This window comes from Bartonella bennetti (assembly GCF_045945445.1).
Classification (GTDB): Bacteria; Pseudomonadota; Alphaproteobacteria; order Rhizobiales; family Rhizobiaceae; genus Bartonella.
This window is the reverse complement of record NZ_CP174576.1, coordinates 1375062-1432732: the sequence shown is the minus strand read 5'-3', so window position 1 is coordinate 1432732 and position 57671 is coordinate 1375062. Positions and strand designations below refer to the sequence as shown.

At 37.0% G+C, this 57671-nt stretch carries 47 protein-coding genes and 1 pseudogene (2 of these 48 cut by a window edge); 30 read left to right on the top strand and 18 right to left on the bottom strand.

Translation table 11 applies throughout. From position 1 onward, the window contains the following. The 3 genes and pseudogenes from lysA to argH all read right to left on the bottom strand — a co-directional run. Positions 1 to 814 carry the 5' portion of a diaminopimelate decarboxylase gene (gene lysA, locus ACJTDF_RS06445; RefSeq protein WP_407965464.1) on the bottom strand. It extends 461 nt beyond the left edge of the window, so 814 of the gene's 1275 nt are visible here — the first part of the coding sequence; the start codon lies at positions 812 to 814; the stop codon falls past the left edge of the window. 8 nt (positions 815 to 822) lie between these two features. After that, positions 823 to 1002 (bottom strand): hypothetical protein, encoded by a 180-nt coding sequence (locus ACJTDF_RS06440; RefSeq protein ID WP_407965463.1) that lies wholly within the window; start codon positions 1000 to 1002, stop codon positions 823 to 825. 13 nt (positions 1003 to 1015) lie between these two features. After that, positions 1016 to 2462: pseudogene (argH, locus tag ACJTDF_RS06435) on the bottom strand (argininosuccinate lyase). 29 nt (positions 2463 to 2491) lie between these two features. Between argH and ACJTDF_RS06430 the strand changes: the two are divergent. Beyond that, positions 2492 to 3190, top strand: coding sequence for a TlpA family protein disulfide reductase (locus ACJTDF_RS06430; RefSeq protein WP_407965462.1), 699 nt, complete (start codon positions 2492 to 2494; stop codon positions 3188 to 3190). Between the two features lie 478 nt (positions 3191 to 3668). Here ACJTDF_RS06430 and ACJTDF_RS06425 read toward each other — a convergent pair whose 3' ends face one another. Beyond that, positions 3669 to 4526 carry a YihY/virulence factor BrkB family protein gene (locus ACJTDF_RS06425; protein WP_407966236.1) on the bottom strand — a complete coding sequence of 286 codons (858 nt, stop codon included), beginning with the start codon at positions 4524 to 4526 and terminating at the stop codon, positions 3669 to 3671. A gap of 699 nt (positions 4527 to 5225) precedes the next feature. Between ACJTDF_RS06425 and ACJTDF_RS06420 the strand changes: the two genes are divergently transcribed. The 3 genes from ACJTDF_RS06420 (at position 5226) to ACJTDF_RS06410 (ending at position 8829) form a co-directional block, all read left to right on the top strand. Next, entirely contained in the window at positions 5226 to 6398 is a 1173-nt protein-coding gene (locus tag ACJTDF_RS06420; RefSeq protein ID WP_407965461.1) for a COG4223 family protein, read from the top strand. 12 nt (positions 6399 to 6410) lie between these two features. Beyond that, a complete protein-coding gene (locus tag ACJTDF_RS06415) occupies positions 6411 to 7955 on the top strand; it encodes a heme biosynthesis protein HemY (RefSeq protein ID WP_407965460.1) in 1545 nt (514 codons plus the stop codon). Between the two features lie 88 nt (positions 7956 to 8043). Next, entirely contained in the window at positions 8044 to 8829 is a 786-nt protein-coding gene (locus tag ACJTDF_RS06410) for a glutamine amidotransferase (protein ID WP_407965459.1), read from the top strand. A 319-nt stretch (positions 8830 to 9148) separates the two neighbouring features. Here ACJTDF_RS06410 and ACJTDF_RS06405 read toward each other — a convergent pair whose 3' ends face one another. After that, positions 9149 to 13864, bottom strand: coding sequence for an NAD-glutamate dehydrogenase (locus ACJTDF_RS06405; RefSeq protein ID WP_407965458.1), 4716 nt, complete (start codon positions 13862 to 13864; stop codon positions 9149 to 9151). Between the two features lie 253 nt (positions 13865 to 14117). Between ACJTDF_RS06405 and ACJTDF_RS06400 the strand changes: the two genes are divergently transcribed. The 4 genes from ACJTDF_RS06400 (at position 14118) to rpsP (ending at position 17299) form a co-directional block, all read left to right on the top strand. Beyond that, on the top strand, positions 14118 to 14777 hold the full coding sequence (locus ACJTDF_RS06400; RefSeq protein WP_407965457.1) for a carbonic anhydrase: 660 nt from the start codon (positions 14118 to 14120) through the stop codon (positions 14775 to 14777). A gap of 226 nt (positions 14778 to 15003) precedes the next feature. Continuing rightward, positions 15004 to 16563: a signal recognition particle protein gene (gene ffh / locus ACJTDF_RS06395; protein ID WP_407965456.1), complete on the top strand. Its 1560-nt coding sequence runs from the start codon at positions 15004 to 15006 to the stop codon at positions 16561 to 16563. 25 nt (positions 16564 to 16588) lie between these two features. Further along, complete coding sequence (locus tag ACJTDF_RS06390) at positions 16589 to 16849, top strand: chorismate mutase (protein ID WP_407965455.1); 261 nt, start codon at positions 16589 to 16591, stop codon at positions 16847 to 16849. Between the two features lie 81 nt (positions 16850 to 16930). After that, a complete protein-coding gene (gene rpsP, locus ACJTDF_RS06385; protein WP_407965454.1) occupies positions 16931 to 17299 on the top strand; it encodes a 30S ribosomal protein S16 in 369 nt (122 codons plus the stop codon). Between the two features lie 128 nt (positions 17300 to 17427). Here the strand turns inward: rpsP and ACJTDF_RS06380 are convergent, their stop codons facing one another. Next, on the bottom strand, positions 17428 to 17643 hold the full coding sequence (locus ACJTDF_RS06380; protein WP_407965453.1) for a DUF1674 domain-containing protein: 216 nt from the start codon (positions 17641 to 17643) through the stop codon (positions 17428 to 17430). Positions 17644 to 17728: 85 nt separating this feature from the next. Between ACJTDF_RS06380 and htpX the strand changes: the two genes are divergently transcribed. The 5 genes from htpX to ACJTDF_RS06355 all read left to right on the top strand — a co-directional run bounded on the left by htpX (position 17729) and on the right by ACJTDF_RS06355 (position 24035). Further along, complete coding sequence (htpX, locus tag ACJTDF_RS06375) at positions 17729 to 18778, top strand: zinc metalloprotease HtpX (RefSeq protein ID WP_407965452.1); 1050 nt, start codon at positions 17729 to 17731, stop codon at positions 18776 to 18778. A gap of 42 nt (positions 18779 to 18820) precedes the next feature. Next, a complete protein-coding gene (locus tag ACJTDF_RS06370; protein ID WP_407965451.1) occupies positions 18821 to 20188 on the top strand; it encodes an RsmB/NOP family class I SAM-dependent RNA methyltransferase in 1368 nt (455 codons plus the stop codon). A gap of 57 nt (positions 20189 to 20245) precedes the next feature. Next, a complete protein-coding gene (locus ACJTDF_RS06365; protein WP_407965450.1) occupies positions 20246 to 21958 on the top strand; it encodes a heparinase II/III family protein in 1713 nt (570 codons plus the stop codon). 151 nt (positions 21959 to 22109) lie between these two features. Further along, a complete protein-coding gene (gene purH / locus ACJTDF_RS06360; RefSeq protein WP_407965449.1) occupies positions 22110 to 23726 on the top strand; it encodes a bifunctional phosphoribosylaminoimidazolecarboxamide formyltransferase/IMP cyclohydrolase in 1617 nt (538 codons plus the stop codon). 156 nt (positions 23727 to 23882) lie between these two features. Further along, positions 23883 to 24035 (top strand): DUF1127 domain-containing protein, encoded by a 153-nt coding sequence (locus tag ACJTDF_RS06355; protein WP_407965448.1) that lies wholly within the window; start codon positions 23883 to 23885, stop codon positions 24033 to 24035. 277 nt (positions 24036 to 24312) lie between these two features. Here ACJTDF_RS06355 and ACJTDF_RS06350 read toward each other — a convergent pair whose 3' ends face one another. After that, positions 24313 to 25110 (bottom strand): SURF1 family protein, encoded by a 798-nt coding sequence (locus ACJTDF_RS06350; protein ID WP_407965447.1) that lies wholly within the window; start codon positions 25108 to 25110, stop codon positions 24313 to 24315. Between the two features lie 228 nt (positions 25111 to 25338). Here ACJTDF_RS06350 and rpmB point away from each other — a divergent pair, with 228 nt between their 5' ends. Together rpmB and ACJTDF_RS06340 are read left to right on the top strand one after the other, a co-directional pair. Further along, complete coding sequence (gene rpmB / locus ACJTDF_RS06345) at positions 25339 to 25632, top strand: 50S ribosomal protein L28 (protein ID WP_407965446.1); 294 nt, start codon at positions 25339 to 25341, stop codon at positions 25630 to 25632. Positions 25633 to 25738: 106 nt separating this feature from the next. Continuing rightward, complete coding sequence (locus ACJTDF_RS06340) at positions 25739 to 26392, top strand: queuosine precursor transporter (protein ID WP_407965445.1); 654 nt, start codon at positions 25739 to 25741, stop codon at positions 26390 to 26392. Positions 26393 to 26570: 178 nt separating this feature from the next. Here the strand turns inward: ACJTDF_RS06340 and cobT are convergent, their stop codons facing one another. The 3 genes from cobT to ACJTDF_RS06325 form a co-directional block, all read right to left on the bottom strand. Then, positions 26571 to 28448 carry a cobaltochelatase subunit CobT gene (cobT, locus tag ACJTDF_RS06335; RefSeq protein ID WP_407965444.1) on the bottom strand — a complete coding sequence of 626 codons (1878 nt, stop codon included), beginning with the start codon at positions 28446 to 28448 and terminating at the stop codon, positions 26571 to 26573. Positions 28449 to 28462: 14 nt separating this feature from the next. Beyond that, on the bottom strand, positions 28463 to 29449 hold the full coding sequence (gene cobS / locus ACJTDF_RS06330; RefSeq protein ID WP_407966235.1) for a cobaltochelatase subunit CobS: 987 nt from the start codon (positions 29447 to 29449) through the stop codon (positions 28463 to 28465). A 187-nt stretch (positions 29450 to 29636) separates the two neighbouring features. Beyond that, positions 29637 to 30257: a J domain-containing protein gene (locus ACJTDF_RS06325; protein WP_407965443.1), complete on the bottom strand. Its 621-nt coding sequence runs from the start codon at positions 30255 to 30257 to the stop codon at positions 29637 to 29639. A 131-nt stretch (positions 30258 to 30388) separates the two neighbouring features. Here ACJTDF_RS06325 and ACJTDF_RS06320 point away from each other — a divergent pair, with 131 nt between their 5' ends. After that, positions 30389 to 30667, top strand: coding sequence for a BolA family protein (locus ACJTDF_RS06320; RefSeq protein WP_407965442.1), 279 nt, complete (start codon positions 30389 to 30391; stop codon positions 30665 to 30667). 26 nt (positions 30668 to 30693) lie between these two features. Here the strand turns inward: ACJTDF_RS06320 and ACJTDF_RS06315 are convergent, their stop codons facing one another. Next, positions 30694 to 31659, bottom strand: a complete 966-nt coding sequence (locus ACJTDF_RS06315; protein WP_407965441.1) for a tyrosine recombinase XerC — start codon at positions 31657 to 31659, stop codon at positions 30694 to 30696. 2 nt (positions 31660 to 31661) lie between these two features. Further along, entirely contained in the window at positions 31662 to 32480 is an 819-nt protein-coding gene (locus ACJTDF_RS06310; protein WP_407965440.1) for a SapC family protein, read from the bottom strand. 178 nt (positions 32481 to 32658) lie between these two features. Here ACJTDF_RS06310 and rimM point away from each other — a divergent pair, with 178 nt between their 5' ends. The 7 genes from rimM (at position 32659) to ACJTDF_RS06275 (ending at position 38737) form a co-directional block, all read left to right on the top strand. Then, complete coding sequence (gene rimM, locus ACJTDF_RS06305; protein WP_407965439.1) at positions 32659 to 33174, top strand: ribosome maturation factor RimM; 516 nt, start codon at positions 32659 to 32661, stop codon at positions 33172 to 33174. Between the two features lie 35 nt (positions 33175 to 33209). Further along, positions 33210 to 33908 (top strand): tRNA (guanosine(37)-N1)-methyltransferase TrmD, encoded by a 699-nt coding sequence (gene trmD / locus ACJTDF_RS06300; protein WP_407965438.1) that lies wholly within the window; start codon positions 33210 to 33212, stop codon positions 33906 to 33908. Positions 33909 to 34108: 200 nt separating this feature from the next. Continuing rightward, positions 34109 to 34546 carry a 50S ribosomal protein L19 gene (gene rplS / locus ACJTDF_RS06295; RefSeq protein WP_407965437.1) on the top strand — a complete coding sequence of 146 codons (438 nt, stop codon included), beginning with the start codon at positions 34109 to 34111 and terminating at the stop codon, positions 34544 to 34546. Positions 34547 to 35290: 744 nt separating this feature from the next. Beyond that, positions 35291 to 35692 (top strand): succinate dehydrogenase, cytochrome b556 subunit, encoded by a 402-nt coding sequence (gene sdhC / locus ACJTDF_RS06290; protein ID WP_249674426.1) that lies wholly within the window; start codon positions 35291 to 35293, stop codon positions 35690 to 35692. A gap of 15 nt (positions 35693 to 35707) precedes the next feature. Next, positions 35708 to 36094, top strand: coding sequence for a succinate dehydrogenase, hydrophobic membrane anchor protein (gene sdhD / locus ACJTDF_RS06285; RefSeq protein WP_407965436.1), 387 nt, complete (start codon positions 35708 to 35710; stop codon positions 36092 to 36094). Between the two features lie 4 nt (positions 36095 to 36098). Then, complete coding sequence (sdhA, locus tag ACJTDF_RS06280; RefSeq protein WP_407965435.1) at positions 36099 to 37943, top strand: succinate dehydrogenase flavoprotein subunit; 1845 nt, start codon at positions 36099 to 36101, stop codon at positions 37941 to 37943. A gap of 14 nt (positions 37944 to 37957) precedes the next feature. After that, entirely contained in the window at positions 37958 to 38737 is a 780-nt protein-coding gene (locus tag ACJTDF_RS06275; protein WP_407965434.1) for a succinate dehydrogenase iron-sulfur subunit, read from the top strand. Between the two features lie 1324 nt (positions 38738 to 40061). Here ACJTDF_RS06275 and ACJTDF_RS06270 read toward each other — a convergent pair. Continuing rightward, positions 40062 to 41306, bottom strand: a complete 1245-nt coding sequence (locus ACJTDF_RS06270; protein WP_407965433.1) for a ubiquinone biosynthesis hydroxylase — start codon at positions 41304 to 41306, stop codon at positions 40062 to 40064. A 190-nt stretch (positions 41307 to 41496) separates the two neighbouring features. Between ACJTDF_RS06270 and ACJTDF_RS06265 the strand changes: the two genes are divergently transcribed. The 6 genes from ACJTDF_RS06265 to ACJTDF_RS06240 all read left to right on the top strand — a co-directional run bounded on the left by ACJTDF_RS06265 (position 41497) and on the right by ACJTDF_RS06240 (position 50201). Beyond that, the gene (locus ACJTDF_RS06265) at positions 41497 to 43920 is read left to right on the top strand and encodes a DNA translocase FtsK 4TM domain-containing protein (protein ID WP_407965432.1); all 2424 of its coding nucleotides are present in this window, start codon (positions 41497 to 41499) and stop codon (positions 43918 to 43920) included. A gap of 91 nt (positions 43921 to 44011) precedes the next feature. Beyond that, a complete protein-coding gene (locus ACJTDF_RS06260) occupies positions 44012 to 44632 on the top strand; it encodes a LolA family protein (protein ID WP_407965431.1) in 621 nt (206 codons plus the stop codon). Positions 44633 to 44638: 6 nt separating this feature from the next. Further along, positions 44639 to 45457, top strand: coding sequence for an exodeoxyribonuclease III (locus ACJTDF_RS06255; RefSeq protein ID WP_407965430.1), 819 nt, complete (start codon positions 44639 to 44641; stop codon positions 45455 to 45457). A gap of 53 nt (positions 45458 to 45510) precedes the next feature. Continuing rightward, entirely contained in the window at positions 45511 to 46995 is a 1485-nt protein-coding gene (locus ACJTDF_RS06250) for an efflux transporter outer membrane subunit (protein WP_407965429.1), read from the top strand. Beyond that, the gene (locus ACJTDF_RS06245; protein ID WP_407965428.1) at positions 46992 to 48167 is read left to right on the top strand and encodes an efflux RND transporter periplasmic adaptor subunit; all 1176 of its coding nucleotides are present in this window, start codon (positions 46992 to 46994) and stop codon (positions 48165 to 48167) included. Before ACJTDF_RS06250 ends, ACJTDF_RS06245 begins: the two co-directional genes overlap by 4 nt. A 51-nt stretch (positions 48168 to 48218) precedes the next feature. After that, positions 48219 to 50201: a MacB family efflux pump subunit gene (locus ACJTDF_RS06240; RefSeq protein WP_407965427.1), complete on the top strand. Its 1983-nt coding sequence runs from the start codon at positions 48219 to 48221 to the stop codon at positions 50199 to 50201. Positions 50202 to 50386: 185 nt separating this feature from the next. Here ACJTDF_RS06240 and ACJTDF_RS06235 read toward each other — a convergent pair whose 3' ends face one another. The 5 genes from ACJTDF_RS06235 to ACJTDF_RS06215 all read right to left on the bottom strand — a co-directional run bounded on the left by ACJTDF_RS06235 (position 50387) and on the right by ACJTDF_RS06215 (position 55662). Beyond that, a complete protein-coding gene (locus tag ACJTDF_RS06235; protein ID WP_407965426.1) occupies positions 50387 to 51067 on the bottom strand; it encodes a YdcF family protein in 681 nt (226 codons plus the stop codon). 4 nt (positions 51068 to 51071) lie between these two features. Beyond that, a complete protein-coding gene (locus tag ACJTDF_RS06230) occupies positions 51072 to 52046 on the bottom strand; it encodes a cell division protein FtsX (RefSeq protein WP_407965425.1) in 975 nt (324 codons plus the stop codon). Next, complete coding sequence (gene ftsE, locus ACJTDF_RS06225; protein WP_407965424.1) at positions 52039 to 52698, bottom strand: cell division ATP-binding protein FtsE; 660 nt, start codon at positions 52696 to 52698, stop codon at positions 52039 to 52041. Before ftsE ends, ACJTDF_RS06230 begins: the two co-directional genes overlap by 8 nt. A 105-nt stretch (positions 52699 to 52803) precedes the next feature. Continuing rightward, on the bottom strand, positions 52804 to 54759 hold the full coding sequence (gene acs / locus ACJTDF_RS06220) for an acetate--CoA ligase (protein WP_407965423.1): 1956 nt from the start codon (positions 54757 to 54759) through the stop codon (positions 52804 to 52806). Positions 54760 to 54981: 222 nt separating this feature from the next. Then, positions 54982 to 55662, bottom strand: coding sequence for a YggS family pyridoxal phosphate-dependent enzyme (locus ACJTDF_RS06215; RefSeq protein ID WP_407965422.1), 681 nt, complete (start codon positions 55660 to 55662; stop codon positions 54982 to 54984). Positions 55663 to 55810: 148 nt separating this feature from the next. Here ACJTDF_RS06215 and leuS point away from each other — a divergent pair, with 148 nt between their 5' ends. Next, positions 55811 to 57671 carry the 5' portion of a leucine--tRNA ligase gene (leuS, locus tag ACJTDF_RS06210; protein ID WP_407965421.1) on the top strand. Its footprint extends 764 nt past the window's final position, so 1861 of the gene's 2625 nt are visible here — the first part of the coding sequence; it begins with the start codon at positions 55811 to 55813; its stop codon lies off the right edge, out of view.

The following is a 57671-nucleotide window of genomic DNA, read 5'->3' as shown; positions in this document are numbered from 1 at the left end:
TATTGATTCCTAAAGGAGCAATATGTTTTCTAACGAGTGCAGCATAATCAAAAGGAGAAGGAACGGAGTAATGTTCAGAACCATAAGAAATGCCAAGTCCTCCTCCAATATCAACATGCGTTATAGCATAACCATCGTCCCACAACTGACGTACAAAATCTGCTGTAATAAGAAAGGCATCTTCAAAGGGTGTTAAATCACAAATCTGACTGCCGATATGTATATCTACACCACAAACATATAAACCAGGCAATTGAGCGGCTTTTTTATACACTTCTCGTGCTGATGAGAGTGGAATACCGAATTTATTTTCAGATTTGCCTGTTGTGATTTTTTTATGAGTTTTTGCATCCACATCTGGATTAATTCGTAATGAAATGCGTGCTGTTGTGGAAAGTGCAACAGCACGTGCTGATAATTGTTCAAGTTCTGGTTCTGACTCAACATTAAAACAATGAATATTTTGTGTAAGAGCAAAATCGATCTCTTTAACTGTTTTACCAACACCAGAATAAACAATTCGGTGATTAGGGATACCGGCTGCAAGTGCACGTCGCAATTCACCTTCTGATACCACATCAGCCCCTGCTCCGCTCTTTGCTAAGAGCCGTAAAATCGCTTGATTAGAATTAGCTTTGACTGCATAAGCAATCAGATAAGGCATATCTTGAAATGCTTGCTGATAATTTTCAAAATTTGTAATAAGTGTACGAGCTGAATAACAATAAAAAGGTGTTCCTACCTCTTGCGCGAGCATAGAAAGTGAAAGATCTTCAGCATGAAGTTCGCCTTGATAATAAGAGAAGCAATGCATAAAAAAACCTATTGTATCAGCTGATCGAGAATAAAAGGCTTATCTGCTTTGCTTTCAGAAATAAATGCTTCTTGCGAAAGATTTATTATCGTTGAAGATGGTAAATCTAGTATTTCTCTACGTCCACACCCAACTATGACAACATTACAGAAAAGAATAATTATTAAATTTTTCACAATGGTTATCATATATCTTTTCCCATTATATGGATATTGTTTCTGTTTTATTTTTTGCATTAAAAAATAAAATCACTTGAGCGGCTATAAGGCGCTTTTTCCAATAAGCAATCTGACGCAGTATTTCTGAAGGTGCTGTTCCACCAAAACTTTTTCGGCTTTCAACAGGTTTCTCAACTGTCAAAATATCAAAAATAGCTGCATTGATATTTGGATGTATTGTTTGAAGTTCAACTGATGATAACTCATTAAGAGTGCACTGTTTTTTTTCTGCTAATGCCACAATACATCCAGTGATATGGTGTGCCTCACGGAAAGGAAGTCCTAATTCACGAACAAGCCAATCAGTTAAATCAGTCGCTGTTGCATATCTAAAATGAGCTGCTTGTTTCATGGCTTCTTTATTAATTTTAAAATCACCAATAATTCCTATCATTACTGTTAGCGATAATTCCAAACTCAAAGCTCCATCAAACGCATATTCTTTATCTTCTTGCATATCTTTTGAATAAGCAAGGGTAAAGCTTTCATTACCGTTATTAGCCCAATCAAAGCAGCTTTTAACCGGCTTGCTTTAGCACGTATAAGCTCAGCAGCATCGGGATTTCTCTTTTGTGGCATAATAGATGAACCCGTTGAAAAAGCATCTGATAAATGAATAAAATGAAATTGTACACTCGACCAAAGAACAATTTTTTCTGCTAAGTGCGAAAGATGCATGGCACAAAGAGTTCCAACGCTTAAGAATTCTAATGCAAAATCACGATCCGAAACACTATCAATTGAATTGCGTGTTGGCTCACGAAAACCCGATGCTTCTGCTGTCATAAAACGGTCAATCGAAAAACTTGTGCCTGCTAAAGCAGCAGCCCCTAAGGGGGATTCACTCATTTGTTTAATCGCATCACGCATACGCGATAGATCTCGACTAAACATTTCAACGTAGACCATCATATAGTGACCAAACATGACGGGCTGTGCAGTTTGTAAATGCGTAAACCCTGGCATAAAAGTATCGACATGTTATTTTGTTCGAATCAGTAATTATTTTATCAGCCCTTTTAAAGCTTGTACCATTTTTTGCATTTCTTCTCGTATCCACAAACAAAAATCAACAGCGACTTAATCATTTCGTGAACGTGCTATATGTAAACGTCCTGCAACAGGGCCAATTAATTCATTTAGTCGTGCTTCAATATTTATATGTATATCTTCAAGTTTTCGTGAAAATGTGAATGTACCCATTTCAATTTCTTGATGAATTTTCTTTAAGCCATGGGTAATTTTTTATAGTCAGATTGCGAAATGATCTTAGTTTGCGCTAGCATTGCTACATGACAAAGTGAACCCTCAATATCTTGTTTATAAATTTGGTCAAAGTCAATTGAAGCGTTAATTTCTTCCATCATTGCAGCAGGTCCTGCTTTAAATCGGCCGCCCCATATCTGGTTTTTTAATTCCTTATCTGTCATACTAATATTTCTTGAGAAGGACAAAAATTATGATCCATCAAATTTTTATTAGCCGAAGAAGTAAGAATAAAAAAATACAATGCTTCTTTGTGTTTTTTACCATTGTTTTAAGTTTATACATAACAATCAATCAAAATAACAATAGAAGAGCTCTCTTTCCAAATTTTATTTCAGAGGCAAGAGCTCAAGCAACAGATATCAATAAAAAACAGACGGAAAAAGTAGAAAAAATTAAAAAAGCAGCAAAGGGCTTTTTTACACATATACGATTTGCTGATACTTCCTATGATATGAATCAATTCTCTTTTAAAGATATTGAGGGAAAAGATCATAAATTGTCTGAATTTATGGGAAAACCAATACTCGTTAATTTATGGGCTTTTTGGTGTGCACCTTGCCGTGCAGAAATGCCAGAATTAGCACAATTAAAACGTGATATGGGGGGAAATAATTTCGATGTTATAGCTATTAACATTGATAAAAATACTTCTGCTGAAAAAATTAAAAAGTTTTTAAGTGATGCTCATGCTGATAATTTAGTTTATTATCGGGATAACACAATGAATATTTTCCAGGATATTAGAAAAAAAGGACTTGCTTTAGGTTTGCCTATCACATTTCTCATAGGTAAAAATGGTTATCTTATCGCTTCATTCAATGGAGCTGCTCCATGGGCTGATGATGATGCAAAAGCGCTTATAAAAGCCATTATTGAAGAAGATTTATAGCTTTAATAATTTTTTTAACGTAGTGCGATTAAATCTAATAATAATGAATAAAGAAGGTGTATTTTTGCAATAAAAAAGGTAAGCTTTACCTGTTAGATAGCTTTATTCCTAAAAATCTTTCATTATTAACAGCTTGACCAATCACAATCTCGCATAAGAAAATATCTCATTGGTAAAAGGTACATTCACTTAGATTGTGCAACTTGTATTTTACAATAAAAAAGAGATTCCATTTGTAAAAATGAAATTAGTTTCATGATTATAATTTAAATTTTGTTATCTATATCAATAGTAACAGTTGCTTCTACGATAAGAGATTTTTAGGAGAGAACAAACAATGAGTTACAATAAATATTTAGAACTGATAAAAGTTGTATACTATGATCAATTCCAGACTTTTAGAAAATTAGCGTCAATACTATTTCCAAAATTGCTATGAGTTTTTTGTATTTTTCTTTTATTTTTAATCAATAGGAGATTACTTTAATTTATCTACGCGTTTTGAATGATTACGGTAAAATATAATTGCTGCATTTATTTCTCCTCCTAAAATAAAAATTGCACTTAATATGTACAGAAAAATAATTGCAACCATAATAGAAGTTAATCCTGCGTAAGTAGAAGTATAATTAAACATTATCAAATATTGTGCGAAGGCAATAGAGGCTAAAAACCAAACAAATATTGTCACTAAAATACCTGGTAAAATATCTATTACTTTCCGCTTTCCTGCCGGCAACCATTTGTGAACAATTAAAAGACTCGTAAAAAGAACAATTATCGCAATTACATAACGCCATAAACGAATCATACTAATATATTCAGTGATGTGGGAAGGGTAGTTTTGCATAATTTTAATCAGCAAAGGTGCTAAAACCAATAAAAAACTAATAACAACAAGACCTACTGTCCCAATAATCACAAAAAACAAACTTTGAAAACGACAAAAAAACAAGCTGCGCTGATCAATAACACGGTAAGCTTTATTTAATGCTGTACGCAAAGCGCTCACACCATTTGAAGCAAAATAAGCTGCTCCAATAACTGAAAGCGTTAATAAATCTCCTCGTTGTGTGGTTAGGACAGTAATGATTTCTTTAGAAAGAGGTTCTGCAATTGCATCCGGCAACAATTGCACAAGTGCTTCAATTTTTTGCGGCGTATATGTAAATGCTCCGAGAAAACTAGCAAGAGATGTCCCAAAAATAAAAAAAGGAAAAAAAGCTAAAAGTCCAGAAAGTGCAACATGGCTCGCAAAGGCGCTCCCATTATCACGTAAATAATGGCTTACTGCATTAAAAAAAATACGGTAGCTATACCACAATGTCCTTTTTATCAAATTTAAATACCTTTTGATAATATCTTCACAATTAGCACAGTTTTTTCGTTAGGGGTATATAAAAATGAAAAACATTTGCACAATAGGAACTGTTTCCCAGAATGTTCGTATACGTTAGAAACAACTATTGTATACTTCTATTTTAGTGTTTTAGAACATTTTTTACTATGGAGAATATATCGAAAATAAAATGGAAAAATCGATTTTAAAGCGTTATAAGGTTCTACTAGATATTTATAGTAAGAAATATTCGTAAACGAATCTGAATTATTTAAAAGTAATGAAGTTATGAAGAAAGTTTTAAAGAGTTTATATTGCGCAACTATACTCATAAAAATATTAGATAGTATTCAACCTAAATATTTTCTCGTATGCACTATGGAGAGCATTTTTTAAATTAAAATTAGAGGAATAAGGCTATTTGGATGTTTATATTTTTGCGGCTTGTGACAGTTTCCATTCTAAATTATTTCCTGATTTTTTATAAAATATTATAGGATTGAATATATTCATCATTCTTATTTTTAAAAAGGATCTTCAGTAGGGGAAATTTTAAAAGATTTTTCTACATTTATCATATATTGTTCACAAAAAGCACTATGCGACAAAGGATATTATTCGAAAAACATTTAATTAAAGTTTTTTTCATTTTGTTATCGTATTGTAAAAAAGCATGTGATAAGAAAAGTGATCATTATGGTAAATTCTTCAAGATCAAAAGAAAAATTAAAAAATCATAAGGTATCTGTTGTTCAATCTGAAATTATAGATAATGACTCAGAGCAAGAAGCACAACATTCAGCAGAGCCAATAACAACAAAGCAAAGCAGTGTCGAGAGAAAAAACATATGCGGAGTTGGTATTGCTTTGACTTCTTTAGTGGTTTCAGGGATTATTGGTGGTCTTATCACTGTAAGTTTTTGGATAGGCATTCAAAAAGCAGGTTTTCTTCCTTCTTTTTTAGTAGTTGATCGTTTTGAGGAAGAAAAAAATCTTCAGATTACTATACGCGCAAAAGAAAAAGCAGAAGAAACAGAAAAGCAGTTGAATCATGTGCTTCAACAGTTTGATACATTGAAGAAAGATTTTTCTTCTTTTTCATCACAACGGGTTGAAGCTTTTCAGGAAGATGAATCTTTTCAAAAAGAGAGAAGCAAAGTTTTTACAATCTTAGAAAAAAAAGTAGATGCTTTCGAAAAGTATGTCCAAGCTTTGACTGGAATATCAGAAGATATAAAGACAGCTTTATTTGTTGGGCAAAGTAATAAAAACGATATTATCATCTTAAAACAACGATTAGATAATATACAAAAGGAAATAGTCACTCAAAATAACGAAAAAGATGGGATAAATACTGCGATGTTCGTTGCAGTAAGTGCATTAAAAAACGCTATAGATCGTGGTGGATCTTATGTGCGTGAATTAGAAACAGTGCAACATTTTTCACCTTCTATTGCGGGATTTGATTTGTTACAGAAAACAGCAAGTACCGGTCTTCCAAGTCCTGCAAAGCTTTCAGCTGATTTTGCTTATGTTGCAGATAAAATTGTTGGTACGCAAAATAGTGTTGTACCGAATGCTGATTTTTTAAAGAAGGTTGAGGTATGGATAAAAAGTCTTATTGTTTCACGCCCAATTGGATATGTTGAAGGGACAACAGTTCCTGCAGTTGTGGCTCGGATGGAAGTTGCGATTCAAGCTGGAGATTATGAAAAAGCTTTAGCTGAATGGCAAACTTTACCTCAAAATGCTAAAGATATTTCGGTAGATTTTATTGATCAGCTTAAACGACATCTTGCTGTCCATCACGTTCTTCAACAGATGTTGATTGTTAGGCCAAAAAGATCTTCCGAAGCTGCAAAGATGTAAATAGGATCAAAAATGATACGTATTTTTATTTATATTTTTGCCGTTTGTGCGATCGGTGCAGTTTTTAGCTGGGGTGCCAATAATAATAACTTTTTGGTCATAACATTTTTGCAGATGCGGTTTACTGTCTCATTGCTTACGATTATTAGTGGGCTTGTTATACTGTTGACGATATTAGTGTTTTTATGGAAGTTTTTTGGAATTATTTTTTCCATTCCTGGAACTTTATACAGCTTTTTTTCTGGATGTTACCAAGAATATGGACGCAAAGCTCTTATAAAGGGTTTGCTTGCAGTTTCCGCAGGTGATTATATAGCTGCACAAAAAATGGAAATACGCGCATTAAAATACCTTGTAAAAGATTATGAACCATTGATAAAGCTTTTAAGAGCTCAAATCTTATCTTTGCAAAAAGATTCTATGAAAGCTATTGCTCTTTATGAAGAAATGCAAAAAGAAGAACCGACAAAGCTTGCTGGGCTTTATGGTTTGTTTCGTGAAGCTATAAATACAAAAGCTTATGATGTAGCACAGCACTATGCAGAAGAGGCACTAGCTTTGTCGCCAGCGCTTTCATGGGCTCAACAGTTTGTTCTCGATCGATTGAGTGCTGAGGGGCAGTGGAATAAAGCACTTGATGTTTTTCATCGAGCGCAAAGAGCTTTGCCACATTCTGAGCATTATACTTCAGAACGTAAGTATACTCATGCTCTTTTATTAAGTGGGTTAGCACTTCATCTTATTGAGACTCAGCTCGTGGAAGCACGTAAAGCTATTTTAAAGGCCCATAAATTGATGCCTGATTTTGTACCAATAACGGTGATTATGGTAGATATCCTTTATCGATTAAAAGAAGTTCGCAAAGCTGATAAAATGATTATTAAAGCTTGGCAGAAAAATCCTCATCCTGATTTTGGCGCACTTTATCTTAGGAGAGAAGAAAGTGCAGTTGGGCGTTTGAAAAGAGCTAAAACACTTGCTTCTTATAATAAAGATATATTTGAGTCAGCTTTTATTGTTGCAAAAGCTGCTCTGGATGCAGGGGAATTGGAATTAGCAAGAGAGTACGCACAAAGAGCACTAACCTATTATCCACGTGAAAGCGTTTATTTATTGTTGGCAGATATTGAAGAAGCACAAGGGAATGGTCAAGGGAGTCGTCAATGGTTGTCTTTAGCATTATGCGCAGAACGTGATCCAGCATGGGAGTGTGATGGTTCTTTTTTTCCTTTTTGGTTGGCAGTTTCTCCAATCAGCGGTCGATTAGGTCGTTGTGAATGGAAAGTACCTCCCCGTTGTCCTCCTATAACATTAGAAATCGATAACATGGCGCGGACAAAAGAAGACAAAAAAGGTACCGTAAATGAAAAAAAAGTTATTAAAGATAAATCCTTTGAAGAAAAGTCATTGGTAGGGCCTGATTTTTTATTAAAATCGCACACAAAAAAACAGAATAGAAAAAAAATTGATCAGATACTTTTAAATGCTGAAGATTTAGAGAGTAAGGAAGAAGAAGAAAGGATTTCTTTACCAAGAGAGAAATTTCAATTATTTTAGAGGTGTTGTAGATATTTTTGATAAAAATAACGCTCTTATTCATTACAAAATTAAATTAAATCTGGTTGTAAAAATGATTGGTTGAAGAATGTTTTTCGCGAAAACATGTCTTGATAAAAAACAAAGAAACAGTAAACTAAAAATTGCGGTAGTTTTGCATCATCAATCTCCGCAGACTGGTTTTTTAGGGAAATTTTTACAAAGAAATGGTTTTGTTCTTGATTTTTATTATCCTATTTTAGGGCAAAAACTTCCTAAAACATTGAAATATCACGCTGGTGTTGTCATTCTAGGTGGTCCGATGAGTGTGAATGATAAGGATGCCTATATTCATGAGGAAATTGATTGGGTTTCATTATCTTTGAAAGACAATAAACCTTTTTTAGGAATTTGCCTTGGAGCACAGATGCTTGCAAAAAATTTAGGTGGGCGTGTTGCTGCAAAAAGCGATAAAAGTGTAGAAATCGGTTGGTATCCATTGGAAGCAACTTTACAGGGAAAGGCACTTATGAATTGGCCAGAAATGGTCTATCATTTACATAATGAAGGGATCTATGATTTGCCTAAAGAAGCTATTCTTTTGGCAAGAGGTCAGACATATCCCACACAAGCTTTTCGTTATGGCAATAATGCATGGGGTTTACAATTTCATCCTGAATTAACGCGTACAATGATACAAGATTGGTTAATACATTCAGCTCAAGAATTAACTAAAAAAGGTGCTCAGTCTGCTTTTACACATTTAAAAGGTTATTCACTTTATGGTCAAATTTTGAGTGAATGGTTTGACAATACATTACAAAAAATTTTCGGTGTTCCCACTGTTGGTAATATGGGAATAGAGAATTGTACCGATTCTGAAAATTATTATTAAAAAAGAATTTTAATTTAATAAAGTTATGCCAAACAATGTAATATCAAAAAATCCAAACAGGCATGATTATTATCATTTTCGTGGAAGAAAAGAGAGCAATTGTGAAAAAGAATAAGATTGGTGAATTGCTTATTGTGCTTATTCCACTCTTAGTATGATTTAATATTGATCATATTGTTTAGCATGGATAAGAATAATGCTCATAATTTTTTATTCTTAATTTTGAATTCTCTTTTCTTCAAAGTAGATAGTTTACTTTTTTTCTCGCAGATTACGTGCGAGAAGATAAATAAAATTTTCTAAAATTGGTTTTAATGCTTTACGTTTGGAACGCAATGTTTTTGAGTTGGGCAATCATACTTGCTGTAAAAGTAAAGCGTGAAACATTGAGATCACCTTCAATCAAGGCACTAACGCGGTTGATAATATTGCAAATTTGATCTTCACCAGATTTTAACCAAGCTGCTAGAGGATCACTTTTTTCATTATAATTTTTAAAAATTTTTATAACGATTTGTCGCAAGCTCTCAGCAATACTTTCTTTAGCTTCACTTAAGGCCATACCATCATAATAATCAAGGATAGGAATTGCTTGGCTTGCTTCATTAATACGATTTATACGAATAATCTGAGCAAGTGAGAAATAGATTTTTGCGGTTTTCATAAGGTCACTTTTGCTTTGTTTTGCAATCAGAGAAATATCACAGATCATTGGAGCAACGTCTAAAAGAGCTAATTGTGTTGCCAAAGCTTTTGGTGCTCCTTCTTCATTGTATTGCGCTGATTTTTCCTCAATTTTTTGATTGATATCTTGACTATTGGTGTGCATAAGCTCTTTTTCAATCAAGGTACGAGCTGTTTTTATTGTTTGCACAATTTCCTCTAATGGCACTGAGAGATCCATATTACGCAAGCCCCAATTGGTTGCTTCAAAAAGCATAGAAGTGATTGCTGCATAGAATTTATTTTGATTTAATCCCGGTATTTTATTATCAAGATTATCAACTTGTTTTGAAAGCTGAGGAATTTCAAAACTATCTCGGATAACAATGAAAACACGAATGATATTTTCAGTTTTTTGGCCTGTTATATCTTGTAAGTGATTAACAAAAGTGGGTCCACCACGATTCACAATATCATTAGCAATGAGGGTTGCAATAATATCACGACGTAATTGGTGCCCAATGATTTCGTTTTTAAAATTTTGATGAAGTTGGGTTGGAAAATAATTCAACAAGGTTGTGTCGAAATAATGATTATCAACAATAGGATTGTTCGCAATTTCTTCTTGCAGAGTTAATTTAGCATAAGCTAAAATAATTGCGAGTTCTTGGCGTATAAGTCCTTGATTTTGGCTAATTCTTTGGCGTAAAGTTTGTTCATTAGGGAGAACTTCAACTTTACGATCTAGAAGTTTTTTCTGTTCTAAATCGTGCATAAAACGTATTTGATAAGGTAAATCAATGACACTTCGGTTTTCAGCTAAGGAAAGCGAAAGGGTTTGCAAATAATTATTACGCAAGACTAATTGTTCAACTTGTGGGGTCATGTTTTTCAATAATTCATCACGGGCTTCACGAGTAAGTTTTTTGGCGCGTAGAGCTGAGGCAAGAACAATTTTAATATTAACTTCAAGATCAGAACAATTAACACCTGCGGAATTATCAATGGCATCGGTATTACAGCGTCCGCCGTTTAAAACATATTCAATCCGACCGCGTTGCGTAAGACCGAGATTGGCTCCTTCACCAATAACTTTTGCGCGCACTTGTTCACCAGTGATGCGAATGGAATCATTGGTGCGATCGCCTACTTGAGTATCAGTTTCCGTTGTTGCACGAATATAGGTTCCAATGCCGCCAAACCATAAAAGATCTACAGGGGCTTTTAAAATGGCTGAAATAATTTCAAAAGGTGTTCCTGTTTGTTTTTCAAAACCAATAGCTTGTGCTGCTTCAGGAGAAAGAGTGATTGTTTTAGCTGTTCGTGAGAAAATGCCACCACCTTTTGAGAGTTTTGTTTGGTCATAATCTTGCCAGCTTGAACGAGGAAGTTGAAAGAGGCGCATACGCTCTGCATAACTTGTTACTATGTTTGGTTCGGGATCGATGAAGATATCGCGATGATCAAAAGCAGCAACCAGCTTTGTTTGTTGAGAAAGTAACATTCCATTCCCAAAAACGTCTCCTGACATATCACCAACTCCAACACAGGTAAAAGGTGTTGTTTGAATATCGTGATTAAATGATTCTCGAAAATGTCTTTTTACAGCTTCCCATGCACCTTTAGCTGTAATACCAATCGCTTTATGGTCATATCCCGCTGATCCTCCGGAAGCAAAAGCATCGTCAAGCCAAAAATTATTTGCTTGGCTAATAGCATTGGCCGTATCAGAAAAGGTCGCAGTACCTTTATCGGCAGCAACAACAAAATAAGGATCATCGCCGTCATAACAGATTACGTTTTGAGGTGGGTATATTTTACCATCGATTAAGTTATCAGTAATCGAAAGGAGTGCTGCAATGTAGTCTGTATAAGCTTGTCGTGCGGCTTCTGTTACAACGGCACGATCATTTGTTTGAGGAAGGTTGTGGGGGAAAAATCCACCTTTCGCACCCACAGGAACAATAACAGCGTTTTTAACTTGTTGAGCTTTAACGAGATCTAAGATTTCAGTACGATAATCCAATGCACGGTCAGACCAACGAATACCACCACGAGCAATAGGACCAAAGCGTAAATGGACACCTTCAACTTCAGGTCCGTAAACAAAAATTTCTCGATAAGGACGTGGTTCAGGTAAACCTTCAATTTGGCGTGGATTTAATTTGGTTGCTATGATGCGCCGTGGGCTTCCATCTGGAAGAGGAGAATAGGCATTCGTTCGTAAGCTTGCAACAATGAGATTACGATAACGACGCAAAATAAGATCATCATCCAAACTTGGTACTTTCTGCAGTTTTTCTTCAATACGTTGTTGAATAATTGCTTCATTTTTGAGTCGTTCTTTTTCTTTATGGCTTTGATGAAATTTCAAATAAAACAAAGCGTAAAGATCTTGAGTAATATCAGGATAAGCATTTAAAGTTTGAGCAACCCGTTTTTGGGAATAAGGAATTCCAGTTTGTTGGAGATAACGCCCATAATGACGCAAGATAACAATTTCACGCCAATCGAGTTGAGCTGTTTGTGTTAAGGCATTAAAGGCATCATTGTTAGTATTTTGTTTCCAAACGGCTTCAAACGTTTCAGCATGCTTTTGTGCGTTTTTATCAAGATCAATATCGAGTTGGAAAGCACTTTCCAATTGCATATCATGAAGATATACAGAATGCTCATAGCTGTCTGAGAGCTCTAATGTCTGTTCAGCAATAACACGAAAGCCCATATTTTCAAGAAGAGGTACACGTTTGGAAAGGGCAAGCGCTTCATTGCGATGAAAGAGTCGCAGAGAAATATTTTGTTTTTCTTTATTGTGGGCGCGGTAAAAAGTAACGAAAAGAGCTTTTTCGTTATTAAGACTTAAAATACGGTCAGCATCTTTAATGGCATCTTCGGCTGAAAATAAGTCACGGTAGCTATTGGGAAAGTGACTGGCTAAAAATATTTGCTGATCTGTTGCTTTATGAATAAGAGCTACGGTTTGGATACTATCTTCCCAATTTCGCGTTATAGAGCGAACATGATGTTCCAGTGTGGTTCGCTCAATCACAGGAGCACTGTGATTTCCTGTACAATGGATAATGTAATGGACGCGGATAAGGGTACTTTCTAAGAAGAGTGGATAAGATTCAAAGAAGTCACCTTTATAGGTCTCAACAAGGTATATTCCAATTTTTTCGCGGATATTACTACTATATTGGTCACGCGGTACGTAGACAAGAATCGAAACAAAGCGTCCAAAAGGATCGGTGTGAGCGAGTACCCGTAAGCGCGGACGTTCATCTAATTGCATGATAAGCTCTGCATTTTCTGTCAATGTATCGATATCAGAGCGAAACATTTCATCTCTTGGATAGGTTTCTAAGACACTCATCAATGCTTTTCCAGAATAGTCGGCCTGATTATATCCAAGGCGTTGAATAATGGTCTCAGCTTTTTCTTTTAAAAACGGAATTTGCAGAATAGAGTGCGTATAGGCTGAGGATGTAAACAACCCAACAATACGTAATTCTCCACACAGAGATCCTTCTTTATCAAAAATCTTAATACCGATATAATCCAACCAAACAGGGCGGTGGATTTTTGAGCGGCTATTGGCTTTTGTAACAATAAGTAAATTGTCACTCTCCATAAAAGATAAGACTTCTTTGGGGCGTTCTTCTACGCTTGCATCACCAATAATGCGAATAGAAGCATCAGTAAGAATACCTAGTTCAATACTACCGTTTTTAAAGGCTTTTTTTGGTTCTTGACCTTCGGTAAAGTTATAGGTCCGCATTCCAAGGAAGATGAAATTATTGTCCATAAGCCATTCGAGAAATTCAATGGCTTTTACTCCTTCACTTTGGTAGTTCGGTGGAAGATTTGTTTGATAGGTATGAATATGCTTCTTGACTTCTTCAACCATGGGTTTCCAGTCTTGTACAGCCGCATTGACTTGTTCAAGAACCAGAGTGATTTCATCTTTAAGCTTTTTTGTCTTTTCTTGGTTTAATGATTCAATGTGGATTTGCATCAAGCTGATACGTTGTCCAGAGGCACATTCAAGAATAGGATGTGCGATCAGATAGATGTGATTTATTTGTTGCTTAAAAACATGTAAAATAGAATCGAGGAGAAAAGGTTTGTTGTCGTTAACCAGTGTAATAACGGTTATAGATTTATCATTGCGCGTTAAAGTGTGTTCAAAATAAATTGTACTTTTACCTGGTTGGTGGGATTTAAATGCTTCAAGGGCTGCGTTTATGGCTTTTTGAAGCTCATCTTTTTTATAGAAAGCAATATCTTCTTTATCGGTATGAGCAAAAAGAACTTGTTCTATTTTATTTTGAGTACTCTTTATATCTAGTGCTGTTTGTGTTGACACAATCATCCTCCCTTTATTTATTGTGGCAACCCTTCCTTTAATATTAAGAGCAGGTCCTTATGCCATTTCTACACTGTAACATCTTCCTTTTGAGGTGAATAGCTATTTATTGTAGCTGATAATAAAATTATTTTCTACTTTGTAAGAAGTGTTTGGTTGTTTTAAGGAAGTATATTATGTGTTTAACAAGAATATTTTCATTAATTTTATTTTTGTGAAATAAGAACATATTTTTAAAGTAGATGAAAGTAAATATATAATGACGTATTTACCAGAAAAGCTTTTAAGCGGTTATCAATCTTTTATAAAGAATCATTTTACGCATAAAGTGGAACGTTATTGGCAATTAGCGGTGGAAGGACAGAAACCTGAAACTTTAGTGATTGCCTGTTGTGATTCGCGTGCGATACCAGAAGTTATTTTTGATGCGAGTCCTGGTGAAATGTTTGTGCTGCGTAATGTCGCCAATTTAGTTCCTCCTTTCTTTCCTGACCACCAATATCATGCAACATCAGCGGCTATTGAATTTGCGGTGCAATTGCTGAACGTTAAGCATATTGTTATTTTGGGGCATGCGCATTGTGGGGGGATTAGGAATGTTCTTAATGGAAAATGTACATCTTTATCATCAGATGATTTTATTGGTCGATGGATGAGTCTTTTGTGTCCTGCTGCAGAAGCAGTAACCAAGAATAAATTGATTACTCCTTTAGAGCGACAGACTGCATTAGAACGATTTTCTATTTGTTATTCGCTGCAGAATTTGGAAACATTTCCATGGTTAAAGGCACGTAAAGATCAAGGACTTTTGACAATACACGGTGCTTGGTTTGACATTGCAAATGGTGAATTATGGAGTATGGAACAGGAAACAGGTGATTTTATACGTGTTGAGAGTGGAACTTTTGCGCAGGTATAAGTGATTTTTATTTTAGTTTTCATATAAAAAGATGCTGTGTGATATATCTTGACAAAGAAAGGTTTTTGTTGTTTGAAGAAAACAGCATTCAATGACAAGATTAATTTGGAGCCACCGCCTGGGACCCTGTCGTGGTATAAAAAGATCCCAGAGGTCAACATCCGACAACGCGTTGCGTCCTCGGGTGCCATGTTGATTTGTTTGTTATGAAGCAATGAGGTAAGTGATGTTTGAAACTTTGCAAGAACGCCTTGGTTCCATTTTATCTAGTTTGACGGGACGTGGCGTTTTATCAGATCAGGATATAACAACAGCGTTGCGCGAAATTCGCCGTGCTTTGTTGGAGGCTGATGTTGCTTTAGATGTTGTCCGTTCTTTTACCGATAGAGTTCGTGAGAAAGCTGTTGGAACTGCAATTGTTAAATCAATTAAACCTGGTCAAATGGTTGTGAAAATTGTTCATGATGAACTGGTTCATATGCTTGGGGGGGAGAGTGTTTTAAATGATTTCAATGCACCAGCACCCGTTGTTGTTATGCTGGTTGGTTTACAAGGATCAGGTAAAACAACAACAACAGCAAAACTTGCAAAGCGTTTAACAGACAAGCACAATAAAAAGGTTTTAATGGCATCGTTGGATACACGCCGTCCTGCAGCGCAAGAGCAACTCCGTCAATTAGGGGAGCAAGTGCAAATTGCGAGTTTACCGATTGTTCCTGATCAATCTGCTGTCGATATTTCTGCACGTGCAGTGCAGGCTGCTAAATTAGGCGGGTATGATGTTGTGCTTCTTGATACAGCAGGACGTAACCATATTGATGAAGCACTTATGCTTGAATTAAAAGAAATCAAAGCATCTTCACAACCTTACGAAATTATGTTGGTGGCTGATAGTCTTACTGGTCAAGACGCGGTTAATCTTGCACGTTCTTTTGATGAGCGTATAGGGATTACGGGAATTATTTTAACACGTATGGAGAGCGATGGTCGTGGTGGGGCTGCTCTTTCAATGCGTGCAGTGACGGGTAAGCCGATTAAAGCAATTGGAACCGGTGAAAAAATGGAGGCTCTAGAAGAGTTTCATCCCCGTCGTGTTGCAGATCGTATCCTCGGTATGGGTGATATTGTTTCTTTGGTCGAAAAGGCTGCTGAGACAATTGATCGTGAAAAAGTAGCAGCTTTTGCGAAAAAAATGCAGGCTGGAAAATTTGACCTTAATGATTTGGCTGAACAGTTGCATAAAATGAAAAAACTTGGTGGAATGGGAGGCATTATGGGCATGATGCCAGGGTTGAGCAAAGTGAAGGATCAAATTGCAGCTGCAGGTTTTGATGATCGTCTTTTTAATCGGCAATTAGCAATTATTTCATCTATGACGCATGCAGAGCGTGTTAATCCTGAAATTTTAAAACATAGCCGTAAACAAAGAATTGCTAAGGGGTCGGGGACAAGTGCAGCAGATATTAATAAGCTTTTAAAAATGCACCGCCAAATGGCCGATATGGTAAAAGCTATGCGAGGCAAAAATAAAGGCGGTTTTCTGGAGAAAATGTTAGGGGGGGTCGGTTCCAAAATGGGATTTAGTGGTATGAAGGCTCCTGGGGCTATGCCCGATTTATCAGAATTTGATTCAATTGAATTTTCAAAACTGCAAAAGCAGGTTGAAAAGGGTCATTTAGGGGGTGGATTACCCGGACTTCCAGAGCGTGGATTAACATTTCCTGGTCTTTTAAATGATCTTTCAAAGGGTAAGGAGAGAAAATCTCCTTTTTCTAAGAAGAAATAAAAAGACAAAAAGAGAGGGAAGTGTAATGCAGGGAAAAGCATCGAATAATTTAGGGCATTTGCGGGCATATATTGGTAATTTTGATGCAGCGCTTGTTAATTTTTTAGCAAAAAAGTTTTGTTGTACGCAAGAGGTAGGAGGGGATAAAGTGCGTTATGACTTGCCTACAGTTGATCGTACGCGTGAGCAATGTCAGGTAGCACATTTGCAGCAATTAACGCTAGACAGTCATCTTAATCGGAATCTTGCTGAGAAATTTATAGTTCATTCCTCAGGAAGTGATTGATAATCATAAAATGATTTCTAAAGAACACAAAGAAATAAATTAATTTAAACGACAAGTCAAAGATGACAACAGGAGAAAAATATGGCATTAAAAATTCGTTTGTCCCGTGGTGGTTCAAAAAAGCGTCCTTATTATCATATCGTTGTTGCGGATGTGCGTAGTCCGCGTGACGGGCGTTTTCTTGAACGTGTTGGTGCATGGGATCCAATGTTGCCTAAAGATGGAAAACGTGTGAAACTTAATGAAGAGCGTATCCAATATTGGCTTGGTCAAGGAGCTCAACCGACAGATCGTGTTCTACGGTTTTTAGATGCTGCTGGTTTAAAAAAGCGTCCAGCACGTAATAATCCCCATAAAGGTGAGCCTGGTAAAAAAGCGCAAGAACGTATAGCTGCAGCAAAACAAGCTACTGAAGAAGCGTCAGAAACAATTTCAAAAGAAGAAGCATAATTATATTAAGCAAATCAACAGTGTGGACCTTAAAAGCTTATACAGCGTAAAATTTCACTGTTGGTTTTGTTTTAAAAAGTGTATTTCTTTTAGAAAATGACTTGGTTTTTTTAAAGTCAATAAAGGCTTTAAAAGTCAACGGCTCGACCTTTCACTTCCCAGTCTCCATAACGCGCGGGATCTTTTCCGCCGCGTCCACCGTTTTCTAATGGTTGGTTTTCATTTGTTGCACATTTACGTCTTTCTTCAGCTTCTTGAAGAGCACGTTGTGCTTCAGGAGAAAACCATGTGTGTTGGGGAAGAGTGGTATTTTGTTTACTCATTTTTTTGTCTTTTTTGTTCATTTTGTACCTCAATTTCATTGAAGAAATAACAAGAGAGCCCCATCATATAACAACAATAATAATATTCTATCATGGAGTTTTAATTATGAATAGAGTGCGTACAGCAATGCTTTTAGCTTTTATGACTGCTCTTTTTATGGGGGTTGGGTATCTCATTGGAGGAAGCAATGGTACGCTTATTGCGTTTTTAATGGCAGGGGGCTTAAACTTTTTTTCTTATTGGAATTCAGATAAAATAGTTTTGCGTATGTATGGAGCCCGTGAGATTGATCAGTATTCTGCGCCAGTTTATTATAATATTGTGAGTGAATTAGCTCAAAAAGCCTCTCTTCCTCGACCGAAGATTTATATCATTGATAGTGCGCAGCCGAATGCTTTTGCTACGGGGCGCAATCCACAAAATGCTGCTGTTGCTGCTAGTACAGGATTGTTGGAAAAATTAAGTGCAGAGGAAATTTCTGGAGTTATGGCTCATGAACTAGCGCATATTGAACATCGTGATACATTAACGATGACTCTTACAGCAACAATTGCAGGAGCTATTTCAATGCTTGGTAACTTTGCTTTATTGATGGGAAGACCGCGTAATTCTTCAAATTCTTCTCAAGGTGCAGGGACATTTGTCAGTATTATTGCCATGTTGATAGCGCCTTTAGCCGCTATGATAGTGCAAATGGCTATTAGCCGTACCCGTGAATATGCTGCTGATCGGAGAGGTGCTGAAATATGTGGTAATCCTTTATGGTTAGCTTCAGCGTTGAGAAAGATTGCAGGGGGTGGACATACAGTCTATAATGAAAAGGCAGAACATCATCCAGCGACAGCTCATATGTTTATTATTAATCCTTTGAGTGGTGAAGGTGCGGATAGCCTTTTTTCTACACATCCAGCGACAGCAAATCGCATTGCGGCATTGCAACAGCAAGCCGTAGAAATGAATATATCAACAATTGATCAAGGCATTATCAAGCACTACGAGGGGGATAAATTGAAAGGGCTAAATAATATCTTGGACTCTGAAAATCTAAGTTTTAAGGATGAGAATAATAGGTTAAGCTCTCAAGAGAAAAATGTTTTGCCATGGGTGAAAAATCGTCCTGCTTGGCTTCGTCGTAAAAATCCCAAGAAATTTTAATCATAGAGATTAAAAAGAAAAAAGTAGAATAAAGGCATTGTTTTGAAAGATAAAAAAGCGGGGCATATGTTTGAGATAAATGTGCCTGGGTTGGTTGTTCGGCAAGTTTGCGTTCGTTTATTAGGTGCTGTACTTGATAAGCGTACATCTCTTGCTGGCTTGACAGATAATGAGTATGGTCATCCACAATATTTAAAGCTTTCATATCGTGATCGTTTATTATGTCGGGCTATTTTGGGAGCGGCATTACGTCATCGAAGTCAGATTACAGTAGCTTTGTCACACTTTTTGGTGCGACCTTTGCCAGCGCAAGCATTTTCATTGCATCATCTTTTACATATCAGTATAACTCAAATTCTTTATCTTGATATTCCCGACCATGCAGCAATTGATTTGGCGGTACGCGTGGCAAAGATTGATCCACGTCTGCGCCGTTTCTCGGGATTAGTGAATGCTATTTTACGTAATTGTGCACGTGAGGCGGCTATTTTGCGGGTGCAAACGCCTACAATTAAAGCTATTCCAATGTGGTTTGGGCAACTTTTAGTATCAACATATGGAGCAGAGAAAGCTGACCAAATTTTAGCCATTCAAAGTATAACACCTCCTCTTGATTTAACGGTGAAATCTGATAGCGCTGGTTGGGCAAAGCGGTTGGGAGGAATTGTTTTGCCTAATGGTTCAGTTAGGCTTGTTTCTTCGGCTTATTCTGTCGCTGATTTACCAGGTTATGCAGAGGGAGCTTGGTGGGTTCAAGATGTTGCAGCTGCTTTACCTGTACGTTTGTTGGGAAATATTCATGACAAAAAGGTAGCAGATCTTTGCGCAAGTCCTGGAGGTAAAACAGCGCAATTGGCTTTGCAGGGAGCAGATGTAACAGCTATCGATATTTCAGCCAATCGATTAAAGCGTTTAAGAGAAAATATGGACCGACTCAATTTTTCAGTGCACTATTGGCATGGTGATTTAAGACAATTTCATCCTGATCAGCTTTTTGATGCTGTTTTTCTTGATGCGCCTTGTTCTTCTACAGGGACAATACGCCGTCATCCAGATATTTTATGGACAAAAACAATGGAGGATGTCACCAAATTAGCAGAGATGCAATATGATTTGCTTTTAGCAGCGATTGCTTTAGTGAAAAAAAATGGACGCATTGTTTTTTCCAATTGTTCATTGGCAAAAGAAGAGGGCGAAGATCTTGTTAAGAAAATTTTATCAACACGTCATGATATTGTCTTAGAGCCTATTTTAGCAGAAGAAATGGGTGCTATGGCACATTTGGTGTCAATGGAAGGGTGCTTGCGCACAATACCTTCTGATTGTTGTGATGGAAATTTTAATACAGAGGAAAAATTATTCTTAGGAATGGATGGTTTTTTTGCAGCACGTTTCCGAAAGGTACATTAATTAACGTTTCATTTACTCAAATAGTTGAAGTTGTATTTGATAAATGTAGACGGAGATATGGTTGTGGTAATTACAGAGATTGCTCCTCAGATAAAGGCGTCAACCGTTTTATATGCGATACAACAATTTCTACGACGTTTATGGGCAGGACCACTCTTTCGTTGGCGATTTTCTGGTTTTCGTCCACAAAAGATTTTAGCGCATCCAATTGATTTGCATCTAGCTGATCCAATGATGGCGCATGAATTTTATCATGGCCGTTTTTCTTTTGCTGGTTGTACAGTACAATCGGGCGCTCTTTCGCCTTTTTCATTAGTGCCGCCAATGTTGCAATGGGAAATAGCACTGCATGATTTTCATTGGTTGCGCCATATGACAGCTGCACAGAGTGAGTTGGCAAAAGCTTATGCGCGTTCTTTGGTGGAAGATTGGCTGGAGCATCATAGTAAGAAGATAAAAGGACCTTCTTGGAGTGGAGCGGTTGTGGCAAGACGACTCATTTCATGGATTTGTCATTCACAGATGTTATTAGAGGGGGTGAGTGAGGGCTTTGAAAAGCGTTTTTTACGCTCACTTGGTTTTCAGTTTCGCTATTTGCGCATCTTGATTCGTTGTATGGAATCAAATGAACAGCGTTTACAAGCTGCAATTTCTTTAGCAGTTGCATCTTTAGCTTTGCCTGTTTCTGCAGCAGTGAAGAAAAAAGTACAAACTTATCTTATTTATGAACTTTCACATCAAGTTCTTATTGATGGTGGCCATATTTCCCGTAGTCCTGCTATTTTGCTCGATTTATTATCGGATTTATTATCTTTACGTCATCTATATATGTACAGTAATGAAACAGCGCCGCGTATTTTAATTGATTCTGTTGAGCGTATGTTGCCTGCTTTGCGATTTTTTATTCATGAAGATCAAACATTAGCCCGTTTCAATGGCGTTGGGCCTATTATACCAGAACGTTTATCGGCTATTTTAAATTGTGATGAAACAGCTGGACATCCTTTTAGTCATGCCCGTTATTCTGGTTTTCAGCGTTTACAGGCTAATCAAACGACAGTTCTTGCAGATACGGGAAAATTTCCGCCACCTTCTGTTGCAGGATATGCATGTTCAGGATGTTTATCATTTGAGATGTCTTCGCAGGGAAAACGCTTTATTATCAATACAGGGATTGATCCTTATGGTTCTGCAGAATATCAACATTTTGGGCGTTTGACAGCAGCGCATTCAACAGCAACAGTGAATGATTGTTCAGTGGGCACTTTTCGTAAAAAACAGAACAATGGGGTTTCTCTTTTACTTGAAGGACCAACGAATGTTCAAGTACAACGCATAGAAGATTTAGAAAAAATTGGCTTTATTGCATGTCATGATGGCTATGTAAAGCCTTTTAATCTTATGCATGAACGTGGCCTTATTTTAGCTAGAAATGGGGAAGTGATTGAAGGTTTTGATCACTTTTTTACACCACAGAAAAATCGATGGTATAAATATAAGGCAAATCATAATGAAGGCGATAGTGTTGCTGTTCGGTTTCATCTTAATCCGCAGGTTAAGGCTCATTATGATGGCAATCGCGTCTGCTTAACTGTAGAAAGTGGCCAGGAGTGGCATTTTACATCACCTGATGCTGAAATTTTTCTCGAAGATTCAATTGATTTTGCTGATTTAAAAGGTCCACAACGAACACGGCAAATTGTTTTATATTTCCGTCCTGCATTACAAAGAAAAATCCATTGGCGTTTTATGCGTCATAGATTAGCATAATGTTCGCTTCGGAATATCAACCAAGATGATTCTATTTTTTGTGAGTTGGAGCATTGGCTGGATGTCCCTTGGGTATGTTTTGGCAAAAGCTTATGCTATATTCCTAGTGGCCTTTTTTGAATTTTAGCCACTTTATTTTGGGATTTCTATTATGGTTGTTATTGCAAAACAATTTTCTACGGTCGATCTTCGTCACATTCGTCGTGCTCTTCTTTCTGTCTCTGATAAAACTGGTTTGATTGAGTTTGCGCAAACACTGCATGCTTATGGAATTGAGTTAGTTTCAACGGGAGGAACATCCAAAGAGTTAAGTGCTGCCGGATTACCTGTAATCGATGTTTCTGATATTACAGGGTTTCCAGAAATAATGGATGGACGCGTTAAAACACTCCATCCTTTGGTTCATGGTGCTTTATTAGGAATAAGAGACGATCCAAACCATAGGGCTGCTATGGAACAGCATGGTATCAATGAAATTGATCTTCTCGTTGTTAATCTTTATCCCTTTGAAGAAACTGCTCGGTTAGGGGTAGATTCGCAGACAATTCTTGAAAATATTGATATTGGTGGACCAGCAATGATCCGTGCAGCGGCTAAGAATCACGCTTATATTGGCGTTGTGACAGCGGTTTGTGATTATGCATTGGTCATGGATGAATTAAAGCAGCATGATGGGTGTTTAAGCTTTTTATTGCGGCGTCAATTAGCAACACGTGCTTATGAGCGTACAGCTGCTTATGACGCTGCGATAGCGGCTTGGTTTGCAAAAGATTTAAAAATTCAAGCACCGTCTTGGCAAAGTTTTTCTGGTCATCTTGAAAGTGTGATGCGCTATGGAGAAAATCCACATCAAAAAGCAGCATTTTATCTTTCTGGTGATAAACGTTTTGGTGTTGCTACTGCGACACTTTTGCAAGGAAAAAAACTTTCTTACAATAATATAAATGATACCGATACGGCATTTGAACTTGTATCAGAATTTAATTCTCAAAAAAGCGCTGCCGTTGCCATTATTAAACATGCTAATCCCTGTGGTGTTGCAGAAGGGCAGACTTTAAAAGAGGCTTATTTGAAAGCTTTGGCGTGTGATAATATTTCAGCATTTGGTGGTATTATTGCTTTAAATCGGCCTCTTGATGAAGCCTGTGCAGAAGAGATTATTAAAATTTTCACTGAAGTGATTATTGCTCCTGATGCGACAATGCCTGCACGTGAAATCATTGCTCAGAAAAAAAATCTTCGTTTATTGATAACAGGAGGAATGCCTGATCCACGTGATAACGGGTTCGTTGCTAAAACACTTTCAGGAGGACTATTAGTGCAAACGCGCGATAATATGGTTGTTGATGATCTTGAATTGCAAATAGTAACAAAACGAGCGCCAAGCCAAGATGAAATGCGTGATCTTAAATTTGCTTTTCGTGTTGTTAAACACGTCAAATCAAATGCTATTGTTTATGCAAAAAATAACGCAACAGTTGGGATTGGAGCTGGCCAAATGAGTCGTATCGATTCAGCAAGAATTGCAGCGCGTAAGGCTGAGGAAAGTGCGCAAAAAATGAACTTAACAGAATCTTTAACCAAGGGATCTGTGGTCGCATCAGATGCATTTTTCCCCTTTGCAGATGGATTGCTATCCGTGATTGAAGCTGGTGCAACAGCAGTTATTCAACCAGGTGGATCGATACGTGATGAAGAAGTTATCGCAGCAGCCAATGCACATGGTCTAGCAATGGTTTTTACAGGAGTGAGACATTTTCGCCACTAAATTTGTGCTCTTTCTTTATTTTTATTCTCAAAGATAAGAAAAATATGCTTCTGTGTTATAAATGCAGACCAGTTATGCAATTATAACACTCCTCATTTTTGTAATTTGTTTTATCTTATTTGTTTAGGAATTTAATATAATGGTTTGGTGAGAAATATGAATATTTTCCGTTCTTATAGTCAATGGCGTCGTTATCGTCGGACGGTTAATGCGTTAAGTAGTCTTTCGGTATATGAGCTTAGTGATCTTGGTATTAATCGTGCTGATATTAATTCGGTTGCATGGCGTTTTTCCCGTAAATCATTGTAATATTATTATTTGATAAAAATCTAGTTTATGAAATCGCCTAGCGTTCTAAAGAGCGGCACTTTTGTTTATGGTGTTGTCAGTAAATCTTAAAGAAAGACCTTGTTTTCTGCTGGTCTAGAGGGTGCAGTATGTTGTCCTCTAGGAAGGAAGAATAACGGAAAAACAGAAAAATAAACTGTAATTTGTTCTGCTCTCGAGAAGTGTTAGGTATGGTTTGAAGATAAGAATTAGGTCCCTGTGTTTAAGTATATAAGAGAGAAGAGCTTTTATGCTCTTTTCAATTTTTATATCGCAGCAGAAGAAGAGATGTTCCTAAAACACCAGCAGCTAAAATAAACCATGTTATAGCATATGTTAAGTGGTTGTTGTGAAATTGCACAACAGTAAGGCCAGGAATGGGAAGATTTTCTTGTGAAACGGTTTGTGATTGAGCATCAATAAAGTAGGGAGCAACAGGAGAAAGGTTTAGTTTTTTGGCCATAGCGGGGAGTTCGCGCGTATGCCATAAATTTTGGTCAGGTTTGTTTTTTCGTGGAAAAACCCCATTTTTTTCACTCATCCGTAAAAGGCCAGTAATTGTGATCTGATCCAGAATATGTGCTTGCTTGTTATCAAGCGAAGCGTTTTTTTCTTCTTGTTCAAATTGGTGACGTGCTTCCATAGGAATAAAACCACGATTGACAAAAGTTACTGTATCATCGGTTGTTTTTAAAGGAGTTAAAACCCAATAACCAGTGGTATTTTGTGTAACAGCGGTTACGAAAATATTTTTGTTTGTAAGAAGCTTCCCGGTGATTGTGATGGGACGATATTCATCTTTATTAAAAGTAATATCCGGCCATTGGTTGTAAGGTGGTGCTTTGATAGGTGTGAGATGGATACGTTGATTAGCACTCGTAATAAGATTTGTTTTCCATTTTAGTCGTTGTAGTTGCCATACGCCTAATGCACTAAAGACAACAAAAAGCAATACCCATAAAATGCTAAATAGAACAGAAACAAGACGGATTCTTTTGCGTTGGAGGTTTATTTTAGAATGATTCATTGTAACCATGATAAGAATGTCTTTTAACATGAAAGAAGCTAAAAGAAAGTATTTTATAGGCTTTTACTAAAAAAATGATAAAATAACCGGTAGAGGGGTGAAAATATCTCTAAAAGGCTTGACTTTTATAGCCAATAACTTATAAAATTCAGTCTTCCAATAATGCTCGTTCAAGGTGATGGGTGGATTTGTTGTTTGCATCCATTTTATTTTTCTGGTATTGAAGTTTGGAATTTTTTAAGTTTAAAGGTGAAATCTATGTCTCGTGCCTGCGAATTGACAGGAAAAGCGGTTCAGTATGGCAATAATGTCAGCCATGCGAATAATAAAACTCGTCGTCGTTTTTTACCAAATCTTTGCAATGTGACATTGATCTCGGAATTGCTTCAGCAGAGTTATCGTTTGCGTGTTTCTGCAAATGCTTTACGTTCGGTTGAGCATCGCGGTGGTCTTGATAATTTTTTGATTAAAGCTGATGATAAAGAACTATCGCAGCGTGGGCGTTTATTAAAACGTCAGATTATGAAAAAGAAAGCTGAAAAAGCTGCTTAATTCTTTATTTTTTGGTTTTGCTGCAGAATGTTTACTTTCGTTTAGGGAAAGAAAAGGTTTGACTATTTAGATCCAATATTTTGATTCTATTCCCTAGGTTAAAAGAATGTCTTCAACATATAAATCTTTAGCTGTGCAAAAAGAGAGAAATTATCTTTTTTTTGCAAGCTTTGCAATGTGTGTTGCGGTAGTTGCTTCCAATATTTTGGTTCAATATCCTGTTGGTCTATTTGATTTGGATGCGCTATTAACCTATGGAGCTTTTACATATCCCTTTTCTTTTTTAATTAATGATTTGACCAACCGTTTTTATGGTCCGGATGCAGCAAGGCGTGTTGTGTATGTTGGTTTTATTTCTGCTGCTTTTATTTCTTGGATATTAGCTACACCACGCCTCGCAATTGCTTCTAGTACAGCGTTTTTATTTGGGCAATTACTTGATATAATAGTCTTTACACCTTTGCGTCGTAAAACATGGTGGAAAGCACCTTTAATAGCGGCGTTAGTTGGTTCAGCTTTAGATACAATTTTGTTTTTTTCTCTTGCTTTTGCAAGCAGTTTTTCCTTTATCGATCAATTGGTTGATTATTCTGATAGTTCTATTATTGACAGTATTATTGTCATAGGCATTGAAATTCCTGTTTGGTTTTCACTTGCTTTTGGTGATTTTTCAATAAAAATTATTATGAGCCTATTTATGCTTGTGCCTTATGGGATAATTTTAAGGAGTTTTCGGACTCCTTTTTATCAAGGGCGTTGAGAAGAAAAGATATCTAAAGATATCTTTTGTTTATTCAAAATAACGATAATTTATTATATTATGCTACTAAAATAGAAATTTTTTATTCTATTCTTGGCAAAAGCTGACGTGTAACAGTATTTATGCAGGATGCAATGGTTGGTTGGAGTCTTTATCTTTTCAAATTCTGTTCTAAAAATTAAGGATTCTTATTAAAGAGTGCTATAAGCTGTTTTGTTATGGCATTCGCTAACTCTTCAGCATTGATGATTGTTACAGCGCGTTGATAATAACGTGTTACATCATGGCCTATACCGATAGCGATGAGTTCTATAGGGGAGTTTGCTTGAATTTCTTGAATTACAGCACGCAAATGTTTGTCCAGATAATTACTGGGATTAACAGAAAGAGTTGAATCGTCAACAGGAGCACCATCAGAAATAACTATCAATATCCGACGATGTTCATGGCGCGATATAAGGCGCTGATGCGCCCAAATGAGGGCTTCTCCATCGATATTTTCTTTCAGTAATCCTTCTTGCAGCATTAAGCCCAAATTGCGTCGAGCGCGGCGCCATGGTGTATCAGCACTTTTATAAATGATATGGCACAAGTCATTCAAGCGTCCTGGATGAGAGGGTTTATTTTGATTGATCCACTTTTCCCGCGATTGTCCTCCTTTCCACGCTTTTGTGGTGAAGCCTAAAATTTCTACTTTGACTCCACAACGTTCAAGAGTTTGTGCTAAAATATCAGCACAACTTGCTGCAACAGTAATGGGGCGTTCCCGCATGGATCCTGAATTATCAATAAGAAGCGAAACAACTGTATCACGAAATTGTGTTTCACATTCCATTTTAAAAGAAGGCGGGTGCATTGGATCAATAATGAGGCGCGGAAGACGTGTTGTATCAAGATAACCTTCTTCGAGATCGAAATTCCAAGCACGGTTTTGTTGTGCCATGAGGCGGCGTTGGAGTCGGTTTGCTAGGCGTCCAACAATGCTTTGGAGATGATTTAATTGTTGATCAAGATAATGACGTAAATGATCTAATTCTGTTATAGAACAAAAATGAGTTGCATCCAAAATAGTATCAAATTCATGGGTAAAAATTTTATAATCAGCTAAATTTTCCATTTTCTGAGAAGCATTAAGAAAGTATTTTGATTTTCCTGATTTGTTTTGTTGATAATTCTCTTGTTCGTCTTTAGATATGTAATTATTATTTGACTGAATGGCTTTTTCTTTGCTTTTATTTTGTGCATCGTTACTTTGTTCGGTTGTTTTTTGTTTGTCACTTTGAGATTTTTTTTCGTTTGTACTTTCTGCTTCTGTTTGATTTTGTGTATCGTGGTTATTTTTTTGTTTTTTAGAAATTTGATTATCAGAGTTTACTTTTAATGGATTAGTCATTTCGAGTACAGCGAGCATTTGACGCGCTATCTGTGCGAAAACATTTTGGTTATAAACATGAATTGTTAGCTCATGTAATTCTCTTGCGACTTTTTTTTCTATTGACTGACGCCATAACTCCAAGACAGACCCGGCTTCTCGTGGGGGAAGGCGTTTTGTTATTTTTTCACGCAATAAAAGCGCGATCGCTTCTTGAAAAGGAGCTTCATTTTGATTCCTTATCATTTGATAACGGGCTTTTTTATATTTATCAGCGAGCATTATCTCAAGATTTTGTGCGATTCCTTTCATTGTTAAAGTGCCAATTGCTTCAATACGTGTTTGTTCAAGTGTGTCAAAGATAGCTCGTGCTTCTGGTTCTGTCGGGGCAAACTGGGTATGAATATGGCTATCATGCCATGCTTTGCGTAGTGCCATAGAATCGCCTAATCCACGAGTAACAGCGATATCTTTATCTGTTATTTGTTGAGGTAATTCTGGTAAACGCGCGCAATTATTGCTTAATGATGGCCTGTTGTGACTAAACATAACGTTAAGTTCGCGTGTGTTAGCAATAGCACGAATACAAGTAGCAGTGGCTCTTTTAAAAGTTTCAATATCAAAGTTGCTATTAGAAGAATGTTTTGCTGAATTTTTGCTGTTATCGCCTACTTTTGCAGTCATGATTGACGCATTCCTTAAGGCAAGACCTGATGAATAAGTGATTCAGGAAGTTCATTTCCAAAGGCACGTTGATAAAATTCTGCAACAGTTGCTCGTTCAAGTTCATCACATTTATTGAGGAAAGTTAAACGGAAAGCAAAACCAATATTTTGAAAAATTGTGGTATTTTCTGCCCAAGTTATAACGGTACGCGGGCTCATAACTGTAGAAATATCTCCATTCATAAAAGCTTTGCGCACCATATCAGCAACATGTACCATTTGTGAGATAGTTTTTTTACCCTCAGTAGTTTGGAAATATTTTACCTTCGAGCAAATGATATCAACTTCTTTATCATGAGGTAAATAATTTAATATTGTGACAATCGACCAACGATCCATTTGAGCTTGATTGATTTGTTGGGTACCATGATACAGCCCCGTTGTATCGCCAAGACCAATAGTATTTGCTGTTGCAAAAAGTCGAAATGCTGGATGAGGAGTAATAACGCGGTTTTGATCAAGCAAACTAAGGCATCCAGAAGATTCAAGCACTCGCTGGATGACAAACATAACATCTGGTCGTCCTGCATCATATTCGTCGAAAATGAGAGCAATATTATTTTGATAAGCCCATGGCAAAATGCCATCTTTAAATTCGGTGATTTGTAAACCGTCTTTCAAGACGATAGCATCTTTTCCGATTAAATCAATGCGACTAATATGTCCATCAAGATTAATTCGAATACAAGGCCAATTAAGACGTGCAGCAACTTGTTCAATATGCGTTGATTTTCCTGTACCATGATAGCCGGATATCATAACACGTCGGTTAAAAGCGAAACCTGCCAAAAGTGCTAAAGTTGTTTGTTGATCAAAAAGATAATCAGGATCTAAATCAGGAACATGAAGGCTTTTTGTGCTAAAAGCAGGCACTTTCATTTCAGTATCGATATTAAATACATCCTGAGCCCAGACTGTTGTGTCAGGCATATTTGAGACTGTAAGATTTGTTGTTGTCATCATTTTTGGGAAGATATCCGCTGTTTATTATTTTGTTGTCAAACAATATAGAACATGGATCGCTTATGCAAATGCTCTAATGGTAAAAGAGATTAGCTATGAAGGAGATGCTGTGTTGCATGATATTTTTCAAAAATCTTAAGTGTTTAATAATTGAACAATAGAATGGAGTATTTGAATATAGATTTTAGCATCTGCCAGATTTTTTCAGTAAATTATAAGCATGGAGCACATTACGAAAGCGTTCTTCTGAAGAACGATTCCCACCATTAGCATCAGGGTGATGTTTTTTAACAAGCTCCTTATATTTTGTTTTGATATCTTCAGCTGAAGCATTTTCTTGTAATCCCAAAGTCTCAAAAGCTTTGGCTTCCAAAGGTTTTAGTTTTCGTGTATCCGTATTCTTTGAGTGTCGTTGGGTAAAAAGTTTAAATGGATCACGCATACGATTTTGGTAAGCAGCGGTTCCAGATCGGATTTTTGCGTAATCGGAAGCTGTTTTTTTTGCAGTGCTATTATTAAGGCTTGCAGACCATGTTGGCCGATGTCCTGTAAGAGAATCTTTTTGAAACTTCGCAATGTCTTTGTCGCTGAGACCTGAGAAATAATTAAAATTTTTATTATAAGCACGAATATGTTCAATACAAAAATATAAATATTGGCCTTCATGATTTCGTCCTGCTGGTGCTTTGTGTGATCCTGTTTTTTCACATCCTTCCCATTGACATTGTTGTATTTGTAATTGGCTCTGTTTTTTTTTGTTCGAGCTAATACGAATTGAGTCGAATAATTTAGATGTTGTTGTCATATTTTTGCCTTATGCAAGATCGATCTTTTTGATAAGAATTGACTTGTAAAAAATTTATTTCCACACTTAATTCTATTAAATTTTGTATTAAAAAAATTAGCTGCAATATCTGTTTTTGTGAAGGGGAAAAAATGTCTTGTACGGTTTATACAATAATTGAAACAAAACTGCGTGATGCTTTCTTGCCGCAAAAGCTCGAAATAATTAATGAAAGCCATCTTCATGCAGGTCATCCTCATGAGGAATATGCTTTTGATGGTAAGGGGGAAACACATTTCCGGGTGAAAATGCTTTCTTCTTCTTTTTCTGGTATGAAGCGTGTAGAAATGCATCGGGCAATTTATAAAGTTTTACAGCAAGAGTTGGCAACAAACATTCATGCTTTAGCGCTTGAGGTTGAAAGTACTTAACATGTTTTTTCTCAGTTCAAAAGTTTTTAAGCACGTGGATGTGCTTTTTGGTAAATTTCTAATAAATGATTTGTATCAATATGGGTGTAGATTTGCGTTGTGGATAGGCAGGCATGGCCGAGAAGTTCTTGAATAGTGCGCAAATCTCCTCCCCGTGATAAAAGATGGGTGGCAAAAGAATGACGTAATGCATGTGGTGTGGTTGTTTCTGGTAAGCCAAGATGAGATCGTAAGTTTTGAACAGTTCGCTGAATAATAGCGGGTTGTAGAGGTTTTCCCCGGACACCACGGAATATTGGTTGATTGTTTACTAAAGGATAAGGACAGCATTTAAGATAATTCTGTATTGCTTTATGAACAATTGGTATCAGTGGGATAAGGCGCGTTTTTCCTCCTTTCCCAGTGATAGATAAGCTTTTTATATTGGGATCAGAAAATTTTTCTGGAGTGAGTGCTAAAGCTTCTGATATCCGCATTCCACAACCATAAAGAAGGATCAAGATAGCGGTGTTACGAGCAATAATCCAGGGTTCAGTTTCTTGTTGATTTTCTTCTCTCACTATACTGAGTGCTGATTCTATGGTCAAAGGTTTTGGTAATGATTTTGGATGTTTGGGTGTTCGTACAAGTTTTGCAGCAGGGACATTAACAAGTTTTTCACGGGATAAATAGTTGAAAAAAGAACGTAAGCTCGCCATGTTCCGACTTAAAGAGCGAGCATTTATGTTTTGTGTTCGACGATAAGCTAAATAAGCGCGCAAATCAGCTACACGCAAATCAGCAAGATCGTTGAGAGTTGGTTGATGTCCTAAATGTTTACAAAGAAAAATCAAAAATTGCCTTGTATCACGTTCATAAGCAACGACTGTATGAACGGCCATTCTACGTGTTTGTGTAAGATGATCCAGCCAATTCTTCCTCGCAATGAGAAGAGTATGATCAGCTGGAATTAGAGGAATTATTTCATTTTTACTATCATATTCAAGGAGCATTTTTAGTTAAGAGTGCTTTTCTTTTTTTTAGGCTTTATTTCATTTTCTTGACTATTTTGCTTTTTCAGCTCTTCACTGAGGAGTTGATTCTCGCTTTTCACAGAAAGAATTTTTAAGAGGTTATTCATTGACATAAGATGTGCAAAAATCCATCCTAGAAAACCATTTTTATGCAATTTAGCAAGTTGGTGAGCAAATAGTTTGTTGAGTTTTTCTTCATCAACCATCCAAAAGTCTTCTAATTGCGCTGATACTCCTTTGTCATTCTTTACGTTAATTGATTTTTGACATAAAAGATTCATTTCTACAAGAGTATCGATAAATTCAGCGGTTTTTTCCATACTGATTTTAAAACTTTCAAGAAAATTAATACATTCTTCCATAAAGGGTGAAATAGATCCATCTGAATTGAAAAGATCTTTTCCTGAGACTTCATTAAACATACCTGATTGTTGATCAAAGCAAACAGAAAGTTCTTTTTCATTTTGCATTTTTGCAAGAACAAAAGGATAGCGACGCACAAAAGCAGGAATATAAGTATCTTTTTTCCACTGTTTATCGGTAGTAATATAATCATTGTCGTTATTAGAAAGGCCTACGAGTGCAACGGATGTATAATGGCGTTTTTGCTGTTCATCTTGTGCACTCATAAATAGAATAGGATAATCTATAGCGGCTTGAAAATATTCAGCACTGGCTAAAGGAACCCAATGGGTATTCTGTGCAAAAGACATATCACTTGATGGGGAAAATTTGAGGTTTTTATGAGTAACTTTGTTAAGTGGAATAACATTTTTATAAAAGAGCATGACATTTGCCATAACAATCCTCCTTATGATTAATTTCTATTTTGTCACCAAAATGAGCCTTTTTAGAAGATTTTATGTGGCAACAATATTGAATGCGAGTTACAGGATAAATGAGATCTTTAAGTTTATAATGATTCTTTCTTTTTAATAAGGAAAAAAATTTAATAATAAGAAGTGTAATGGAAAAATTATGAAAAAGAAAGTATATCTTGCCATTATTGGTGCAGCGCATGGAATTAAGGGAGATGTTTTTATTAAAGTATTAAGTACTAAACCTCATAGTTTAAAAGGTTATAGTGTTTTTTATGATGAAACAGGGCGTTCTTATGAAGTTGTTACATTTCGTGTACAAAAGAATAATGCAATTATACATTTTAAGGGAATAGAAGAGCGTAGTGCTGCAGAGGCTTTAAGGGGAATCAAACTTTATGTTGAAAGAAGTCAATTGGCTGATGATTTGGTTGAAGATGAATTTTATCAAATAGATTTGATCGGTCTCTGTGTTTATAATTGTGCAAAACAACTTCTAGGCAAAGTGAGTGGTTTCTTTAATTTTGGTGCTGGTGATTTAATTGAAATACAGTTGGTTTCTGGTAAAAAGGTTCTTATTTCTTTTAGTAAGGCGGCTGTACCAAAAATTTGTGTTGCTTCTGGTTTTCTTATTGTGGATCCAATAGCTGCTGGTTTGTCTCATGGTCAAGAGTAATGTGCATAGATAAAGAAGGATGAAGGTTTATCAATATGGGATTTCATGCACGTATTTTAACACTTTATCCTGAAATGTTTCCAGGAATTTTAGGATATTCTTTAGCAGGACGGGCTTTAAAGCAAGGAATATGGTCACTAAATACATTACAAATTCGAGATTTTACTTTAGATAAACACCATAGTGTTGATGATACACCAGCTGGTGGTGGTGCAGGGATGGTAATGCGTGCTGATGTATTAGCAGCAGCAATTGATAGTTGTCCATTGGATACACCAAGATTGTTACTCAGTCCACGTGGACGACCTTTTGATCAAGCTTATGCGCGTTCTTTAGCAGTTGGACCAGGGGTAACACTGATTTGTGGGCGTTTTGAGGGGGTAGATGAGCGTATCATTGAGGCACGGCAATTAGAAGAGATTTCTATAGGTGATTATATTCTTTCAGGGGGAGAAGTTGCTTCTCTTGTTTTGTTGGATGCAATTATACGGCTTTTACCCGGTGTGATAGGCAATAAAATTTCTGCAGAGTGTGAAAGTTTTGAAAATGGTTTACTTGAGTATCCACAATATACACGTCCTCTTGTTTTTGAAGGACGAAGCATTCCATCGGTTTTAACATCGGGGCATCATAAAGCTATTGCTGATTGGCGACGAGAACAAGCTGAATTGCTCACGCATCGACGTCGTCCTGATCTTTATGCTCTTTATAATAAAAAACATCAGAAAGCTTGATTTATCTCAAAAAATAATATACTAGTAGGATGATTTTCTTCAAAGAAATTTTCTGTATATTCTAAGTTTAAGTGTGTATCCCAAAATTAAGTAATGGTGTATTCGCTTTCTATATCCGACATAGCCTAAAGAATATTTTAAAATTTTTTGGTGAGGGTTGAGTGCTCTAATTGTTCGAAGAGAACACGAAGGATAAAAAGATGAATATTATAGCACAGCTTGAGGCTGAACAGTGCGCAAAAATTGAAGCAAAACGTCAACTTCCTGTATTTCAGGTCGGTGATACAGTCCGTGTGATGGTTCGTGTGACAGAGGGTACACGGACTCGTATTCAGGCTTATGAAGGAATTTGTATCGCTCGTTCAGGGGGTGGTTTAAATGAAACTTTTACAGTACGCAAAATTTCTTATGGCGAAGGAGTTGAACGTGTATTTCCAGTTTATTCTCCTTTAATTGAAGGTGTTGAGCTTGTTCGTCGGGGTAAAGTTCGTCGTGCGAAGCTCTACTATCTACGTGGTCTCAGAGGAAAAGCAGCACGTATCGCTGAAAAGAGAGAGTACCGTAAAAAAGATGAGAAAAGCGCCAAAAAAACAGAAGAGATAGTTGTTGCGGACAATGTTACAAATGTCTCAGAGTGAAGTGCTTAGTAATTTATATGAATCAGATTTATTAAACAATGCAGCTGTAAGGCTGCTTTTTTATTTTAATAATTAAGATAAAAAAGGAATAAAAATGCCTCTTTTGTTTTTTATTATTAATTTTTTCTCATGAAAAAGAACATTTACAGAAGAATGTATTTTGTGAAAATAGAAAACTTAAGAATTTTTAATGAGAGATTATACTAAGATAGAAAAAAATTTTAATATTTTCAGCGACGATAATATAAATTTAAGCTTAAATTTTAGAAGAGTGCATGATGCATATAGCAGGCGAAGGATCTTATCAGTTTTTATTCAATAAAGTTGGTAAGGGCATAAATGTTCGATATTGGATTATAAAGAATGGCTGATTTGTCATAGAACCTTAAAGAAATTAAAAATGCATTTTTTAAAAGTCACAATCATAATTATTATAAAATATACCTGCTGATCTTAAGTAAGAGTAGAGTGAAATATATGTAAAAAATATATTTATATTTAAGAAATGATGTTAAACCTTTGACGTGAAGATAAAATTGTACTAAACAAAGAGAGTTTTATGGTCTATGGCTGTATAACAAATCGGTTTTTTTATGCGTGACCTTTAATCCGTCATTTTAATAACCGACCTGTAATGTTAGTTCCTTAGGACTGAACAAGTTGAAATAATCGTGCACTGAATAATTTTGCGTGGATTTCCTCGTAGTAGTAAGGTTGCAGTGAAAGCCAGGTCAGGATGTTTTTATGATAGAGACAACCACAACAAAAGATCGCCCTCGTTCTCCTCATCTGAGTGTTTATCGTTGGTCAATTACTATGGCAATTTCGATAGCACATCGTATTACTGGTATAGTGCTGTATTTTGGAATGTGTTTTTTGGCTCTTTGGTTAGTTTCAATTGCTTGTGGTGCTGATGCGTTCAAAATGGTTAACCAGATTTATAGATCTTTTCCTGGACTTTGTCTTTTATTTTTCTATACGTTGGCTGGAGTTCATCATATGGTTGGATGTATTCGCCATATTGTTTGGAATATGAATCCTCGTTGTTTAGCCAAAGAAAAAGCAACCTCAACTGCTTGGGCTACAGTTTTTATTTCTCTTATTGTCACAATTGCAATTTGGATCATTGGGTATGGTGTTGTTTAGCTAGGTGTAGAAAAAATGAAAAAAGATTTGCGGACAGAACTTGGAAAAGTGCGTGGCTTCGGCAGTGCACATACGGGAACAGAGCATTTTTGGTTAGAGAATCTGGTAAGTTTTGCTAATGTGCTTCTTTGGACATTTTTTATTATTCTTGTTATGTCATGCGTGGGAAAGGATTACAGTGTTGTTTATTCGAGATTTTCACATCCCATAGTTGCAGTTTTGATGGGGTTGATTATTTTTTCAAGTCTTTATTACATGAAACTTGGTATGCAGGTCGTTATTGAAGATTATATTCCAAATGAAGGTATGCGAATATTCTTTTTAGTATTGAATATTTTATTTTGTTTTCTTCTGGGCAGTATAATGATGTTTGCCCTTTTAAAAATCGCATTAGGGGCTTAACAATATGGTGAGTGCAATATCATCTCTAGGTGCTAGAGTGGGGCGTGCTGCGTATAGCTATGTAGATCATAAATTTGATGTTGTAGTTATTGGCGCTGGGGGAGCTGGTTTACGTGCAACCCTTGGTATGGCTGAGCAAGGATTAAGAACAGCATGTATCACAAAAGTTTTTCCAACTCGATCACACACAGTTGCAGCGCAAGGCGGTATTGCAGCATCTTTGTCAAATATGGGACCTGATAATTGGCAATGGCATTTATATGATACGGTGAAAGGATCTGATTGGCTTGGCGATACCGATGCAATGGAATATTTAGTGCGAAATGCACCGGCAGCTGTTTATGAGTTAGAACATTATGGGGTTCCTTTTTCGCGTACGCAAGAAGGGAAAATTTATCAACGTCCTTTTGGTGGTCATACCACAGAGTTTGGTGAAGGCCCACCAGTCCAACGCACTTGTGCGGCAGCTGATCGTACTGGTCATGCGATTTTGCATACGCTTTATGGGCAAAGCCTTAAGCATAACGCACAGTTTTTTATCGAATATTTCGCACTTGATTTGATTATGACAGATGGTGTGTGTACAGGTGTTGTGGCTTGGAATCTTGATGATGGTACAATTCATCGTTTTTCTGCGAAGATGGTTGTTCTCGCAACTGGCGGTTATGGGCGGGCTTATTTTTCAGCAACATCAGCTCATACATGTACAGGTGATGGTGGCGGGATGATTGCACGGGCTGGGTTACCACTTCAGGATATGGAATTTGTTCAATTTCATCCTACAGGTATTTATGGTTCGGGTTGTTTAATCACAGAAGGTGCACGTGGTGAAGGTGGCTATTTAGTTAATTCTGAAGGTGAGCGCTTTATGGAACGTTATGCACCATCTTTTAAGGATTTAGCTTCACGCGATTTGGTTTCACGTTGTATAACACTTGAAATTCGAGAAGGGCGTGGTGTTGGTGCGAAAAAAGATCATATTCATTTGGTGCTCAATCATATTGATCCCGCTATATTGCATGAACGTTTACCAGGGATTTCTGAATCAGCCCGAATTTTCGCAGGGGTTGATTTGACCAAAGAGCCAATTCCTGTTTTGCCAACAGTTCATTATAATATGGGTGGTATTCCTACTAACTACTATGGGGAAGTTTTAAATCCAACAACTGATTCTCCTGATCGTGTTCAACCAGGTTTGATGGCCGTTGGCGAGGCAGGATGTGCATCTGTTCATGGTGCTAATCGTTTAGGATCAAATTCATTGATTGATTTAGTGGTTTTTGGACGTGCTGCTGCAATTCGTGCAGGAGAAGTCATAGATCGCAATACAGAGATTCCAGTTCTTAATGAAGCAGCAGTTGATGAAATTATAGCACGTTTTGACCGTTTACGCTTTGCTCAAGGACAGGTCCCAACAGCTATGCTGCGTGAAAAAATGCAGCGTGCGATGCAAGAGGATGCTGCGGTATTCCGTACGGCAGATTCTTTAGAACAAGGATGTCAACGGATAAGTAAAATTTGGGATGAACTTTCTGACCTTAAAGTAACAGATCGTTCACTTATTTGGAATTCTGATTTAGTGGAAACATTAGAGCTTGAAAATTTGATGGCAAATGCAATTACGACTGTTTATTCTGCAGCTGCTCGTTTGGAAAGTCGTGGTGCTCATGCACGAGAAGATTATCCAGAGCGTGATGATAACAATTGGCGTCGTCATACACTTTCGCATCTATCACAGGATGGAAAGGTGACATTATCATACCGTCCTGTTCATGTTGATCCATTAACGCCTGAAGAGGACGGTGGTATAGATTTAAAACGTATTATGCCTAAGAAGCGCGTTTATTAAGGGGAAAGTGAGTTATGGTACAAATTAGGCTTCCCAAAAATTCTCAAGTTAAAGCTGGAAAAGTTTGGCCTAAACCTGAAGGTGCTACGCACTTAACAGAATTTCATATTTATCGTTGGTCACCTGATGATGAGGAAAATCCTCATCTTGATACTTATTATGTGGATCGTTCAGCTTGTGGCCCGATGATTCTTGATGGACTTCTATTTATTAAGAATCATATTGATCCAACTTTAACACTTCGTCGATCATGCCGTGAGGGTATTTGCGGTTCATGTGCGATGAATATTGATGGAACCAATACATTAGCTTGTACTAAAGGAATGGATGATGTTAAACATCCAATTAAAGTGTATCCACTTCCTTCTATGCCTATTATAAAAGATTTGGTTCCTGATTTAAAGCATTTTTATGCACAGCATCGTACTATTGAGCCTTGGCTAAAAACTGTTTCTCCTAAACCTGCAAAAGAATGGCTACAAAGTTATACTGATCGTCAGAAAATTGATGGTCTTTATGAGTGTATCCTTTGTGCATGCTGTCAAACGTCGTGCCCAAGTTATTGGTGGAATGGCGATCGTTATTTAGGGCCTGCTGTTTTACTGCAGGCTTATCGCTGGATTGTTGATTCTCGTGATGAAATGAGCGGTGAGCGCCTTGATAATTTAGAAGATCCTTTTCGGCTTTATCGGTGTCACACGATTATGAACTGTGCACAAACTTGCCCGAAAGGCTTAAATCCAGCTAAGGCGATTGCTGAAATTAAAAAGCTTATGGTTGAACGACGTCTTTGAAGATTGATCAGCTAAAATAGAAAACAAGTGCGTGCTAGTCGCTAGCATATGTGTATTTTGAAAATAGATAAGGCAGACGAGGCGTGAGTGTAAAGTCTTTTCTGTAAGTTTATTCTTTGCAAATTGGTTATAGGGAGTTTGCAAAAGATTGTTATTATACCATTGCTTGCTAGTTAAGCTTTGCATTTGTTAAAAATGATATGCTGAAGACCTAGATTTTATAGGTTAATTTGTATTTGAAACTATGTTTATAGTGAAATCTGATTTAGGTTGTTGAGATTCTCTGAGATTGTTTTGATTTTTGAAGAAAGAAAGTATTGCTGATTGTGCTTGCTGTACTCTTTTGCTCTAAACAATGATGTTGTATCAATTACATTGAAATACGTTAATCGTATAATACACTAGCCCATTAATTTTCAGGTTTGAGGATTAACATTCTATATGCGAATGTTGTATATAATATTGGGGTTTATAGAATAACGTTCTTATTTTAGAATGTTTTTCTCTTTGGTTGAATGGTGAGATACAATCATCTCTGTGTTTTATACAGTAATCTTAAGGGATTGGAGTATTCGTATCGCTTTATACCCTCTCATTTTGTGAGGATCGCGTACTTTTTATGTTATTTTATTTTAATTTTTCAAGTGTTTAATTTTTCAAGCGCATGACCATTTCTAACTATTCTTTCATTTGCTTTAGCTTCTGTCTTCGCTCATTCTATAATTTTTACTCATTATCCCAGGTTTCTATAAATAGTGCTCTTTTAAAAAAAGATCGGTGATATTGATTTCATGCATATTGATAATTTTAAGGATTTTTCGCTGTGCATTTCACTTGTCTTTGTTTCAGCAGTTTTGTATCGATTCGAGCACGTATTTCGCCTGTTTATTAGGGATCATATTTTGAGGATTATACACTTTTATTCCCCTTATTAAAAAGAATTATGGTGAGTCATACTTAAATATAATCATAGCTCATTTTTTAATTGTCTTTTAATTTTTTATCAAAATTTCGAGAGTGATAGATATGGAGGTACATTTTGATTGGCGTTAATTTCATTTTTTAAAATTGTGTCTATTCACGCTTGTACAAAAACTTTTGAAGTTGTGACTATTACGGTATAAAATGATTTATATCATGGATTTCTTATTCTATTTCATTGTTGAGCTACAAAAGTATTTGGTTATTTTTGCATAAAAATTGCAACTTAATCCCAGGAATCGTTATTTTAAGGATGTTTAAAGAATATAGATTTTAAATTTTAGATAAAAGAGGAGTGTTTTCTGTTTACATATAGAGGATTTAAGGAGTCTATTTTAAGTTGTTAGAGTGGGAGCCCGCGGAGAAGACGTGGTGCATTGGAGGTGAGTCCAGAAGCTTCTTGAATAAAATATTTTTTTATTTTTGGCATTTGATTAATAAGTCCAAGGCCAACATCGCGAAATAGGCGCAGAAGTAAGATATCATTTGAAAAAAGTCTATTGATCCAGTCATTACTGAGGGCCATTCGTACAGTCTCAAAACGCCGCCAACTTTGATAGCGCTCGAGAGCTGTCATTGATCCGATATCAAGACCCAATCGTACTGTTTCGATGATGACTTCGGCTAAAGCAGCACTATCCCGTAGTCCTAGATTAAGCCCTTGTCCTGCAATGGGGTGGATTGTATGGGCGGCGTCTCCTATGAGAGCAAAACGAGGTTTGATGCAATGATTTGCTAAAGAAAGGACTAGGGGAAATGCTTGGCGTTCGCCATTCCAAGAAAGTTTTCCAAATTGGTGACCAATACGTTTTTCAATTTCTGCTTCAAAGATTAAAGCGTCGGCTTTAAGATAATATTGTGCAGTGTGGTGTTTTTCATTCCATACGATAGCTAATCGGTTACCTTTGAGAGGTAGGAGAGCAAAAGGTCCAGCAGGGAAAAAATGTTGGACTGCTTGACCATGGTGCGATTTTTCATGTTCGATAATGCATGTAATTGCTGTTTGTATATAAGGATGAGAAAAGCTTTTAAGACCCGCTTTTTCGCGTAGTGTAGTGTGTGCTCCACTAGCTGCAACCAGCAATTTTGTTTGCCAAATTTCTTTATTACTTAAGGTGACGGTTGTATGGTGGTTTCCTTGATGGAAATGAACGACAGTGGTTTTTTCGATAAAGGAGATATGCAAATCTTTTGCACGTTGTTTTAATGCACTGATGAGCCTTTTATTTTCAACCATATTCGCAAAAGGCTCGTTGGGTGTTATATCTCCTTCAAAGGTTAAAAGAGTTTGTTTGATTGGATCATTGAGGCGTGCGTCGGTGATGATTATTGAATGGATAGGCTGAGCGTGAGGTTTGATATGTTTCCAGCACTGTAGTTGTTCAAGCATACGAATAGAAGCGGCAGAAAGAGCAAATGCTTGTGTATTTTTTTTAGATGTGCTGCTTTGGGAAGTGGCATCAACAACATTTATTCTTAGTTCAGGGGCTGCATGTTTGAGAGCCACGGCAAGAGCCAAGCCAACAGCTGCGCCGCCTGCAATAATAAGATCACATTGTTTTATTGTTTGATCGGTGTAGGAAGTCACTCTGTTTCTTTCCCTTTTGGTCAGTTTATTTAATCTTAAATGATATAGCCATTGACCTTATTATCACTTTTTGTGCAGTCTTAAAGAGAAATTGTTGTATTTATATAGGTTAAAACTGTATTAATATTTTTTATGTTACAAATTTTAGATATAACTCTTGCGTTAAGAGTTTTACGTTCGGGATTGATGAATGCATCAGGGTTCTTCTCTTTATGATTTGCCAAAAAAGCCAGAATATCGAAATTCGCATTTTATTGAAATATTTTTACAACAAATAGGGGTTTTGATTGGGCTTAGCCTTCTAGGGCTTTTGATTTTTTGTATCTTAGCTTTAGCAACATGGAATTTTGCAGATCCATCATTGACTTACGCTAATAATAATGAGATCACAAATCTTATGGGGTGGCCTGGTGCGGTTTTTTCAGATCTTGCTATGCAACTTTTTGGTTTGGCAAGTGTTGGTATTTTGTTGCCTCCATTATTTTGGTCACTTTTGTTACTTGCACAAAAAAGCATCCATAATTTTATTTTTCGTCTTTTTTTATGGTTGGTTTCAATAATTTGGTTTACAATTGCATTTGCTTTAATGACCCCTTTTGCATCTTTTACAAATTGGCCATTGCCGATTGGTCTTGGGGGTGTTTGGGGAGATAAGATTTTAAACGTTATTTCTTTATTTTTATTTTCTTTTTCTTCGTCGGTAGAGAGCGTATTGTGGGGTGTTGCTTTAGCGTTTGTTAGTTTTGTAATGGCTATTTTTGCTGGCAATGTAGTATGGCGACGTCAGACCGATACACTTGAACATGATTCAGTGCGTGTGGATCCAATTTTTAAGACATTAGAAAATGAAGAGTATTCTAATAATGAAATCCATAGCGGTTTTTTCTCTACAGCTTTTGGAGCAGTTTTGCATTTTCTTTATTTTTTACAAGCCCGTTTTGAGCGTTTTTTTTCGTTCATGAGTTGGTTTAGAAAAACGGAAAGTTCATTTGATCGAATTGAACCGGTTTTTTTAAATGAAAAAACAAATTTTCAAGAGTTCCAAAATAAAGCTGTTTCTGCTTCTGATAACTACATGTTAAAAACTTCAAAAGCGCGTTCAAAATATCGTTTTACTCTTCCACTGTTAGATTATCTTGCTATTCCTTCATCAGCAGTAAAAAATATGCGACTTTCTCCTGCTACTTTAAAAGCCAATTCTCAGGAACTTAAAAATATTTTATTAGATTTTGGGGTTAAGGGAGAGATTATTGATGCACGTCCTGGTCCAGTTGTAACCTTATATGAATTTGAGCCGGCTGCTGGTATTAAATCTTCTCGTATTATTGGGTTAGCAGATGATATCGCTCGCTCTATGCGTTCTATTTCAGCACGTGTTGCTGTAGTTCCAGGACGTAATGTTATTGGAATAGAATTGCCTAACGCATCTCGTGAAATAGTTTATTTGCGGGAAATTTTACAGGCGCGGGAATTTTTTGATACCGAAGCAAAATTAGGTCTTGCATTGGGTAAAACAATAGGGGGTGAAGCAGTTGTTGCAGATTTAACGAAAATGCCTCATCTTTTAGTGGCAGGTACGACAGGATCAGGTAAATCTGTTGCTATTAATACAATGATTTTGTCTCTTCTTTATCGTTTAACACCTGAGCAATGTCGATTAATCATGGTCGATCCTAAAATGCTCGAGCTTTCGATTTATGATGGTATTCCTCATTTATTGACGCCTGTGGTGACAGATCCTAAAAAAGCAGTCATTGCTCTTAAATGGGCTGTACGTGAAATGGAAGAGCGCTACAGCAAAATGTCAAAAGTTAATGTTCGCAATATTGATGGATTTAATGCTCGCTTAAAAGAAGCACAAAAACAGGGTGAAGTATTAACACGGACGGTTCAAATCGGATTTGATCACAAGACTGGCGAACCGTTGTATGAAACAGAAACCCTCGATTTAAATCCTTTACCTTATATTGTTGTTATTATTGATGAAATGGCAGATCTCATGATGGTTGCTGGTAAGGAGATTGAAGGAGCTGTTCAACGTTTAGCACAAATGGCACGTGCTGCTGGTATTCATGTCATTATGGCAACACAACGTCCTTCGGTTGATGTTATTACAGGAACAATTAAAGCTAATTTCCCTACACGCATTTCTTTTGCTGTAAGTTCAAAAATTGATAGTCGGACAATTTTGGGAGAACAAGGAGCTGAACAATTATTAGGGCAAGGGGATATGCTTTTCATGATGGGAGGGGGACGTATTCAACGTATTCATGGGCCTTTTGTAGCAGATGATGAAGTTGAACAGGTTGTTGCACACCTGAAAGAACAAGCAAGGCCTGATTATTTAGAGGCTATTACACAAGAAGTTTCAGATCATGAAAGTGATGTTTCGTCTGTTTCTTTCTTAGAAGATGAGCCTTATAGAAAGGCTGTGATGGTGGTTCTGCGTGATCGTAAAGCCTCAACTTCTTATATTCAGCGTCGTTTGAGTATTGGCTATAATCGTGCTGCTTCATTAATTGAGCGGATGGAAGAAGAAGGAATTATTAGTCCAGCTAATCATGCAGGAAAACGAGAAATTTTGGTGCCTGCTACAGAAGAACCATTTAAATAAAGTTTTTAAAGCATATTTTTAGAAAGTTCTTATCATCTATTGCCTATATAAAAATCAATGGAGTATGGTGAGCACATGAGGAGCATTGTGTATGAGGGGTTATTTTTTTTCGGTGAGAAGAATAATTAGTATTATTTTGTTATTTTTTCTGTTGAGTAGTCCTGCTTTTTCGCAGTCAGCGAAGCAGTTAGTTCGGGCTCAGAATATTATTAATCGTTTTGCCGCTATCAAAACGATGACAGGTGATTTTATTCAATTTAGTCCAAAGGGAAAAATGACTAAAGGAACATTTTATTTGGAGCGTCCAGGGAAAATTCGTTTTAGTTACAAAGGAGTGCCATTACAGATTATCGCAGATGGTAAATCTGTAGGAATTAATAATCGTGCTTTAAATACATGGAGTTTTTATCATCTGTCTCAAACACCAATGAAATTTTTATTAGGTAATACGATTAATTTATCGTCAGAAAATTTGTTAGCATTTCGAGAAGATCCGAAAACAGTTGTGATTATTTTACGGGATAAAACGATTGGAAAAGGACAGATAAAGATAATCTTTGATTCTCAAAGTTATGCGTTGCGGCAATGGGCAATTCTTGATCAACAAAATTTAGAAACAACTGTTCAAATCATGAATGTGCGCACAAACGTTAGATTTTCTAATGAAATGTTCGTAATTCCTTATAAAAATACTGTTACGAAGTCGGAATAACAATTAATGCTTTTTCGTATCGCTACTTGGAATATTAATTCTATTCGTCTCCGCCTTTCTCAGGTTCTTCAGTATTTGGATATTTTTTCTGTGGATATGTTATGCTTACAAGAAATAAAATGTCCAGATGATTTATTTCCACGTCAATTTTTTGAAGCGGCAGGTTATCAGCATATCGCATTGAGTGGTCAAAAATCTTATCATGGCGTAGCGATTATTTCTCGTTTGCCTTTTGTCAGTATTGAAAGGCGTTTCTTTTGTCAAAAGGAGGATTGTCGTCACCTTTCAGTTGTTATTGAACTTCATGGGAGAAGAATTCGAATTCATAATTTTTATGTTCCTGCTGGTGGTGATGAACCTGATGTAAACAAGAATGAAAAATTTCGTTATAAACTCGATTTTTTAGAAGAAATGTCTTCTATTCGTTCGGATCAGGGAGATGGTTTAGCGTCTCTTTTGTTGGGTGATCTTAATATTGCTCCTTTGCCAGAGGATGTTTGGTCTCATAAGCAATTATTGAAGGTTGTTAGCCATACGCCGATTGAGACAGAGCGTTTACAAGCTTTATGTTGTGAAGGTGGATGGGTTGATTTGATGCGGATGAAATTTCCAATTCCTACCAAGCTTTATACGTGGTGGAGTTATCGTGCACGCGATTGGGCACTTGCTGATCGCGGTCGGCGACTTGATCATATCTGGTCTTCACCAAATTTAGTGCCTTTCGTTAAAGAACTTGCAATTTTTCGTGAATCACGGGGATGGCCTCAACCTTCAGATCATGTTCCAGTACAAACTTTATTTGATTTTTCAGGCAATTTAAAATAAGCATCGAATGAAGAAATCTAATGACTTGATTTTCGGAAAATGCAGAGGAATGAATGGAGACCAGTGGTGTAAAACAGGTTTTATTAAAAGGACTTTTGTGTCCTTTTTGTCTGTTTTTTTTTGTTTTGCCAGGGTGTGTTGTCGGTCCTGATTATCGTAAAACATCTTTTTCTGTTCCAACAATTTGGGGGCAACATTCGTCTGCGCAAATTTCTGAACATCCGGCTGCACTCGCGGGCTGGTGGCGAAATTTTAATGACCCGATTTTAAATGAGTTAATTAATGATGCAATCGTTGCAAATAACAGTATTGCTGTTGCTAAAGCACGGGTTCGTGAAGCACGGGCTAGTTTAGGGCAGGTGATTGGACATCTTTTACCAAGTGTTTCAAGTTCAATTGTGGGCAATCATAGTTCTAGCCAGTCGGATACTTCTTTGAGACAATATCGTGGTGGTTTTGATGCAAGCTGGGAGCTTGATCTTTTTGGGGGACATAAAAGGGCAGTTGAAGCAGCGCGTTATGGCCTTGATGCCTCTGTGGAGGATCTGCGAGCCACAATGGTTACTCTTTTAGGGGATATCGCAACGAATTATGTTGAAATGCGTGGTTGGCAAAAAAAACTGTCGATTGCACACTCTATTGCTGCGTTGCAGCGAAAAACAGCTCAATTAATAAAGGTTAAATTGGAAGCCGGTGATATCTCAGAGCTGGATAATTCAAATGCACAAGCGCAAATGATCAATACAGAGGCAGATATCATACAGATGGAAGTGAATTTATCGATGAGTATTCATCGTCTTTCCGTTTTAACTGGTCGTGTGCCTGTAGCATTGCAGGATTTTTTGCAAAAAAACGCTGCAAAGAAGCAGATTCCAAAGCCAAAATGGCCAATCTCTGTGGGAATTCCTGCTGATATTTTGTTAACACGTCCAGATTTACGACGCGCCGAGCGTCAATATGCTCAAGCGACAGCGCGCGTTGGTCAACGTGAAGCAGAGCGTTATCCTTCATTAAGCTTGACGGGTAATATTTCTACAACAGTAGAATCCATTGGTCAATTAGCAAAAGGTTCAACGATTGGTTGGTCCTTTGGACCAAATTTTCGCTTTCCTTTTTTTAATGGAGGACAGGTGGTTGCCTCTATTGCTGTAGGACGTGCTCAGCGTGATCAGGCTTTTATTGCTTATCGAGCGGCAGTGTTAGGAGCTTTAGAAGAAGTAGAGAATGCATTGGTGCGGTTGTATAAAGAACAACAGCGTTTAAAAAAATTGTTGGCTGCAAATGCAGCTTATTCACATTCATTGCAACTTTCGCAAGGCCTTTTTGAAAGTGGTAATACCAGCTTTCTTGAATTACTCAATGCTTATCGTTCTTATTATTCTTCACAAATGTCATTGAGTGATAGTCATATCATTCTGGCTAAGCATTATATTGCTTTGATGAAGGCATTAGGGGGAGGATGGGATGGTGTAGTTGATGTTTCTTTTCCAGAAGTCGTTGATAAGATTACCAGTTCACATGTAAGGGTGAAACGATGATGAAATATTTTATGGAGAAATATTCAACGATAAAACGCAAAAAGCTTTTTTTATTTTGCAGTGTGCTTTTTATCATCTTTGTCTTTAAGATGCTCTTTGTTTTATTTGGGAGCAAAAATACACCAAATTATATGACAGCAGTGGTTACGCGTGGTGATATTGAAGAAACGGTTTTAGCTTCTGGAATTGTACGTCCTTATCGATTGGTGGCTGTTGGTGCGCGTGCAACAGGGCGTGTAGTTTCTGTTCGTGTTTCAGCTGGAGATGTTGTAGAAGAAGGAGATCTTATAGCAGAGATTGATCCTACGGATCAGGAAAATGATCTGAAAAGAAAAAAAGCAGTTTTGTCCTATTATTATGCAAGTTTAAAAGAGCATGAAGCTTATCTTGTTTTGGCTAAACAAAATTTAGCACGTCAAAGTAAAATGATTGAAGCACGCGCAGTTTCACGTGCTAATTTTGATGATGCAGTGACGCAAGTCAAAATACGTGAAGCTCAAATTGCTCAGCTTCAGCAACAAATTGTGCAAGCACAAATTGATGTGAAAAGTGCAGAAGTGAATTTAAGCTATACACAGATAACAGCGCCTTCTTCAGGAACAGTTTTAGCAACCGTCGTTGAAGAAGGGCAAAATATTAATGCAACTCAGTCAGCACCAACAATTGTTATTTTAGGAGATTTGTCAAAAATGACAATTAAAGCGCAAATTTCAGAAGCAGATATTTTAAAAGTTCATGCTGGACAAGACCTTTATTTCACAATTTTAGGAGATATACAGCGCCGTTATGAGGGATCATTAGAGACAATAGAACCCGCTCCTGAAGATATTCGTAGTGATATTAGTATTAATCCTAACATGTCAGGATCGAGTTCTTTAGCGTCATCGGCTATCTATTATAATGGGCTTATCCATGTTAACAATAAAGATCGTTTTTTGCGTACTTATATGACAGCTCAAGTGCATATTATATTAGGACGTGCTCGGAATGTATTGTTGGTTCCAAGTGATGCTTTACGCAATGAGACGAAAGAGCATAAAGCATGGGTGCAGCTTTTGGTTGGTCGAGACAAAGTGATTGCAAAACAAGTAACAGTCGGACTTAATAATAAAGTAATGGCTGAGATTGTTTCTGGGCTCAATGAGGGTGATGTGGTGGTGGTTGGTGCATAAGATGGATTACTCGTATCTTCTAATTTACAAAGTGAAAACAGGGTTTAAAACATGATAACAGAATCGAAGGATGCTGTTCTTGTATTGGAAGATGTAGTACGTGAATTTCGTGCAGGTGAGACATTGGTTCCTGTTTTAAAAAACATCAATTTAACCATTAAGCGTGGCGAGATGGTCGCAATTGTAGGAGCGTCAGGTTCAGGAAAATCTACGTTAATGAATATTTTAGGGTGTCTTGATCGACAAAGTTCAGGGCGTTATTGGATTTCTGGTAAAGAAACGGCTTTGCTTTCAGCAGATGATTTATCAGCTTTGCGACGCAATCATTTTGGTTTTATTTTCCAGCGTTATCATTTGCTCAAAGAATTAACAGCTCTCGGGAATGTTGAAATTCCAGCTATTTATGCAGGCTGTTCAGCAGAAATAAGAAAACAACGTGCACAGAGTCTTTTAACACGTTTAGGGATGTATGATCGGATGAGTCATTATCCCAATCAGCTTTCGGGGGGGCAGCAGCAACGTGTTTCAATTGCTCGTGCTTTAATGAATGATGCTGATATTATTCTTGCAGATGAACCAACCGGTGCTTTAGACAAAAAAAGTGGTCAAGAAGTTTTGCATATTTTAGATGAGCTTCATCAAGAGGGAAGGACTATTATCATTGTAACTCATGATATGCAGGTGGCCGAAAGGGCAGATCGTATTATTGAAATCAGTGATGGAGAGATTATTTCTGATAATGTTTCAAAAATTAAAAAAATAAACAGTAAGGAAAAATTTCTTCAAAAAGAAGATAATCTAAAAAGCACTCAACAGTTGGGAATTTTCCGCGCTTTTATGGGACGCTTTTGTGAAGCGTTTATTATGGCTTTACTGGCTATGAATGCCCATCGAATGCGGACTTTTTTAACAATGCTTGGGGTAATTATCGGTATTGCTTCAGTTGTTGCAATGATTGCTTTGGGAAATGGTACCCAGAAAAAGATTCTTGAAAATTTAAATAGTTTAGGGGTCAATACATTGACAATTATGCCAGGTAAAAGCTTTTCTGATCCACAGTCAGGAAAAATAACCAGTTTAGTGGAGGCGGATGCGGAAGCACTCTCTGAATTACCTTATGTTGCTGGTGTCACTTCTCAGATTTCAGTAAGTTCGATGGTGTATTATAATGCAATTGAAACAAAGGCTGTTGTTATTGGTGTAGGAGAACAATTTTTTCAAATACAAGGGCTAAAAGTAATTAAAGGAAGGTTATTTGATCAATCAAGCGTGCGTGATCGAGCCGTTGATTTGATAATAGAAAAAGAGGCACTTTCTGTTCTTTTTCCTCATAGTCAAGACGATCCCATTGGAAAAATTGTGCGTGTGGGTAATGTGCCAGCTCGTATTATTGGTGTTGTGGATTCACAAAACAACGGAGGCGTATCAGATACAATACAGATTTATTTGCCTTATACGGCGGTGCAAATGCGCTTTCTTGGGAGGACAGATGTTCGTTCTATTATTCTTAAAGTTGCTGATAATGTCGATTCGCAATTAGCCGAAACTATGATTCGGCGTTTGTTAATTATGCGGCATGGACAAGAAGATTTTTTTATTAGAAATTCGGAATTGTTTCGTGCAAAAATTATGAATAGTACAGAGATTTTATCGCTTTTAGTGACTTCGATTGCAGCGATTTCGCTCATTGTAGGCGGAATTGGCGTGATGAATATTATGTTAGTCACTGTTTCTGAGCGGATTAATGAAATTGGAGTACGTATGGCGATTGGTGCACGCCAGAGTGATATTTTGCAACAATTTTTAATTGAATCGATTTTGGTTTGTCTGATTGGTGGAAGTTTAGGGGTTCTCTTTGGATTTGCTATTGGAGGTTTATTTATATTGGGGAATTCTCCTATACAATTGATTTATACTGTTCGTTCCATCATAATGACTGTTCTCTTTGCAGCTTTTATTGGGGTGTGTTTTGGTTTTTTTCCAGCACGAAAAGCTTCACGCCTTGATCCTGTTGTTGCTCTTGCACGTGATTAAGAATCCTTCCTCAAAAGGATGATGACTCTTTTCGTGATTGTAAGACTAAAGGGCGATATTGTTCAGAATGAAAGATCAGATTATTGAGTAGTTTTTGGGATATTAAGAGTTAACAATATCTATAATTCAGGGGAATAGGGAAAAAAGATTAATTGTCTAAAGTAAAAAGACATTTGAAATTTTTTTTACAAAGAAGACAATATTATTCTTATTTTTACACTGATGTTTTTGACATATTCAAGGGCAAGAAGACGTATTCGATTGGCTTGTTTTATCCAGCTATCTGCAACATCTTGTTTTATAGGATAGGCAATAAAATTGATATTAGGCATTAAATATTTAAACTCAAGTAAAGAACGAATCATATGATAATCATGAGTAACGATATAAAGTGTTTTATAGCGATGCTTGTTGATCCAATGAGCACTTTCTTTAGCATTCCCTTGAGTGTTGATTGCTTGATGATCAATATCAACACAACAGGAAAAGAGTTGAGGATTGATATTCATTATACGGATCAGTTTATTAGGATGTGTTGTTGTGTTCACTCCGCTGATTAATAGCCGCGAACCAAGCTTTTTTTGTAAAAGCTCTAATCCTGTTTCTATTCTGTTTTTCCCTCCTGTAAGGACAATAATTGCGTCAACTTTCGGTAAGGGATGCGGAGGGGTAAGTTGCTCAACTTTTTCAGTAAAAGCAACAAAAGTAAGACAAAAAATTAGAATGATGATCAAAATAAAGAGTACTGTTGGTGGCAAATAGTAAAAAAATCGTTTACGTTTTTTCGTAACATTTATTTTGTGCTCAAGAAGAGAGTTTTGCAGCCTATCATAGGCAAAATTGGAATCAGGAGTGTTGTGGGTCATAAAATTAAAATAGGCCGTTTTCGCATTGATCGATTTTTTTAAGTTGTGCTAGAATAGTAATTCGATTGGTGAGCATCGTGACGATAGCGACACAAAAAATAAGAATGAGAATTTTTCCATAGGTGGTGAAACTAATGGAAAAGTGTCCAAATAAAGCGATAATTTGACGCGTTTTTTCTAATCCTAAATTGTAATTTGTCCAAAGGAGAAAAGCATTAAATAGCAGTGTACTTATCACACCGCCGTACAATGCACCGCGGAATGCAGTTTTAAAAAAATGCCAATCAAACTGTTGGGCAATGAAAACGGTTTCAGTACCAAGAAAATATAAGACATTAATGATATGTGCATTTTCTGCTAGCGCGTTACGTGTAGCAAAAATAATTGTAAGGATTAGTGAGCCAAGAATGAGAGCTAGAATTGTAAAACCAATAAAAACAGTTGTTTGTGCCATAGTGATAAATCGATTTACCCAAAAGCTGTGATCATTAAATTGTCCGCCTGGAATTTGTGTTTTAATAGCGTGACTGATTGCTTGAAAGTCAGTTTTTTCATTTTCTTTCAAAGTGACAATGATTAGCCGGGGAATGGGAAATTCTTTGAAGGATATACCTGTTCCAAGCCATGGTTCAAGTAATTTTTCAGTGGCTATTTGATCAATAATTTTGGCGTTTTGTACACCTCGAAATGTTTTCACCAATTTGACAGCATCAGAGAGAGCTTTTTCAATATCAACATTTTCAATTGGACGAATTTGAATTGTTGCTTCATAGCTAATTTCGCTGTTCCAATTATTGGCGGTGTGTTGCACTAGATCAACGCTGATTAATGTTAAGCTTGAAAGGAATGTCATGATAGCAATGACTGCAACTAATGCTTGCCCAGAGATATTACTACTTGGAATAATAGGCGTTCTTTTTTCTTTATTAACTGTAAAAATCCAGTTTGGAATGTAGAACATGAGCGAAGATTTATTCATAAATTGTCATCCGTCCCTGGTGAAGAATTAGACGCCGCGCTGCAACTTGCTCCATCAATGAGATATCGTGGGTGGCAATGATGACAGCTGTGCCAAAACGATTTAATTCAATAAATAAACGAAGTAAACGCGATGCTAAAGATGGATCAACGTTGCCTGTAGGTTCATCTGCGAGAAGAATTTCGGGTTGATCAATAAGAGCACGTGCAATCGCTACTCTTTGTTTTTCTCCACCTGAGAGTACGGGTGGTAAAACGTGAATATAATTTCCAAGACCAACCCACCGCAAAAGATCCTCCACTTCACTGCGATAGGTTGCTTCTTCTTGTCCCTTGATGCGTAAAGGCAAAGCAACATTTTCATAAGTTGTCATATGATCAAGCAGTCGAAAATCTTGAAAAACAACCCCAATACGTCGTCGTAAAGCAGGAAGTTCTTTTCGTTTAAGTAATGCTGTATCATTTCTAAATAAATCAATGTGACCGCGCGTTGGTTTGAGTGCAAGAAACATAAGACGCATCAATGATGTTTTTCCTGATCCAGAAGCTCCAGTTATAAATTGAAAGGATCCTTCGGGAATGTGAAAGCTGATATCGTGGAGGACTTCAGGTCCCATTCCATAACGCAAACCAACATTTTCAAAACGAATCACTTTTAAGTACCACTTCTGTTTTTGGAGTGAATATGATGGAAATTCTCTCTTAAATACATAATATTTTACTTTCTTTTTTCAGTGTTATTATTCTATTGAATACCCTCAATTATGTTCTGTATTTTGCCGATTGGCAATAAGGTCATTGATGACTTGCGGCTCGGAAAGGGTTGAAATATCTCCTAGGGCATCAAGATTATTTTCAGCAATTTTTCGCAAAATGCGTCTCATAATTTTTCCTGATCGTGTTTTGGGCAATTGGGCAGTAAATTGAAGTTTATCTATTATCGCAATAGCCCCAATTTCTTTTCTTACATGTTGAATAAGATTTTGGTATAATTTTTCACTTGGTGTTATCCCTTCCATTAAGGTTACAAAACTATAAATTCCCTGTCCTTTAATAGAGTGAGGATATCCTACAATAGCCGCTTCTGAAACAGAAGGGTGTGACACAAGGGCTGATTCAAGCTCAGCAGTTCCTAGCCTGTGACCGGAAACATTAAGTATATCATCAATTCGTCCTGTAATCCAATAATAGCCATCGCTATCACGTTTACAACCATCGCCTGTAAAATATTTTCCTTTATATGTGGAAAAATATGTTTGGATAAAGCGCTTATGATTATTATAAAGGGTACGCATTTGACCAGGCCATGAATCGGCAATACAAAGATTTCCTTCTGCTTCTCCCTCCAAAACATTTCCTTGAGCATCAACGATTTGTAAATGGATGCCAAAAAACGGATGTGTAACCGATCCCGGTTTGAGTGTTGTAGCTCCGGGGAGAGGAGTGATTATATGTCCTCCTGTTTCTGTTTGCCACCATGTGTCAAGAATGGGACAATGGCTGTTTCCAACAGTATGATAGAACCATTCCCATGCTTCCGGATTGATCGGTTCGCCTACTGTTCCTAGGAGGCGTAGAGATGTTCTTTGAGAGCGTGTGACATATGAATCTCCTGCGCCCATTAAAGTACGAATGGCCGTTGGTGCGGTGTAGAGTGTATTGACTTTGTGTTTATCGACAATATCCCAGAATCTGCCTTTATCAGGGAAAGTTGGTGTGCCTTCGAACATTAAAGTGGTTGCACCATTACATAAAGGTCCATACACCAGATAAGAGTGGCCAGTGATCCAACCAATGTCAGCTGTACACCAATAAATTTCATTGGGATGGTAATCGAAAACATATTGATGTGTCATCGATACATAGACAAGATATCCGCCTGTTGTATGCAGAACGCCTTTTGGTTTTCCTGTTGATCCTGAAGTATATAGAATAAAAAGAGGGTCTTCTGCATTCATTTTTTCTGGGAGGCAATCAGTTGGAGCATGAAGAACCTCTTCATGATACCAGAAGTCACGTTCTGTAACCCAGTCAATTTTTTCATTTGTACGTTGTATGACCATAACATGGTTGATATGCACATTGTGGTGCGCTGCTATATGAATGGCTTGATCAATATTTTCTTTTAAATTAATTGCCTTTCCTCCACGTAAAGCCTGATCAGCAGTAATGATAAAAGTTGATTCACAATCAATGAGACGTCCTGCAATAGCTTCAGCAGAAAAACCAGCGAAGATAACTGAATGAATAGCTCCAATACGGGCACATGCGAGCATAGCGTAAGCTGCTTCAGGAATCATTGGGAGGTAGATGGTGACTCTATCCCCTTTTTTAATTCCATATTTTTTTAAGATGTTCGCGAAACGACAGACTTTTTCATAAAGGACATTATAAGTTATTTTTTGATCAATATTGGGATCATCGCTTTCCCAAATGAGTGCGATTTGATCACCGCGATTTTTTAAATGACGATCAATGCAATTATAGGCCACATTTGTAATTCCATCTTCATACCATTTAATCGATACAGAGTCATTAAATGAAGCGTTTTTTGCCTTTGTATAGGGTTTAAACCATTCAATACGTTGACCGTGTTTTGCCCAGAAAGCCTCTGGATTGTTAATGCTTTCTTGGTATTGTTGTTGGTAGGTTTCATAATCAATGAAAGCTGTTTTTTTGAGATGCATTGGTACTGGATAAGTTTTTTCAGACATTATTTTCCTCCTCTTTTGTTGATGTCAAAAAAGTTGCTGTATTGCTATCTTATTATTCTATTTTAGGGATCACTTTTTCATGGGTGCTTTGATAAGAATGAAAGTTTATATTCAACGTAGGTTAAGTCGTAGGCTTGAATGATTAATTTTATGCAATGAATGTCACAAAAAAGCTTTTTTATGTGGGTTCGTAAAAGATTGAAAGGCTTAAAGAAACAATTCTTAAAAGGAGCGAGGACCAAATAAAGCTGATCCAATACGAAGAACATTTGCACCAAATTGGAGAGCGATTTTAAAGTCATTGGACATGCCCATAGAGAGTTTTGGAAGGCCAGTTTCTTTTGCAAGTTTTGCTAAAAGAGCAAAATAAGGGCCAGGATTTTCTTGAATAGGGGGGATCGCCATCAATCCAATGATATCAAGTCCATAATTATTTTTGCATTGAGCAACAAAGGCTTTTACTTCTTGTGGAAAAATGCCACTTTTTTGTGGTTCTAATCCTATATTGACTTGGACATAGCAGGGAAGATGCTTTTTTTGTTTGTGCATTTCTTCTGCTAGGTTTTTAGCTATTTTTTCTCGATCAACAGTTTGAATGACATCGAAGATTTTAACAGCTTCTGCTGTTTTGTTGGATTGTAAGGGGCCAATGAGATGAAGTTCGATTGTGTTAAATGTTTGTCGTAAGGAGGGCCATTTTTCGGCTGCTTCTTGCACACGATTTTCAGCAAAAAGGAACTGTCCTGCTTGCAGAAGAGGAATAATATTGTTTGCGGAAACAGTTTTTGAAACAGCAATGAGTTGAATATTCTCCACGGGACGATGGTAGTCCTGACATGTTTTGGCAATCTCTTGTTGAAGGTTTCTCCATGCGTCAATAGAGGAAATATTAGATGTATTCATAGGGGTATGCTTTCTGTTTTTTATGCAGGAATTAGATAATTTTTTATAAAAGCTTTAAAATAATTCATGAAAAGGTTGACGATAAAGTTAATCCGTGGTGAATCTTCATGAAAATTTTGAAGTTAATTTTATAAAGAGTATAATAAGAATGATAAGCGAGCGCTATAATCCACGTGCACAGGAAAAAAAATGGCAAGCGATTTGGGATGAAAAGAAAATTTTTCAAGCTGCTGATGATAGTGAGCGTGTAAAATATTATGTTTTAGAAATGTTTCCTTATCCTTCTGGACGTATTCATATGGGGCATGTGCGCAATTATACTATGGGGGATGTTGTTGCGCGATATAAGCGGGCAAAGGGATTTCATGTGCTTCATCCAATGGGATGGGATGCTTTTGGAATGCCTGCTGAAAATGCTGCCATGCAAAGTAAAGTACATCCTAAAGTATGGACCTATGAAAATATCAGGGTAATGCGAAAGCAATTGCAAAAACTGGGTTTTTCTTTGGATTGGTCCCGTGAATTTGCCACATGTGATGTAGAATATTATCATCGTCAACAAATGCTATTTCTGGACTTCTATCAGAAGGGGCTTATTTCACGTCAGGTGGCTAAGGTCAATTGGGATCCTGTTGATCAAACAGTTTTAGCTAATGAACAGGTTATTGATGGTCGTGGTTGGCGTTCTGGTGCATTGGTTGAACAACGCGAATTAACACAGTGGTTTTTTAAAATTAGTGATTTTAGTAACGACTTATTGGCAGGACTTGAAAAGCTTGATCAGTGGCCGGAAAAAGTACGCATTATGCAAAAAAATTGGATTGGCAAATCACAAGGACTTCTTATTCGTTGGGCTTTGCATAACACCAATACAGCGGATGATATAGGTGATGCATTTGATGAAATTGTTTGTTATTCAACGCGTCCTGAGACTCTCTTTGGTGCTTCTTTTTTAGCACTTTCTTTTGATCATCCAATTGCAAAAGCTTTAGCACAAAAGGATAAGGCACTTGATACTTTTATCGAAAGCTGTCGGTGTAATGGGACTACAGAAGCGGCGTTTGAGACAGTGGAAAAAAAAGGATTTCGTACGCCACTTTTTGCTATTCATCCTTTTGATCCGACAGTGCATCTTCCTGTTTATATCGCTAATTTTGTTCTCATGAATTACGGCACAGGGGCTATTTTTGGATGTCCTGCTCATGATCAGAGAGATTTGGATTTTGCTCGAAAATATAATCTTGCTGTGCGCCCAGTAATTGTACCAACAAAAAGTGATGCTGAGAATTTTGTCATTGCTGAAACAGCTTATGTGGGCGATGGCGTGATGATTAATTCAGGCTTTTTAGATGGTTTGACAGTGCAGGAAGCTTTTCAAATGGTTGCTGAACGGCTTGAGAAACAGTTGCTCAAGGATCAGCCTCAAGCACAAAAAACAGTGCAATTTCGATTACGTGATTGGGGAATTTCGCGTCAGCGTTATTGGGGCTGTCCGATCCCTATGATCCATTGTACGGATTGTGGTGTTGTGCCTGTCCCACGTGCTGATTTGCCCGTTGTGTTACCCGATGATGTTACTTTTGATCAGCCTGGTAATCCACTTGCGTGCCATGATGAGTGGCAAACAGTAGTTTGTCCTTGTTGTGGTCAATTGGCAAAACGTGAAACCGATACAATGGACACTTTTGTTGATTCTTCTTGGTATTATGCACGCTTTACTACACCTCATGCTCAAGAACCAATAGATCAGAAAATAGCAGCACAATGGTTGCCTGTTCAGCAATATATTGGTGGTATTGAGCATGCAATTTTGCATCTTTTATATGCACGTTTTTTCACACGTGCGATGAAGATGATAGGCTATGTTTCGGTAGATGAGCCTTTCGAAGGTTTATTTACGCAGGGTATGGTTGTTCATGAAACCTATCAAGATGAAAAAGGGTGGGTTTCGCCAGCAGATGTCGTAATTGTTGAAAAGGATGGAAAGCGTTGCGCCTATAAGCTCACCG

What these genes read in the sequence shown, in the direction of transcription:
- ACJTDF_RS06265 (WP_407965432.1), top strand. Translation starts at nt 41,497, where the DNA reads ATGCATCAGGGTTCTTCTCTTTATGATTTGCCAAAAAAGCCAGAATAT.
- htpX (WP_407965452.1), top strand. Translation starts at nt 17,729, where the DNA reads ATGAATAGAGTGCGTACAGCAATGCTTTTAGCTTTTATGACTGCTCTT.
- ACJTDF_RS06325 (WP_407965443.1), bottom strand. Translation starts at nt 30,257, where the DNA reads ATGACAACAACATCTAAATTATTCGACTCAATTCGTATTAGCTCGAAC.
- ACJTDF_RS06365 (WP_407965450.1), top strand. Translation starts at nt 20,246, where the DNA reads ATGGTTGTGGTAATTACAGAGATTGCTCCTCAGATAAAGGCGTCAACC.
- ACJTDF_RS06405 (WP_407965458.1), bottom strand. Translation starts at nt 13,864, where the DNA reads ATGATTGTGTCAACACAAACAGCACTAGATATAAAGAGTACTCAAAAT.
- ACJTDF_RS06310 (WP_407965440.1), bottom strand. Translation starts at nt 32,480, where the DNA reads ATGGCAAATGTCATGCTCTTTTATAAAAATGTTATTCCACTTAACAAA.
- ACJTDF_RS06340 (WP_407965445.1), top strand. Translation starts at nt 25,739, where the DNA reads ATGTCTTCAACATATAAATCTTTAGCTGTGCAAAAAGAGAGAAATTAT.
- ACJTDF_RS06260 (WP_407965431.1), top strand. Translation starts at nt 44,012, where the DNA reads ATGAGGGGTTATTTTTTTTCGGTGAGAAGAATAATTAGTATTATTTTG.
- trmD (WP_407965438.1), top strand. Translation starts at nt 33,210, where the DNA reads ATGGGATTTCATGCACGTATTTTAACACTTTATCCTGAAATGTTTCCA.
- purH (WP_407965449.1), top strand. Translation starts at nt 22,110, where the DNA reads ATGGTTGTTATTGCAAAACAATTTTCTACGGTCGATCTTCGTCACATT.
- ACJTDF_RS06240 (WP_407965427.1), top strand. Translation starts at nt 48,219, where the DNA reads ATGATAACAGAATCGAAGGATGCTGTTCTTGTATTGGAAGATGTAGTA.
- sdhD (WP_407965436.1), top strand. Translation starts at nt 35,708, where the DNA reads ATGAAAAAAGATTTGCGGACAGAACTTGGAAAAGTGCGTGGCTTCGGC.
- ACJTDF_RS06420 (WP_407965461.1), top strand. Translation starts at nt 5,226, where the DNA reads ATGGTAAATTCTTCAAGATCAAAAGAAAAATTAAAAAATCATAAGGTA.
- ACJTDF_RS06350 (WP_407965447.1), bottom strand. Translation starts at nt 25,110, where the DNA reads ATGTTAAAAGACATTCTTATCATGGTTACAATGAATCATTCTAAAATA.
- rimM (WP_407965439.1), top strand. Translation starts at nt 32,659, where the DNA reads ATGAAAAAGAAAGTATATCTTGCCATTATTGGTGCAGCGCATGGAATT.
- ACJTDF_RS06400 (WP_407965457.1), top strand. Translation starts at nt 14,118, where the DNA reads ATGACGTATTTACCAGAAAAGCTTTTAAGCGGTTATCAATCTTTTATA.
- acs (WP_407965423.1), bottom strand. Translation starts at nt 54,759, where the DNA reads ATGTCTGAAAAAACTTATCCAGTACCAATGCATCTCAAAAAAACAGCT.
- ACJTDF_RS06430 (WP_407965462.1), top strand. Translation starts at nt 2,492, where the DNA reads ATGATCCATCAAATTTTTATTAGCCGAAGAAGTAAGAATAAAAAAATA.
- ACJTDF_RS06250 (WP_407965429.1), top strand. Translation starts at nt 45,511, where the DNA reads ATGGAGACCAGTGGTGTAAAACAGGTTTTATTAAAAGGACTTTTGTGT.
- rplS (WP_407965437.1), top strand. Translation starts at nt 34,109, where the DNA reads ATGAATATTATAGCACAGCTTGAGGCTGAACAGTGCGCAAAAATTGAA.
- ACJTDF_RS06235 (WP_407965426.1), bottom strand. Translation starts at nt 51,067, where the DNA reads ATGACCCACAACACTCCTGATTCCAATTTTGCCTATGATAGGCTGCAA.
- ACJTDF_RS06410 (WP_407965459.1), top strand. Translation starts at nt 8,044, where the DNA reads ATGTTTTTCGCGAAAACATGTCTTGATAAAAAACAAAGAAACAGTAAA.
- ACJTDF_RS06315 (WP_407965441.1), bottom strand. Translation starts at nt 31,659, where the DNA reads ATGCTCCTTGAATATGATAGTAAAAATGAAATAATTCCTCTAATTCCA.
- ACJTDF_RS06255 (WP_407965430.1), top strand. Translation starts at nt 44,639, where the DNA reads ATGCTTTTTCGTATCGCTACTTGGAATATTAATTCTATTCGTCTCCGC.
- sdhA (WP_407965435.1), top strand. Translation starts at nt 36,099, where the DNA reads ATGGTGAGTGCAATATCATCTCTAGGTGCTAGAGTGGGGCGTGCTGCG.
- ACJTDF_RS06415 (WP_407965460.1), top strand. Translation starts at nt 6,411, where the DNA reads ATGATACGTATTTTTATTTATATTTTTGCCGTTTGTGCGATCGGTGCA.
- ACJTDF_RS06440 (WP_407965463.1), bottom strand. Translation starts at nt 1,002, where the DNA reads ATGATAACCATTGTGAAAAATTTAATAATTATTCTTTTCTGTAATGTT.
- ACJTDF_RS06320 (WP_407965442.1), top strand. Translation starts at nt 30,389, where the DNA reads ATGTCTTGTACGGTTTATACAATAATTGAAACAAAACTGCGTGATGCT.
- cobS (WP_407966235.1), bottom strand. Translation starts at nt 29,449, where the DNA reads ATGACAACAACAAATCTTACAGTCTCAAATATGCCTGACACAACAGTC.
- sdhC (WP_249674426.1), top strand. Translation starts at nt 35,291, where the DNA reads ATGATAGAGACAACCACAACAAAAGATCGCCCTCGTTCTCCTCATCTG.
- ACJTDF_RS06245 (WP_407965428.1), top strand. Translation starts at nt 46,992, where the DNA reads ATGATGAAATATTTTATGGAGAAATATTCAACGATAAAACGCAAAAAG.
- ACJTDF_RS06215 (WP_407965422.1), bottom strand. Translation starts at nt 55,662, where the DNA reads ATGAATACATCTAATATTTCCTCTATTGACGCATGGAGAAACCTTCAA.
- ACJTDF_RS06230 (WP_407965425.1), bottom strand. Translation starts at nt 52,046, where the DNA reads ATGAATAAATCTTCGCTCATGTTCTACATTCCAAACTGGATTTTTACA.
- rpmB (WP_407965446.1), top strand. Translation starts at nt 25,339, where the DNA reads ATGTCTCGTGCCTGCGAATTGACAGGAAAAGCGGTTCAGTATGGCAAT.
- cobT (WP_407965444.1), bottom strand. Translation starts at nt 28,448, where the DNA reads ATGACTGCAAAAGTAGGCGATAACAGCAAAAATTCAGCAAAACATTCT.
- ffh (WP_407965456.1), top strand. Translation starts at nt 15,004, where the DNA reads ATGTTTGAAACTTTGCAAGAACGCCTTGGTTCCATTTTATCTAGTTTG.
- ACJTDF_RS06275 (WP_407965434.1), top strand. Translation starts at nt 37,958, where the DNA reads ATGGTACAAATTAGGCTTCCCAAAAATTCTCAAGTTAAAGCTGGAAAA.
- ACJTDF_RS06390 (WP_407965455.1), top strand. Translation starts at nt 16,589, where the DNA reads ATGCAGGGAAAAGCATCGAATAATTTAGGGCATTTGCGGGCATATATT.
- ACJTDF_RS06355 (WP_407965448.1), top strand. Translation starts at nt 23,883, where the DNA reads ATGAATATTTTCCGTTCTTATAGTCAATGGCGTCGTTATCGTCGGACG.
- ACJTDF_RS06380 (WP_407965453.1), bottom strand. Translation starts at nt 17,643, where the DNA reads ATGAACAAAAAAGACAAAAAAATGAGTAAACAAAATACCACTCTTCCC.
- rpsP (WP_407965454.1), top strand. Translation starts at nt 16,931, where the DNA reads ATGGCATTAAAAATTCGTTTGTCCCGTGGTGGTTCAAAAAAGCGTCCT.